This is a genomic window from Geodermatophilus sp. SYSU D00525, from assembly GCF_054050475.1.
Genome location: NZ_JBJGZK010000006.1, coordinates 1 through 57671 on the forward strand (window position 1 = coordinate 1; position 57671 = coordinate 57671).

A 57671-nucleotide genomic window follows, 5' to 3' on the forward strand; every position below is an offset into this window, starting at 1 on the left:
CAGGCGGTCGCGATGGCGGTCTTCCTCGCCGCCGACGGCGTGGGCTGGCTGCTGGCCGCGCGCACGCTGCAGGGGCTGTCGACCGGCGCGCTGACCGGGTCGCTCGGCGCGGGGGGGGGGGGCCCCCCCCCCCCCCCCGCCGCCGGGGGCGCCCCCCCCCCCCCCCGCGGGGGTGCTGGCCGCCCGCACCCGGCCGGAGAGCGGCCGCCGCCGGCCGCGCAGCGCCTGGGTGCTGCTCGAGCAGGTCGCCCCCGAGCTGGGGGAGTGGGCCACCTTCTTCGCCGCCGGCGCGGCCAAGCGCGCCGCGGCCGAGGCCGGGCTGTCCCGCGCGGTCACCGAGCGCGAGGCCGACGACCTGGTCCGCGACGCCGGGACCTTCCTCGCCGTGGTCGAGGAGCTGCTGGCCACCACGCCCGAGCCGGCGCCCCGGCCGCGCGTGGTCGGCGGCACCGCCCACCGTCCCGCCCGCGGGCGGTGAGCGGGGACCCCTTCGTCCACCTGCACGTCGCCTCCGGCTACTCCCTGCGGTACGGGGCCAACCACCCGGCCGACCTGGTCGCACGCGCCGCCGAGCACGGCATGACGGCGCTGGCGCTGACCGACCGCGACGGGCTCTACGGCGCGGTCAAGTTCGCGCTGGCCTGCCGGTCGGCCGGGCTGCGGCCGCTGTTCGGCGTCGACCTCGCGGTCGCGCCGGCGGTGGACACGACCGTGCCGCCGGCGCGGGCGCACGTGCTGGGCGAGGACGAGTTCTCCCTGCGCCGCACCGGGCACGCCCCCGCGCGGCCGGCGCCGGCGCGGCGCAGCCCCGTGCGGGGAGGGGCGAGTGTCGACCCGCGGCTGCCGCGGGTCACCTTCCTCGCCCGCGACGGCGCCGGGTGGCGGTCGCTGTGCCGGCTGACCAGCGCCACGCACCTGCGCGGCACCCGCGGCGAGCCGGTGGCCTCACTCGCGCTGGCCGCCGAGCACGCGCCCGGGCTGGTCGCGGTGCTGGGGCCGGACTCACCGGTGGGCCGGGCGCTCGCGGCCGGGCGGGCCGACGTCGCCTCCGCGCGGCTGGCCGCCTGGCGGTCGGTGTTCGGCCCGGGCTCGCTGGTGCTGGAGGTGGTGCACCACCGCGGCCGGGGCGACCGCTCCCGCGCCCAGCGGCTGCTGCGCTTCGCCGAGGAGGAGGGCGTGCCGGCGGTGCTCACCAACGCCGTCCGCTACGTCGACGCCCTCGACGCGCCCACCGCCGACGTCCTCGACGCCTCCCGCAGGCTGGTCGCCCTCGACGCGCGGCACGTCGACCGGCGCACCGCCGAGGGTCACCTCAAGTCGGGCAAGGAGATGGCCGAGGTCGCCGCGGAGCTCGCCGGCCCCGACCGCGACGCCGCGCTGCGGCTGACCGAGCGCACCGCCCGGCTGGCCGAGCAGTGCGCCGTCGACGTCCGCGAGGACCTGGGCATCGGCACCGTGCGCTATCCCGAGCTCGACGTCGTCACCGCGCCCGGGGAGCGGGGGACGGACCCCTCCGAGGTGCTGCGCGCCCGCTGCGAGGCGGGGCTCGGCCGGCGCGGGATGGCCCGCACGGAGAGGGTGACCCGGCGGCTCGAGGAGGAGCTGGCCGTCATCGACTCCCTCGGCTACCCCTCCTACTTCCTCACCGTCGCCGACGTGGTCGACCTCATCAAGGGCCTGCGGGTCCGGGCGGCCGCGCGCGGGTCGGGCGCGGGCAGCCTGGTGACCTACCTGCTCGGCATCTCCGACGTCGACCCGATCCGGTACGGCCTGCTGATGGAGCGGTTCCTGTCCCCGCTGCGCCACCAGCTGCCCGACGTCGACATCGACGTGGAGTCCGCCCGGCGGATGGAGGTCTACGACGCGGTCATCGCCCGCTTCGGCGCCCACCGGGTCAGCTGCATCTCGATGATGGACACCTACCGGGTGCGGCACGCCATCCGCGACGTCGGCGCCGCGCTCGGGCTGCCGCCGGCCGAGATCGACGCCGTCGCCAAGGCCTTCCCGCACGTCCGGGCCAACCAGGTGCACGCCGCGCTGCGCGACCTGCCGGAGCTGCGGGCCAGCCGGATGGGCTCGCGGCGCGGTGGCGGCACCGGCGACCTCGACCTGCTGTTCGACCTGGTCGCCCGGCTCGACGGCCTGCCCCGGCACATCGCGCTGCACCCGTGCGGCGTGCTGCTGTCCGACGCCACGCTGCTCGACCGCACGCCGGTGGAGAGCAGCTACCTCGGCTACCCGATGAGCCAGTTCGACAAGGACGACGTCGAGGAGCTCGGGCTGCTCAAGCTCGACCTGCTCGGCATCCGGATGCAGTCGGCGATCGCGCACGCCCTCGACGAGGTGGCCCGGGTCGACGGCACCGCCGTCGACGTCGACGCCGTCCCGCGCGACGACCCGACGACGTTCGAGCTCATCCGCAGCACCCGGACCCTCGGCATGTTCCAGATCGAGTCGCCGGGGCAGCGCGAGCTGGTCGGCAAGTTCGGGCCGGAGACGTTCGAGGACATCGTCATCGACATCTCGCTGTTCCGGCCCGGGCCGGTGAAGAGCGACATGGTGACGCCGTTCCTGCTGGCCCGGAACGGCTGGCAGGACCCGGTCTACCCGCACGAGGACCTCGCGCCGTTCCTGCGGGAGACCGCCGGCGTCGTCGTCTTCCACGAGCAGGTGCTGCAGATCGTGGCGCAGATGACCGGCTGCGACCTCGCCCAGGCCGACGAGGCGCGCCGCGCGCTCGGCGACAAGGAGCTGCACCCGGAGGTGCGGGCCTGGTTCGTGCCGGAGGCGCTGCGGCGCTACCCGGTCGACGTGGTGGAGGAGGTGTGGGAGGTGCTGGTCGCCTTCGGCTCGTTCGGGTTCTGCAAGGCGCACGCGGCCGCGTTCGCGCTGCCCACCTACCAGTCGGCGTGGCTGAAGACCCACCACCCGGCGGCGTTCCTCGCCGGGGTGCTCACCCACGACCCGGGCATGTACCCGAAGCGGCTGATCCTCGACGACGCCCGCAACTTCGGGATCCGGGTGCTGGGCCTGGACGTCAACGCCTCGACCGGCACCTACCGGGTGGAGCGGCTGGCGCCGGAGGACCGGCGGGAGGACTGGCGGCGGCCGGAGTGGATGCCTGCGGCGATGCCCGACCCGTCGGCCTACGGGATCCGGCTGTCGCTCACCGACGTCAAGGGCATCGGCGAGGACGAGGTGGCGCGGATCGTCGCCGGGCAGCCCTACCGGTCGCTGACGGACTTCTGGTCGCGGGCCGCGGTGTCCCGGCCGGTGGTCGAGCGGCTGGTGCTCGCCGGCGGCTTCGACTCGCTGTACGGGTTCGGCGTGCGCGACCGTGAGGCCGGCCGGCCCACCCGCTCGCGCCGGTCGGTGACCCGGCGGGACCTGCTGCTGCAGATCAGCGAGCTGGACCGGTGGAGCCGCAGCGGGGCGAGGGCCGGGGCGGTGGGGCAGCTCAGCCTGGACCTGCTCGGCCTGGAGGTCCCGGAGGAGGACGGCGCCCCCGAGGAGACCGGGCCGGGCTGGGCGGAGGGCAGCGGGCTGCCGGAGTTCACCGACGCCGAGCTGGTCCGCGCCGAGCTGGAGGTGCTCGGGCTGGACGCCAGCCGGCACGTCGTCGACTTCTACCGGCCGTTCCTCTCGGCGATCGGGGCGGTGCCGGCGGGGGAGCTGCTCGGCGCCCGCAGCCACGCCGAGGTGCTGGTGGCCGGGGTCAAGGTGGCCACCCAGACCCCGCCGATCCGGTCGGGGCGCCGGGTGGTGTTCGTGACCCTCGACGACGGCACCGGCTGCACCGACTCGACCTTCTTCGAGGACGTGCAGGGCCCCTACGCGGCGACGGTGTTCCACTCGTGGCTGCTGGTGATCCGCGGGGTGCTGCGGCGCACCGGCCCGCGCGGGGTGTCGATCCGGGCCACCGGCGCCTGGGAGCTGCCCGCGCTGTACGAGGCGTGGGAGACCGGCGGCCTGGCCGCGGTGGCCGAGCACATGGCCGCGCCGGGGGAGTACACCGACCAGGCCATCGCCGGGGCGGCGGCGTCGCACGGCTCGCGGCCGGTGGTGGTCAAGCCGGTGCTCGTGCACCCGACCGGCTTCCGGATGTCGCCGTACGCCGACGTCAAGCCCGCCGGCGACGACGCCGCGACCGCCGCCCGCCGGGCTGCGGCAGCCGCCCCGCGCAAGCTCTGGCACTCCAGCCCGGGCAGCTCGGGCCACTAGCACCTCCCGCGGCCCGCCGCGGCTCCGCGCAGCGATGAGTCCGGGGCGCCGGTGGCGTCTGTCCTCCCGAGCGCCGGCGTCCCGGCCGGCGCCGCGGAGGAGGGCAGCCATGCCGAAGCAGATCCCGTGCCTGTGGTTCGACACCGAGGCCGAGGAGGCCGCGCGGTTCTACACGTCGATCTGGCCGGACGCCGAGGTCCTCGGCACCGTCCGCTACGGCGCCGAGGACCCGGCGCGGGAGGGGCAGGTCCTCACCGTCAGCTGGCGGCTCGGCGACACCGAGTACGTCGGCCTCAACGGCGGCCCGCAGGACTGGCGGTTCAGCGAGGCGATCTCCTTCCAGGTGCTGTGCGCCGACCAGGCCGAGGTCGACCACTTCTGGGACCGGCTCACCGACGGCGGCGAGGAGGCCCCCTGCGGCTGGCTCAAGGACCGCTTCGGCGTCTCCTGGCAGGTCGTGCCCGTCCGGCTGCTGGAGCTGCAGGCCGATCCCGACCCCGACCGGCGGCGGCGTGCCGTCGAGCAGATGTTCACGATGCGGAAGATCGTCGTCGCCGACCTGGAGCGGGCCGCCGACGCGGTCTCCGCCTGACCCGGCCGCGGGCCGGTGCGGGCAGGCCCCCGCCACTAGGGTCGGACGGGTGACCGCCCCCGCCCCGTCCACCGGCGAGCAGCTGCCCGTCCGGACCGCCGCGGTCTGGGCCGCGCTCGACCCGCTGGCCGGCGCGGGCTCCCCGCTGCGGGTCCTCGACGTCGGCGGCGGCAGCGGCGTCTTCGCCGTCCCGCTGGCCCGCCGCGGCCACGAGGTCACCGTCGTCGACCCCAGCGCCGACGCGCTGGCCACCCTCGAGCGGCGGGCGCAGACCGCCGGGGTCGGCGACCGGGTCCGCGGCCTGCAGGGTGACGGCGACCTGCTGCACGAGCTGCCTCTCGCCGACGGCGGCTACGACCTCGCGCTGTGCCACGCCGTCCTCGAGGTGGTCGACGACCCCGCCACCACCCTCGGCGAGATCACCCGCGCGCTGCGCCCCGGCGGCCGGGTGAGCGTGGCGACCGCCAACCGGGCCGGCGCCGTCCTCGCCCGCGCGCTGGGCGGCCACCCCAAGGAGGCGCTGGCCCTGCTCGAGGACCGGGACCCCGCCCCCGGCCGCACCCGCCCCGCCCGCCGCCGCTTCGGCTCCGAGGACCTCCTCGCGCTGCTGCGGAACGCCGGGCTCGAGCCGGAGGAGTGGCGCGGCGTCGCCGTCGTCGCCGACCTGCTCGACGCGAGCTCCGGCGCCGACCCCGAGGCCGTCCGCCGCCTCGAGCTCGCGCTGGCCGGCACCTCGCCCTACCGCGACGTCGCCGCCGGCCTGCACGTCCTGGCCGCGCGCCCGTGACGGCGCTGCCGCCGGACCTCGTCCGCCCCGCCTACGGCGCGGCCAGCCTCGCCGACGTCCTGCCCGGCGCGGCCGCCGCCCTCGGGGTCGGCGTCGACCGCGGCGGTCTGCCCGCCGACCCGCTCGGCCTCACCGCGGCGCTGGCCGGTGCCCGCCGGGTCGCCGTCCTGCTCGTCGACGGCCTCGGCGCGCACCTGCTGCGCGCGCACGCGCACCTCGCCCCGGCCCTCGCCGCGCTGGCCACGCCCGCCGGCGACCTCGCCGCCCCGTGCCCGAGCACCACCCCGGTCAGCCTCGCCACGCTCGGCACCGGCGTCCCCCCGGGAGGGCACGGCGTCCTCGGCTTCGTCACCGCCGTCCCGGGCGAGGACCGGCTGCTCAACCACGTCCAGTGGGCCGACGACCCCGACCCCCGCGACTGGCAGCCCCGCCCCACGGTGTTCGAGCAGGCCGCGGCCGCCGGCCTGCCGGTCACCGCCGTCGCCCCCTACGCCTACGCCGGCTCCGGCCTGACCACCGCCGTGTACCGGGGCGCGGCGTACGCGGGCACGGTCAGCGCCGGCGACCTCGCCGCGGTGCTGCTGCAGTCGCTGGCCGCCACCCCCACCGGGCTGGTCTACGGCTACACCCCCGAGCTCGACCTCACCGGCCACGTGCGCGGGGTGGACTCCGACAGCTGGCGGGTGCAGCTCACGCTGGTCGACCGGGTGGTCGAGCAGGTGGTCGCCGGCCTGCCCGACGACGCCGCCCTGCTGGTCACCGCCGACCACGGCATGCTCGACGTCCCCGCCGGCACCCGCGTCGACGTCGACGACGAGCCCGCCCTGCTCGACGGCGTCGCGCTGCTGGCCGGGGAGCCCCGCGCCCGCTACGTGCACACCGTCCCCGGCGCGGCCGCCGACGTCCTCGACGCCTGGCGCGGCGTGCTCGGCGACCGGGCCTGGGTGGCCGGGCGCGAGGAGGCCGTCGCCAGCGGGGTGTTCGGCGCCGTCGGCGAGGGGATGGCCGCCCGCATCGGCGACGTCGTCGCGCTCGCCCGCGGCCCGTGGGCGGTCACCGCGTCGGCCGCCGAGCCGGGGCCCAGCCGGCTGGCCGCCTACCACGGGTCGCTCACCGACGCCGAGGTCGCGATCCCGCTGCTGCTCGCCCGGGGCCGGGCGCTCACCTGACCGACGGGGGCGGCTCAGCGGACCGGGGACACCGACAGCGCCGTCCACGTGCGCGGGTGTGCCGCGTGCACCGCCCGGCAGGTCAGCTGCGCGGCCTCGTCCGCCGGGCGGCTCTCCACCCGCACCACGACGTCGCCGTCCGTGCCGCCGAGCACCACCTCGAACCGCTCGACGCCGCCGGCGTCCTCGGCCGCGGTGGCGGCCAGCCGCCGGGAGCCGCGCACCGGCAGGTCGTCGACCCCGAGCAGCCCCAGCCGCTCGCGGGCGGCCTGCTGGGCGGCCTGCACCGGCCCCGGCAGCCCGGCCCGCCCGCGCAGCCACGGCAGCGCCACCTCGCCGCGCGCGTGCGCGGCCACGAGGTCGGCGCCGTCGCCGGGCACCTGCCCGTAGGCGAACCCGTGCGGCAGCACCAGCACGTTGGAGGCGAACCGGCAGCCGCCGAGGTGGCTGCACTCCCAGACGTCGGCGGGCGCGGGCATCGCCGCGGCCAGCGGCCGGCCGCGCAGCGCGCAGCAGGCGTCGTGCTGCCCGTGCGTGCACACCAGGTACGCCGGCCGGTCGGCGCGCTCGCCGACCGAGCCGTCCCAGGGGGCCCCGACCAGCTCGGCGTCGTCGTCGCGGGTCGACCACCACAGGCCCTCGCGGCCCGGGCGGCCGTCGGCGTAGGCCCAGCGGCGCCCGGAGTCCGCGGCCCGGTCGCCGGGCCGGCGGACCAGCAGCACCCGCACGCCCTCGGCGCGGGCGCGCGCGGCCAGCCGGGCGGTCACCGCCGGGTCGATGCGGGAGCCGGTCAGCGCGTCGCGGCCCCACGGGCCCGGCTGCTCGACGAGCAGCCAGCGCTGCGCCGGCCCGGCCGTGGCCACGGGGGAGTCCCCCCGGACCAGGGCCGTGACCGAGCAGCGGGTGGCGTCGAGCCGGCCGGCACGGGCGGGGACGGTGGCGGTCACCCGGGAGGAGGCGACGGGGTCACGACCCGGTCCCGAGGGCGTCGGCACGCTCCCCATCGTCCCCGCCGGCGTCCGGCGCCGGGGCGCCAGGTCCGTGCGGACCCGGCTCGGGGGCGGTGGCCGGGACGCCGTCGACCCCGTGCGCGCCCTGCACCGCCGCGCCGGCGACCAGCGCGATCGACTCGGTGACCAGCCGGCGGGCGAGGGTGAGCCGGTCGTCGGCGTCCAGGCCCGCCAGGTCGGCGACCTTGAGCTCGCCGGCGGCCAGCAGGCCCTCGAGCGCGGCGCGGGTGGAGGCGGGGAACTCCAGCCGGCGGCGGCCGGCCAGCAGGGCGACCCGCCCGCCCTCGGCGGTGGCCGGGGCGTCGCGGAGCGCGCAGCGCAGCCGGCGGCGCAGCCGCAGCACGGTGTCCGGGCCGAGCGCGGCCGCCGCGGTGGCCTGCGCCAGCGGCGCGACCGGCTCGGGGCGCACCTGCGACCAGGTCCGCGAGCGCAGCCGCTCGGCGACCTCGCCGGGGTCCACCCGGCCCAGCCACTCCTGCAGCGCGGTCACGACCGTGGCGACGTCGTCGCGGACCGACGCCGGATCGGACAGGTCCAGGCCCAGCGGCAGGGCGCGGCGCAGCTCCCGGTCCTCGGCGGCCAGCACCCGCACCAGGTCCAGCGCCGACTCGGCCGCGGCCCACCGGGTCACCGAGTGCACGCCGATGGTCAGGTGCGCGCTGGTCTGCCCGAGCGCGACCGCCGAGTGCAGGTAGCCGCGCGGCAGGTAGAGGGTGTCGCCCGGGCGCAGCACGGCGTCGACCACCGGCTCGCGCTCGGCGGCCGCGGCGACGGCGGCCCGGCGGTCGGTCCACGGCTGGGTGCGCAGCGGCTCCTCGAGCACCGGCTCGTGGATGGTCCAGCGCTTCTCGCCGGCCACCTGCAGCACGAAGACGTCGTGGACGTCGTAGTGCGGGCTGAACCCGCGCGAGGACGGCGGCGTCACGTACGCGTTGACCTGCGTCGGGTGCCCCAGGTCGGCGGCCAGTTGGTCGGCGAACTCGATCAGCGGCGGCCAGAGCCGGTGCAGGCCCTGCAGGACCACGGTGCTGCCGTCGGCGAACAGCCGCAGCACGGCGTCGGAGGAGACCTGGTCGGCCACCTCGGCGCCGGCGCCGCCGGAGGTGGTGAACCGCTGGGCGTCGACGACGGCGCCGTCCTTGGCGATGCGCAGGAACGGCGTGCGCAGGCCGCGCCGCGACAGCAGCTCGTCGACGTCGGTCAGCGTCAGCAGGTCGGTGAACGACTCCCCGGTGTCCTCGGCGCGGGCGAGCAGCGGGCGGCGGGACCAGTACCGCTCGGCGAAGACCGCGGGGTCGAGGTGCGTGCACCGGCGCAGGGCCGGGCGGGTGTCAGCCCCGCCCGACCCCGCGACGGCCGGGTCCTGGCTCAGGCCGAACCGTCCGCGCCACCGTCGGCGCCGCCGTCGGCACCGCCGTCCGCACCGCCGTCGGCCGGGCCGTGACCGGCGCCGCCGTCGGCACCACCGTCCGCGCCGCCGTCCGCGCCCCCGTCCGCACCACCGTCGGCGCCGCCGTCCGCGCCGCCGTCCGAGCCGCCGCCCACCGCGCCGCCGTCGGCCGGGCCGTGGCCCGCGCCGCTGTCGGCACCGCCGTCGGCGCCGCCGTCGTGCTGGCCGGGCGTGCCCTCGCCGGCACCGCTGTCGGCCGGACCCTCCGTGCTGGTCATGTCGTCGTCGTCGAGCGCCATCGGGCTCCTCCGGGATCCGGGTCGGGACCGTCCGCCGGACGACGGTCGGTCGTGTCCCACCTACCTCGCCCGTGCGCCGGTCACACATGCGCCGACCAGCGTCGTCACGAGCTCCCCGGACACGCCGGGGACGGCGCGCCGCCGCCGGCGGGGGACCGTTAGTCTCCGAACACGTGTTCGAGCGGGGAGGTCGCGTGCGGTCGTCGGGCGGGCGTGCCGAGGGGTGCACGGTGCTGCACGTCGACATGGACGCGTTCTTCGCCAGCGTCGAGGTGCGCCGGCACCCCGAGCTCGCCGGCACGCCGGTCATCGTGGGCGGCGCGGGCAACCGCGGGGTGGTCACCTCGGCCACCTACGAGGCCCGCGCGTACGGCGTGCACGCCGCCATGCCGACGGCGCGGGCGCTGCGGCTGTGCCCGGCGGCGACCGTGCTGCCGGGGGACGTGGGCCTCTACGCCGAGGTGTCCCGGGCGGTCATGGCGCTGTTCCGGTCGGTGACCCCGCTGGTGGAGCCGCTGAGCCTGGACGAGGCCTTCCTCGACGTGGGCGGGGCCGGGCGCCGGCTGGGCGACGCCGCCGAGATCGGGGAGTACCTGCGCGCCCGCGTCTTCGACGAACAGGGCATCACCTGCTCCGTCGGCGTGGCCGGCACCAAGTTCGTGGCCAAGCTCGCCTCCACCCACGCCAAGCCCGACGGGCTGCTCGTCGTCCGCCCGGCCGAGGTCATCGACTTCCTGCACCCGCTGCCGGTCGGCGCGCTGTGGGGCGTGGGCGCGAAGACCGAGCAGGTGCTGCTGCGGCTGGGGCTGCGCACCGTCGGCGACCTCGCGCACGTCCCGGCGCGCACCCTGCAGCGGGCACTGGGCCCCGCCGCCGGCGCCCACCTGCACGAGCTGGCCTGGGGCCGCGACCCCCGCCGGGTGGTGCCCGACGAGCCGGAGCGCTCGACCGGGCACGAGGAGACCTTCCCCACCGACGTCGACGACCCGGCCGTGATCCACCGGGAGCTGCTGCGGCTGTCCGAGCGGACGGCGGCCCGGCTGCGCGCGGGCGGCTGGCTGACCCGCACGGTGAGCATCAAGGTCCGCTTCGCCGACTTCACCACCCTCACCCGCAGCCGCACCCTCGGCGTCCCCACCGACGTCGGGCAGGAGGTGTACGAGACCGCGCGGGCCCTGTTCGACGCGCTCGGGCTGGACCGGGCGCGGATCCGGCTGGTCGGCGTGCGGGCCGAGCGGCTGGTCCGGTCCGGCGAGGCGCCCCGGCAACTCGAGCTCGGCGCCCGCGAGCACGGCCGCCGCGACGCGGAGCTCGCCGCCGACCGGGCGGCCCGCCGGTTCGGCGCCGGCGCGGTGCGGCCGGCCACGCTGCTGCACCGCGACCGCGACCGCCGGGTGCGCTGAGGCGGGCCCGGGGGACCCGTCACGGACCCCCGGAGGGGTGGTCCCGACGGCAGTGCGGCGGGTCGCCGCGCACTCGCCTTTCGCACCCCGCCGACGGCTCGTATCCTCGGTGTCACCACCGGGTACGGGCCCGGTGGTGTCTGGCTCCGCCCACCTGGAGGTCTCGGTGCCGCTCTCCGAGCACGAGCAGCGACTGCTGGAGCAGATCGAGCGCGCCCTCGTCGACGACGATCCCAAGTTCGCCTCCTCCGTCCGCACCGGCGACCGCAGGCTCAAGGCCCGGCGGAAGCTGCAGCTCGGTGCGCTGCTGGTCGTGGTGGGCCTGGCCGTCCTCGTCGGTGGCGCCGTCGTCCCGTCCGTGCCCCTGGGCGTCCTCGGCTTCCTCGTGATGTTCGGCGGTGCCGCGCTCGGCGTCCTCAACTACCGCTCGGCCACCGGCGCCGTCGAGACCGGCCCGGCCGGTGCCCGCGGCGCGCAGGCCGGCCGTGGCCGGGGCGGCCGCCCCCGCCGGCAGCCGCTGAAGAACCGGCTCGAGGAGCGCTTCCGCCGCCGCTACGACCAGTAGCCCGCGAGACCCCGCCGACGGCCGCCGTCCCACCCGGGACGGCGGCCGTCGCCGTTCCCGGCACGGTGGCCTGGGGGGTCGACCGTCCGGGGACGGGTGGGGACACTGGAACCGCCACGAACGGGCCGCTCGGGAGGGGGAGTCCCGATGACGCAGACACAGCCCCTGGAGCACGTGTCCTTCGACCGTCCCGACGAGGTGCGGCAGGGCGACAACTGGCGGCTGGAGCTGGTGCGCCTGGCCGGCGACGTCGAGGTCGGCAGGATCACCGTCCAGCCCGGCTGGCGGTGGTCCGAGCACGTCAGGCCGGTCGCCGGCACGGACCTGTGCGAGGCGCCGCACCAGCAGTACCACCTCTCCGGCCGCATCCACGTCGTCATGGCGGACGGCACCGAGCTCGACGCGGGTCCCGGTGACGTCACGACGCTGCCGCCGGGACACGACGCCTGGGTCGTGGGGGACGAGCCGGCCGTGGCCATCGACTGGCACGGCGCCTCGGTCTGGGCGACCCGGCAGTAGACCCCGCCGGCCCGGGACCCGCGGGGTCCCGCTCAGGCGACGGGGGTCCGGCGGGGCAGGCGGGCGGTGACCGCCGCCCCGAGCGCGTCACCCAGCGACGCCGGCCACAGCAGGGCCCGGAGCCGGGCCCCGGGCGCCGCCGCCGCGGCCAGCCCCCGCCGCGCCCGGGTCAGCGCGGCGCCCAGGGACGGGTCGGCGGGCGCGCCGGGACGGCCGTAGCTGGCCGCCTCCTCCGCGCGGGCCAGCTGCCCGATGGCGTCGGCCGCGCCGGGGACGCCGGCGCCGTGCGCGCCCCCGGCGACGGCGACGCCGTCGAGGGTGCGGCTCAGCGCCGCCGCCTGCTGCCGCGGGGTCTGCGCGGGGTCCCAGGGCAGGCCGAGGTCGCGCGCGGTCGCGGCGAGCTCGTCCCACAGCGCGGCCGGGCTGCCGCCGGCCACCCGGCGGCGGCGCTGCAGCGCCCGGGCGCCGGCGGGCGCGGCCAGCAGCGCGGCCAGCCCGAGCAGCACGCCGGCGGCGAGCAGCACCGGGCGCGCCGACGACGTCTGTGCGGCCGTCGTCGTGCCCTGCGGCGTGGCGCCGTCGACCCGGTCCCGCTGGGGCGTCGGGACGCTCTGGGGCGCGGTCGGTGCGGTCGGGACGTCCTGCGGGCGCTCGAGGACCTCCTGGTCGGCCGGCCGCGGCGCCCACGGCAGGTCGACGGCGCGCTCGCTGTCGATCGGGGTCGGGTCGAACGGCACCCAGCCCAGGTCGTCGAAGTACACCTCGACCCAGGCGTGCGCGTCGTCGCTGGTGACCAGCCGTCCGCCGCCGGGCTGCACCCGGCCGGGGGTGTAGCCCAGCGCGACCCGGGCGGGGATGCCCGCGGCCCGGACCATGGCGGCCATCGCCCCGGCGTACTGCTCGCAGTAGCCCTGCTTGAGCCGCAGGAAGTCGGCGAGGTCGTCGCCGCTGGTGCCCGGCCGGGTCGAGAGGCTGTAGACGAAGCCGTTCGCGCGGGAGAAGTGGCCCTGGATGGCGCGCACCGCGTCGTAGGGGGTGGCCGCGCCCGCGGTCAGGCCCGCGACCAGGTCGGTGACGGCGGGGTCCAGCGGCGGCAGCGCGGTGTCGCGCTCGCGCACCGGCGAGCCGGCCGGCACCTCGCCGGAGGCGCGCAGGTCGTCCTCGGTGGGGCTGGGCTCGACCGCGGTGACCCGGTAGCTGCGGCCCGCGGTGGTGACGTCGCGGCCGAAGACGGTGCCGGTGGCCGGGTCGAACCGCCAGGCGTCAGCGTCGTCGATCTCCACCGTCAGGGGAGAGGTGGGCACCGGCAGGAACCGGTCGTCGTGGCCGACCGCGGTGATCGTGGCCTCGACCCGCCGGCCCTCGCGGCGGCCGGGCAGCGGCGCGAGGTCGCCGGGCTGCGCCACCGACGTCTCGCCGTCGAGGTTGCCCACCGTCCAGCCGTCCTCGGCGCTGTAGACGTCGAGGGTCACCACGCGCAGGTAGCCGGGGTCGAGGACCGAGGCGTCGAACCGCAGCAGGTCGATCGGCTCGGGCAGCGTGAGCTGGCCCTGCAGCGCCGCGGCCGCGTCGAGCGCGGTGCCGGTCGACCCGCCGCCGCCCCCGGGACCGAAGCCGGCCGCCAGCCGGCCCTCGGGCAGGGTCGGCACCACGCTGCCGACCACCAGCGCGACGGCCAGGGCCAGCACGGCGGTGCCGGTCGCGGCGGGCCCGCCGGCGCCGCCCCGCCGCCCGGCCCGCGCCGCCAGCCGGCGCGCCTGGTCGGCCCACAGCAGCAGCGCCAGCCCGGCGGCCGGGGCCGCGAGCGCCGTCAGCCCGATGCTGCCGGTGACCGTGCTGACCGGCACGCAGAACAGGACCAGCAGCCCCAGCCCGGCGAGGGCCGGCTGCCGCCCGCCGACGGCGATCAGGTCGACGACGACGGCGACCATCCCGACCAGCAGCACGGTGAGCGCGAGCAGGCCGGTCAGCGGCAGCGCCGGCGTGGACTGCTCGCGGACCTCGGCCGACCCGTCGGTGAGCACCACGGCGAGGTCGCCGAGGGAGTCCGGGGTGGGCAGCCAGCCCCCGATCGCCTCGCCGGGCGCGAACAGCGCCGTCATCAGGCAGAGCAGGGCGGCGAGCTGACCCAGCGGCACCAGCGGGACGCCGGCGGCGCCGGCGCGGGCGGGCAGCGCCCGGCCGCCGGAGGCCCAGGCCCACAGCGCCGGGCCGGCGGCGCGCAGCGCGAGCCCGCCGAGGGCGACCACCGCGATCGCCGCCAGCGCGGGCGGCACCCAGGCCGGGCGGGTGAAGACCGGTGCCAGGGCGCAGCTGCCCAGGGCGGTGGCGACCGCGGCGGCCAGCGTCGTGCCGCCCTCGCGGCGCAGCGTGCCCGGAGGCACGGGCGCGGCCGGCGGGGGTGGGGGGACCGGCGGCGGGACCGGCCCGCCGGACCGGACCGGGGGCGGCGGCGCGAGGGTGGTCATGCGAGCACCCCCAGGACGTCGCCGGGCCGGGCGCCCGCGGCGGCGGGGGCGAGGTCGGCCCACACGGCCTCGACGGTGCGCGAGGAGTCCGCGACGACGACCTGCCAGCCGGCGCCGCGCAGCAGCGCCGCGGACTGCTCCAGCTGGGCGGTCAGCGCCGAGCGCGCCGTCGCCGACAGCCCCCGCTTGCTGCGGGCGCCGGGGTCGGCCCAGCTGGCCACGTCCAGCAGCACGGCGACGTCGGCGGACGGGCCCGAGCGCGCGGCGACCAGCTCGGTCAGGTCGTCGGGGCCGACGGCGCCGAGCAGCGCGACGACCGGGCCCTCGCCGGCCACGCGGTGCAGCAGCTCCGCCGCCGGACCGAGGCCGGTGCCGCGGCCGGGGGCGAGCGCGGCCAGCCGGTCCAGCAGCTCGACGGGCCCCAGGGCCGCCCGCGCGGCGGGGGCGGCGCGGCCGCCGTCCGGGGCGGTGGGGGTGAGCTCGCCGGCGGTGGTGACCACGCGCAGCGCGGCGCCGCGCCGGGCCAGCGTGGTGCCGATGCTCGCCGCGGCCTCCACCAGCCACTCGAGGCTGTCCTGCGGCGGCGCCGGGTCGCCGGGGGGGCCCGGGACGGTGCCGCCGGCGGCCGGTCCCGGGCCGGCGGCGCGGGTGAGCAGGTGGGCGCGCAGGCGGGTGTCGAGCAGCAGCGCCGCCTGGGCCCGCCAGGGCCGCTCCTCCAGCCGCACCATCAGCTCGCCGGTGCGGGCGGTGGCCCGCCAGTGCACCTTCCGCAGGTCGTCGCCGTGCCGGTACGCGCGGGTGCTCACGTCGTCCTCGCCGTGCACCGCGATCGAGCGGCGGGCGCCCTCGCCGCCGCCGCCGTGCCCGCCGCCCGGCCCGCCGGGCCCCAGCGGCCGGACCCGCGGCACGACCACCAGGGGGGCGCCGTCGGTGCCGCTGGTGGTGCGCTGCACCAGCCCGAAGGGGTCGACCAGGCGCAGCCGCAGCGGGCCGAGCCGGAACCGGCCGCGGCGGGCGCCGGACACCCGGTAGCGCATGCCGGCCGTCGCGCCGGCGGGCAGCCGCTCGACGACGAAGGAGGGGGAGCGGCCGAGCTCGGGCGGCAGCTGTTCGGACAGCAGCCACAGCCGCCCGGTGCGCCGGTCGGCGTTGGTGACCTCGAGCAGCACCTCGGCGTCCTGGCCGCGTGGCACCCGCGACGGCGACACGGTGCGCCGGACGCCGACGCGGAACCGCTGCCGGGCGACGGCGACCGCCGACAGCAGCGGCAGCGCGAGCACGAAGACGGCGATCTGCACCAGCGGCCGCTCGCCGAGCAGCGCGCCGAGGCCGAGCAGGGTGGCCCCCGCGGCGACCAGGCAGCGGCCGCGGAGGGTGAGCGAGGTCAGCGCCGTGCGCAGCGGCCCACCCACGGCGGTCAGCGTCCGCGGAGGACGGGCACGGTGGACAGCAGGGCGGTGACGACCTGCTCGGCGGTGCGGCGGGCGGCCGCGGCGTCGGCGGTGAGCAGCAGCCGGTGGGCGAGCACCGGGACGGCCATCGCCTGCACGTCGTCGGGGAGCACGTGGTCGCGGCCGGCCAGCGCCGCCCACGCCCGCGCGGTGCGCAGCAGCTGCAGCCCGGCCCGCGGCGAGGCGCCCAGCCGCAGCTCGGGGGAGCGGCGGGTGGCCTCGACCAGCGCGACGACGTAGCGGCGGATCGCGTCGGAGACGTGCAGCGACTGCACCGCCGTCACCAGCGCGCGGACCGTGCCGGCGTCGGCCACCGGCGTCAGGGAGGCCAGGGGGTCGGCGGTGCCGCGGTCGTCGAGCATGGCGACCTCGGCCTCGCGGTCGGGGTAGCCCATCGACACCCGCGCGGTGAACCGGTCGCGCTGGGCCTCGGGGAGGGGGTAGGTGCCCTCCATCTCCACCGGGTTCTGGGTGGCCATCACCAGGAACGGGCGGGCCAGCTCGTAGCTGACGCCGTCGACGGTGACCTGGCGCTCCTCCATGCACTCCAGCAGCGCCGACTGGGTCTTCGGCGAGGCCCGGTTGATCTCGTCGGCGACGACGACGTTGGCGAAGACCGCACCGGGCTTGAACTCGAAGGCCCGGGTCTCCTGGTCGTAGACGGCCACGCCGGTGACGTCGCTCGGCAGCAGGTCGGGCGTGAACTGGATGCGGCGCACGCTGGCGTCGATCGAGCCGGCCAGCGCCTTGGCCAGCGTCGTCTTGCCGGTGCCGGGCACGTCCTCCACCAGCAGGTGGCCCTCGGCGAGCAGCACCACGAGGGCCAGGCGGACGACGTCGGGCTTGCCCTGGACGACGCGGGACACGTTGGCCGCGATGCGCGCGCCCTCCGCCGCGACGTCGACCGGCAGCCCCGCCGTCCCGTCCGCCGCACGCATGGTGTCGGTCACCCGGCCCACGGTACGTGCCCGGGACGGTCCGCAACGTGTTCGCGCACCGCCCCCACCGGACCCCTCCCGTCCCCCCACCCGGGACGCCGCCGGAACCGCTCCGGGTGGGCCGTCCCCCCACCGCACCCCACCCGGCCGCCCCCCGCCGTCCCCGCGCCCCTGACCTGCACGCCAGCCGGTGGGGGAGGCGGGTCACGACATGGTGTCGAGTGGTGTCTGGTGGGGCGTAGTGGGTTAGTGTGTGGCGCGGTGGGGAGCCAGGGCCCGTCCCGGGTCCGCAGAGGACACGAGGAGGACCACATGGGGGAGGTGATCCGGTGTTCGTCGGCAGCTTCGCCCTGCGTCTCGACGAGAAGGGCCGGCTCGCGCTCCCCGTCCGGTTCCGCGACCAGGTGGCCGACGGCATGGTGATCAAGAAGGGCCAGGAGCGCTGCGTCTACGGCCTGACCATCGCGCGGGTCGCCGAACAGAGCCGCGCCGCCGCCAGCATGGCCCCCGCCGACACCGCCGAGGCCCGGATGCGCGCCCGCATGAGCTTCGGGTCGATGGTCGAGGTCGAGCCGGACAAGGCCGGCCGCATCACCATCCCGGCGAACCTCCGCCAGTACGCCGGCCTCGACCGCGACGTGGTCGTCGTCGGCGTCGACACCCGTTTCGAGATCTGGGACCAGGCCACGTGGGACGCCTACGTGGAGGAGCAGGAGGCGGCGTTCGCCGCCATGGAGAGCGAGGGGATGCCCACGCTGTCCTGACCCCCGTCCCGCCGGTCGCCCCGACCCCCGCACGCCCGTCCGCGAGCCGACTTCCCCGCGGCTCGACCGGGTGCGGCCCGAACCGTCTTCCCCGCGGCTCGGACCCCGTGCGCAGGCGGCGCTCCCCGCCGCCGGTCGGACCGGCAACCGGCGACCCCCGCTCCCCGCGACCGCCTCCTGACGCTCTTCCCCGGCGCCAGGCGGCACCGCGGGGGCGGGGGTCTCCCCTTCCCGGCCCCCTCCCCGGTCCCTCGCGGTTCCCGGACGCCGTTCCACCGCGGCACGCCCGGTCGGCTCCCCCAGCCGGAGCGCCGTCCGCGTCACCATGAGACGCCCGCCCAGCCGCCCCCGCTGGGCCCGACCCGCGAGGAGGACGACGTGAGCGCACCGGCCGTGCACGTCCCGGTCCTCCTCGACCGCGTCACCGGCCTGCTCGGCCCGGCCTGCGCCGCCGACGGCGCCGTGCTGGTCGACGCCACCCTGGGCCTGGCCGGGCACTCGCTGGCCCTGCTCGACGCCCACCCCGGGCTGCGCCTGGTCGGGCTGGACCGCGACCCGCACGCCCGCGCCGAGGCGGCCGCCCGCATCGCCGCCGCCGGCCACACCGACCGGGTCACCCTGGTGCCCGCCGTGTTCGACGAGCTGCCCGACGTGCTCGGGCGCCTCGGCATCGACGAGGTGCAGGCGGTGCTGTTCGACCTCGGCGTCTCCTCGCTGCAGCTCGACCGCGCCGACCGCGGGTTCAGCTACGCCGCCGACGGGCCGCTGGACATGCGGATGGACCCCGGCGCGCCGCGCACCGCCGCCGACGTCGTCAACACCTACCCCGCCGCCGAGCTCGCCCGGGTGCTGCGGGTGTACGGGGAGGAGCGCTTCGCCTCCCGCATCGCCGCCGCGATCGTGCGCGAGCGGGCGCGCGAGCCGTTCACGCGCACCGAGCGGCTGGCCCACCTGGTGCGCGACTCCATCCCCGCCGCCACCCGCCGCACCGGCGGCAACCCGGCGAAGCGGACCTTCCAGGCGCTGCGGATCGAGGTCAACGACGAGCTCGGCGCGCTGCAGCGGGCGCTGCCGGCGGCGCTGGACGCGCTCGCCGTGGGCGGGCGGGTCGCCGTCATCACCTTCCACTCGCTCGAGGACCGCATCGTGAAGCAGACCCTCGCCGCCGGTGCCACCGACCGCACGCCGCCGGAGCTGCCGGTCCCGCTGCCCGAGTACGGCCCGGTGCTGCGGCTGCTCACCCGCGGCGGCGAGGGCCCCACCGACGACGAGGTCGCCGCCAACCCGCGCGCGGCGTCCGCCCGCGTCCGCGCGGCCGAGCGCATCCGGCGGCCGGCGTGAGTGCGGCCGCGCGCGCGTCGCGCGCCCAGCCCTCGGCACCGGGGGAGCGGGTCGCCCGCGCCCTGCCCAGCCGCCCGCTGCGCGCCCTGCCCTCCCGGCCGGCCCGCACCCGCGCCACCGGCCCGGCGCCCCGGGTGGGGACCTCCCGGACGGCGTCCCGCACCGCGCCCCCCGAGCTGCGCCTGCTGCCCGGCGGCGCGTCCCGCACCCGCTCCGCGGCGGCCCGGCGCCGGGCGCCGTTCGTCCTGCTGGTCGTCGCGCTGCTGGTGCTCACCACCATCGGCCTGCTGGTGCTCAACACCTCCATCGCGGTCAACTCGCTGCGGGCCACCGAGCTGCGCAACGCCAACGCCGAGAAGGCCGAGGAGGTGCAGGAGCTGGAGCAGCAGGTCGTCTCCGGCAGCACGCCGGCGCAGCTGGCCGCGGCCGCCGTCGCCGCGGGCCTGGTGCCGGCCGGCGCGGCCGGGCACCTGGTGGTCGGCGCCGACGGCAGCGCCACCCTGCGCGGCACCCCGCAGCCGGCGCCGGACCCCGCCGCCGCCGGGGACGAGGGCTGAGCGTGGCCCCGCCCGCCCGCGGCCCCGAGCCCGCCCGCCGCACCCCGCCCCGCACCGCCGCCCGCGGCGGGGTGCCCCGTCCCGTCCCGCGCGCCGGCGGCCCTGGCGGCCCGCGCGAGCCGCTGCCCCGCTCCGGCGCGTTCGTGCCGCGGCGCGCCCCGGGCAGCCGCCGGGTCGGCCGGCCGCTGCGCATGGGCGCCAAGCGGCTGCGGTGGGGGCTGGTGCTCGTCGTCGTCCCGCTGCTGTTCGTCACCGGCAAACTGGTGCTGCTGCAGGGCGTCGACGGCGCCGCCTACGCCAACGCCGCCGAGCAGGACCGGCTCGCCGAGTACCCGATCTCCGCCCTGCGCGGCGCGATCGTCGACCGCAACGGCCAGCCGTTCGCCTACACCGTCGACGCCTCCCGCGTCGTCGCCGACCCCACCGTGGTGGAGGACCCCGAGCGGACCGCGCTGGCGCTCACCGCCCTGCTCGACGTGCCGGTGCCCGAGCTCACCGAGCTGCTCACCCGCGACGGCCGCTACGTCGTCCTCGCCCGCCAGGTCTCGCCGGAGACCGTCGACGCCATCGACGCCCTGGGGCTGGCCGGGATCGTCTTCGAGGACGACCCGGTGCGGCTGTACCCGACCGGGGCCGTGGGCGGCCAGGTCGTCGGCTTCGTCGGCCGCGACGGCGACGGCCTGGCCGGCATCGAGCTGCAGTTCCAGGACGAGCTCGGCGGCACCGACGGCATGCGGCGGGTCGAGGTCGGCAGCGGCGGCCACCCGATCCCCTCGGGCATCGACGAGTCCACGCCGGCCACCGACGGCAGCACCGTCGAGCTGACCGTCGACCAGGACGTCCAGTTCACGACCGAGCAGCGGCTGGCGGAGGCCTGCTCCGACGGCGCGACCACCCGCGCCTCGGCCGTGGTGCTCGACGTGCACACCGGCCAGGTGGTCGCGATGGGCTCCTGCCCCGGCTACGACCCCGCCCAGGCGAGCAGCACCGACCCGGAGCTGCTGGGCAACCCCGCGGTGACCAGCATCTTCGAGCCGGGCTCGGTGATGAAGGCGGTGACCATGGCCGCCGCGATCGAGGAGGGCAAGGCCACCCCGGACCGCGTGCTGAACGTCAACGGCCACATCCAGGCCGGCGACGCCGTCGTCACCGACGCCCACGACCACGCCCCGGTCGACTGGACGGTGACCGGCATCCTCGCCAAGTCCAGCAACGTCGGGACGATCATGCTGGCCCGCGAGGTCGGCGACGCCACGCTCGAGCGCTACCTGCGCGCCTTCGGCGTGGGGGAGGAGACCGGCGTCGAGCTGCCCGGCGAGAGCGGCGGCCTGCTCGCGGACTCCGACGAGTGGGAGGCCAGCCGGGCGGCCAACATCGCCATCGGCCAGGGCGTGTCGGTGACGACGCTGCAGATGGCCTCGGTCTTCCAGACCATCGCCAACGGCGGCGTCCGCGTCGCCCCGCGGGTGGTGGCCTCGGTGACCGCGCCGGACGGGACGACGTCGACGCCGGACGCGCCCGAGCCCACCCGGGTGGTCAGCGAGGCCACCGCCGACGACCTCGCCTACATGCTCGAGGCCGTCGTCGGCCCGGGAGGCACCGCGCCGCTGGGCGAGGTCGAGGGCTACCGGGTGGCCGGCAAGACCGGGACGGCGCAGCGGGCCAACCCCGAGTGCGGCTGCTACGCGGGCGGCGGCTACGTGACGACGTTCGTCGGGTTCGCCCCCGCCGACGACCCGCAGTACGTCGTCGCCGTCGACCTCGAGCGGCCCAGCAGCTCCGCCGAGGGCGGTCAGGTCGCCGCGCCCGTGTTCGCCGACGTCATGCGCTACGTGCTCACCGAGCGCGGCGTGGTGCCGTCGGGGACGCCGCGCCCGGACTTCGCGCTCACCGGCGAGGACCTCGCCGAGGCCGCGACCGGCGGCCCCGCGGGCGACTAGTCGCGCAGCGCCGAGCCCCTGCGGGTGCGCGGGGCGGGCGGGTGCCGACGGTAGATTGGCCAGACGTGAGCCCGACCGGAACCGGGTCGGTGCCCCGGCCAGCGGGGACCCGCCCGCTCGCTCTCAGCGCGCTGCGCGACCTCGTCGGCGACCCCGTGCAGGGCGACCCCGCCACGCCGGTGCGCGGCGTGACCCTGGCCACGACCGAGGTGCGGCCCGGCGACCTCTACGCCGCGCTGCCCGGCGCCCGCACGCACGGCGCCCGCTTCGCCGCCGACGCCGCCGACCGCGGCGCGGTCGCCGTCCTCACCGACCCCACCGGCCGCGAGCAGGCGGTCGCCACGGGCCTGCCGGTGTGCGTCGTCGACGCGCCGCGCGCGCTGCTCGGCGACGTCGCCGCGCGCGTCTACGGCGAGCCGGCCCGCCGGCTGCCGGTCGTGGGCATCACCGGCACCAACGGCAAGACGACGACGGCGTACCTGGTCGAGGCGGGCCTGGCCGCCGCCGGGCGCGGCACCGGGCTGATCGGCACCGTGCAGACCCGCACCCGCGCCCGCGGCGCCGAGACCGCCTTCCCCAGCGTCCGCACCACGCCCGAGGCACCCGTGCTGCACGCGCTGCTCGCCACCATGGCCGAGTCCGGCGTCGACACCGTGGTCATGGAGGTCTCCAGCCACGCGCTGGTGCAGGGCCGGGTCGGCGGCGTCCCGTTCGCCGCCGCCGGGTTCACCAACCTCAGCCAGGACCACCTCGACTTCCACCGCGACCTCGAGGACTACTTCCAGGCGAAGGCGCTGCTGTTCGACGGCCGCGCCGCCCGTGAGGTCGTCGTCGTCGACGACGGGCACGGCCGCCGGCTGGCCGGGATGCTCGGCGGGCGCGCGGTCACCGTCTCGGCCGAGGGCGCCCCGGCCGACTGGACCGCCACCGGCGTCGCGCCGGCCCCCGACGGCGGCTCGGCGTTCACCCTCACCGGCCCCGGCGGCACCTGGCCCGCCCGCGTGCGGCTGCCCGGCCGGTTCAACGTCACCAACGCCGCGCTCGCCGTCGCGCTGCTCGACGCCGTCGGCGTGCCGGTGGCGGCCGCGCTCGAGGGGATCGCCACCGCCGTCGTCCCCGGGCGGATGGAGCCGGTCGACGCCGGCCAGCCGTTCACCGCGGTCGTCGACTACGCCCACACCCCCGACGCCGTCGCCTCGGCCCTCGCCGCGCTGCGCGGCGCCACGACCGGCAGGCTGGTGACCGTGCTCGGCTGTGGCGGCGACCGCGACCCCGGCAAGCGGCCCGCCATGGGCGCCGCCGCGGCGCTCGGCAGCGACCACCTGGTCGTCACCGACGACAACCCGCGCTCGGAGGACCCGGCCGCCATCCGCGCCGCCGTCCTGTCCGGCGTGCCGGCGGAGCGGCGCGGCAGCGTGGAGGAGATCGGCGACCGCCGGGCGGCCATCGCCCGTGCGGTGGAGCTGGCCCGGCCGGGGGACACCGTCCTGGTCGCCGGCAAGGGACACGAGACGGGTCAGGAGGTCGCCGGCACCGTGACGCCGTTCGACGACCGCGCCGTGCTGCGCGAGGTCCTCACCGCGGCGGCCGCCGGGGCGGCCCGCCGGTGATCGCCCTGACCCTCGCCGAGGTCGCGGAGGCCGTCGGCGCCACGCTCACGCCCGCCGCCGACCCGGCCGCCACCGTCACCGGCGTCACCCTCGACTCCCGCACCGTCGCCCCCGGCGACCTGTTCGTCGCGGTCACCGGCGAACGGGTCGACGGGCATGAGTTCCTCGACGCCGCGGCCGCCGCCGGCGCCGCCGCCGCGCTGACCACCCGCCCCGGCGGGCCGCTGCCGGCGCTGGTCGTCGACGACACCGTGGACGCCCTGGGCCGGCTGGCCGCCGCGGTGCACGCCCGGCTGGCGGCGGGCGGGCTGCTCACGCTCGGCATCACCGGCTCCTCGGGCAAGACCTCCACCAAGGACCTGCTCGGCCAGGTGCTCGCCGCCGCCGGACCGACGGTCAGCCCGCCCGGCTCGTTCAACAACGACATCGGCCTGCCGCTGACCGTGCTGTCCGCCGACGAGGGCACCCGCCACCTGGTGCTGGAGATGGGCGCGCGCGGCGTCGGGCACATCGCCCGGCTGTGCGCGGTCGCCCGGCCCGACGTCGGCGTGGTGCTCAACGTCGGCTCGGCCCACCTCGGCGAGTTCGGCTCGGCCGACGCCATCGCCCGGGCCAAGGGCGAGCTGGTGGAGGCGCTGGCGGAGACCGGCACCGCCGTCCTGAACGCCGACGACGCGCGGGTCGCCGGCATGGCGCCGCGCACCCGCGCCCGGGTGATCACCACCGGCCGGTCCGCCGGCGCCGACGTCCGCGCCGCCGAGGTCACCCTCGACGACGCCGCCCGCGCCCGCTTCACCCTCGTCGCCGGGGGCGAGGAGCACCCGGTCGCGCTGCAGGTGGTGGGCGAGCACCAGGTGGCCAACGCGCTGTCGGCCGCGGCCGCCGCGCTCGCCGCCGGCATGACCCCCGCCGCCGTCGCGCGGGCGCTGTCGGCCGCGGAGCCGCGCAGCCGCTGGCGCATGGAGGTCACCCGCCGCGGCGACGGCGTGACCGTCGTCAACGACGCCTACAACGCCAACCCCGAGTCGATGCGCGCCGCGCTGGCCGCGCTCGCCGGGCTGCCCGCGACCCGGCGGGTCGCCGTCCTCGGCGGGATGGCCGAGCTCGGCCCCGACGCCGAGGCCGAGCACGAGCGCCTGGGCCGCGACGCGGTCGCCGCAGGGGTCGACCTGCTCGTCGCCGTCGGACCCGATGCGGTAGGGATGGTGTCGGGTGCCACGGCCGCCGGTGCCTACCACGGGGAGGGCCACGGGACGCAGGTCGCGTCCGTGCCCGACCGAGCGGCCGCTCTCGACCTGCTCTCGGAGGTGCTGGTGCCCGGTGACGTCGTGCTGGTGAAGGCCAGCCGGGCCCACGGGCTGGAGGTCCTGGCCGACGGCCTGCTGACCGCCGGGGCAGGCGCGTGAAGTCCGTCCTCATCGCCGCGGCCTTCGGGCTGTTCATCTCGATCCTGTGCACCCCGCTGGCGGTGCGGGCCTTCCGCCGGCGCGGGTTCGGGCAGGAGATCCGCGACGACGGCCCCGAGAGCCACCTGTCGAAGAAGGGCACGCCCACCATGGGCGGCACCGTCATCGTCGGGGCCACGGTGGGCGGCTACCTGATCTCCCACCTGTTCCTCGTCGGGCAGCCCAACCGGGGGGTGACCGCCAGCGGCCTGCTGGTGCTGTTCCTCATGGTGGGCCTGGGCACCGTCGGGTTCCTCGACGACTACCTCAAGATCCGCTTCCGGCGCAGCCTCGGGCTGAACAAGACCTCGAAGCTGGTCGGCCAGCTGGTGGTGGGCGTCGCGTTCGCGGTGCTCGCGATCAACTTCCCGGACGAGGCCGGGGTCACCCCGGCGTCGGAGTTCGTCTCCTTCGTCCGCGACATCGACCCGCTGTTCCTCGGCTCGGTCGGCTTCGTGATCCTCGCCTACCTGTTCATCGCCGGGTTCTCCAACGCGGTGAACCTGACCGACGGGCTGGACGGGCTGGCGGCCGGCTGCTCGGCGATGGTCTGCGGCGCCTACACGGTCATCTCGTTCTGGCAGTTCACCCACGACTGCTCCGGCGCGCTGGCCGCCGGCTGCTACGAGGTGCGCGACCCGCTCGACGTCACGCTGGTCGCCGCCGCCGGGCTCGGCGCGTGCCTGGGCTTCCTGTGGTGGAACACCAGCCCGGCGCGGATCTTCATGGGCGACACCGGGTCGCTGGCCCTCGGCGGCCTGCTCGCGGGGCTGGCCGTGGTCACCCGCACCGAGCTGCTGCTCATCGTCCTCGGCGGCCTGTTCGTCGCGGTGACGCTGTCGGTGGTCATCCAGGTGGCCTTCTTCCGCGCCACCCGGCGGCGGGTGTTCCGCATGGCCCCCCTGCACCACCACTTCGAGCTCGCCGGGTGGGCGGAGAACACCGTGATCGTGCGGTTCTGGCTGGTCACCGGGATGGCCGTGGCCTTCGGGCTGGGCCTGTTCTACGCCGACTGGCTCTCCATCACCGGGCTGTGAGCGCAGGGCCGCGGAGGGGTCCGGTCCGCGGCGACCGGACGCGACACGCCCCGTCGGTGCTCCTGCTGCGCGGGCGCAGCGGCGACGATGGCGGGATGGACGGCCGGAGCGAGTCCACGCGCCCCCGCCGCACGGCCCGCCGGGCACCCGCGGCCGCGGCTCGCCCTCGGCTGCGCGGGCCGGCCTGGCTCGACGGGCCGATGACCAGCTGCCACCTGGTGATCGGCGCGGCCGGGCTGCTGCTGGCCATCGGGCTGGTCATGGTCTTCTCCGCCTCGGCGATCGAGGCGGCGCTGGCCGACCAGCCGGCCTGGCGCCCGGGCGTGGACCAGCTGCTGTTCGCCGCACTCGGCCTGGTCGCCCTCGGCGTCGCGGTGCGGCTGCCCGCCGGGCTGGTGCGGCGCTGGTCGCCGATCGCGCTGCTGGTCGTCGTCGTCCTGCTGGTGGCGGTGCTGGTCCCGGGCATCGGCGTGGAGTACAACGGCTCGCGGGCCTGGATCAGCCTCGGGTTCACCGACTTCCAGCCCTCCGAGCTGTCCAAGCTCGTCGTCTCCCTGTGGGGGGCGCACGTGCTCGCCGTCCACGGGCGGCACCTGACGGTCAAGACGCTGCTGCTCCCGCTGCTGCCGGTGTTCGTCCTGCTGTCCCTGCTCCTCATGCTCGAGCCGGACTTCGGGGCCGTGATCAGCCTGCTGCTCGTGGTCTCGGGCCTGCTCTACGCCGGCGGCCTGCCCTGGCGGCTGTGGGCGGTCGGCGGCGCGACCGTGGTCACCGGCGTGGTGCTCATGGTCATGGCCGAGCCGTACCGGATGGAGCGGATCACCGCCTTCCTCCACCCCTTCGACGACCCCACCGACACCGGCTTCCAGGCCATCCGCGGCTTCTACGCGCTGGCCAACGGCGGCCTGTGGGGCGTGGGCCTGGGCAATAGCGCCATGAAGTGGAACCTGCTGCCCGAGGCCGAGTCGGACTACATCTTCGCGATCATCGGCGAGGAGCTCGGCTTCCTCGGCTGCCTGGTCGTGATCACCCTCTACGCGGTGCTGGCCTACGCCGGCTTCCGCATCGCCCGCCGCGCCACCGACCGCTTCGTGTCGCTGGCCAGCGTGGCGATCACCGTCTGGCTGGTCGGCCAGGCGGCCCTGAACATGGGCTACGTGGTGGGCCTGCTCCCGGTCACCGGGGTCACCCTGCCGCTGGTCTCCGCCGGTGGCACCTCGCTGGTGCTCACCCTCTTCATCGTGGGACTCCTCATCCGCTTCGCCCGATCCGAGCCCGACGCCATCGAGCACCTGCGCCGCACCCCGCGCGGCCGCCTGGCCCGCTGGCTCCTGCCCGTCCCCGCCCACGCCGTCGACCCGGTCCGGCCGCCCCGGTCCCGCCCCGGGCGCGCGCCCCGCCCCGTGCCCCGCCGTCCGGTGGAGGCCCACCCGGTGCGCCGGCCCACCGACGGGCGGCCCGCCGAGGGCCGCCCGGCCGAGCGCCGGGTGCCGCCCCCGGCGGCCCGCCGTCCCGACCGGGACCGCGCGCCGGCCCGGCCCGCCGACCGCGGCCCCGTGCGTCCGGCCGACCGCCCGGGGCGGTCCCGGTGAGCGCGCTGTCGGTCGTCCTCGCCGGCGGCGGCACCGGCGGCCACATCGAGCCGATGCTGGCGCTCGCCGACGCCCTGCGGCGGCGGGACCCCGGCCTGCGGATCACCTGCCTGGGGACCGCCCGCGGCATGGAGACCCGGCTGGTGCCCGCGCGCGGCTACGACCTGCGGCTGATCCCGCCGGTCCCGCTCCCGCGCAAGCCCACGCTGGACCTGCTGCGCGTGCCCGGCCGGGTGCGCCGCTCGGTCCGGGACACCCGCGCGCTGCTCGACGAGCTCGCCGCCGACGTCGTCGTCGGGTTCGGCGGGTACGTCGCACTGCCGGCCTACCTGGCCGCGCGGCGGGCCGGCGTCCCGGTGGTCGTGCACGAGCAGAACGCGCTGCCCGGGCTGGCCAACCGGATCGGCGCGCGGATCGCCGCCCGTGTGGCGGTGACCGTGCCCGGCACGCCGCTGCACCGCGGCGAGCACGTCGGCATGCCGCTGCGGACGGCGATCAGCGGCCTGGACCGCGCCGCCCGCCGCGCCGAGGCGCGCGCCGCCTTCGGCCTGGACGCCGACCGGCCCACGCTGCTGGTGTTCGGCGGCTCGCAGGGCGCGGCCTCGCTCAACCGGGCGGCGGTCGCCGCGGCCGACGCGCTCACCGCCGCCGGGGTGCAGGTGCTGCACGCCCGCGGCCCCAAGAACACCGACGTCGCGGTGCCGCCGCGGCCGGCGGGTGCCGCGCCGTACGTCGTCGTGGACTACCTCGAGCGGATGGACCTGGCCTACGCCGCCGCCGACCTGGCGCTGTGCCGCTCGGGCGCGGTGACCGTGGCCGAGCTGTCCGCGGTCGGGCTGCCCGCGGCGTTCGTGCCGCTGCCCATCGGCAACGGCGAGCAGCGGCGCAACGCGCTGCCGGTGGTCGAGGCCGGCGGCGGGCTCCTGGTCGACGACGCCGACCTCTCGCCCGCCTGGATCGAGGCGACCCTGCTGCCCCTGCTCACCGACCCCGCCGCGCTGTCCGGGTACGCCGCGCACGCCGCCGCGGCCGGGGTGCCCGACGCCGACGAGCGGCTGGCCGACATCGTCCTGGAGGTGGCGACCGGTGACCGCTGACGCGACCGCCGCGTGGACCGCGCCGGTGCCCTCCCCGGGGGAGCTCGGCGCGGTGCACTTCATCGGCATCGGCGGCGCCGGCATGAGCGGCATCGCCCGCATCCTGCTGGCCCGCGGGGTGCCGGTCTCCGGCAGCGACCGGCGCGACACCCCCACCCTGATGGCGCTGCGGGCCCTCGGCGCCCGGGTGGAGGTCGGGCACGACGCGGCCCACCTCGGTGCCGCCGACAGCGTCGTCGTCTCCTCGGCGATCCGGGAGGACAACCCGGAGCTGGCCGCGGCGCGGGCGCGGGGGCTGCCCGTGCTGCCGCGCGCGGTGGCGCTCGCCGCGGTGATGGCGGGGCGGCGCAGCGTCGCCGTCGCCGGCACCCACGGCAAGACCTCGACCACCTCGATGCTCACCGTCGCGGTGCAGGCCTGCGGCGTCGACGCGTCGTTCGCCATCGGCGGCACGCTCAACGAGTCGGGCAGCAACGCGCACGCGGGGGAGGGCGACGTCTTCGTCGCCGAGGCCGACGAGAGCGACCGCTCGTTCCTGCTGCTGGCCCCGCACGGCGCGATCGTCACCAACGTCGAGGCCGACCACCTGGACAACTACGGCGACCTCGCCGCCGTCGAGGCGGCCTTCGACCGGTTCCTCGGCACCGTGGACCCCGCCGGGTTCGTCGTCCTCTGCGCCGACGACCCCGGCTCCGCCCGGCTGCGCGGCGTCCCGACGCCGGCCCGGGTGCGCACCTACGGCACCGCCGAGGACGCCGACCTGCGGATCGTCGACCTCGACGTCGGTCCCGACGCCACGAGCTGGACCGCCGTCCTCGACGGCGCGGTGCTCGGCCGGGTCCGGATCCGGGTGCCCGGCGCGCACATGGCCCGCAACAGCGCCGCCGCGCTGCTGGCCGGCCTCGAGCTCGGCCTGCCCGCCGACGGGCTGGTCACCGGGCTCGAGCGCTTCGGCGGGGTGCACCGCCGGTTCGAGCTCAAGGGCGTGGCCGCGGGCGTCCGGGTCTACGACGACTACGCCCACCACCCGACCGAGGTGACCGCCCAGCTGCACGCCGCCCGCGCGGTGGCGGGGGAGGGGCGGGTCGTCGTCGCGTTCCAGCCGCACCTGTACAGCCGCACCCGCGAGTTCGCAGGCGCCTTCGGCGAGGCCCTGGGCCTGGCCGACGAGGTGGTGGTGATGGACGTCTACGGCGCCCGGGAGGACCCGGTGCCCGGCGTCACCGGGGCGCTCGTCGCCGACGCCGTGCCGCTGCCGCCGGACCGGGTCGCCTTCGAGCCGTCCTGGTCGGCGGCCGCCCCGGCGCTGGCCGGCCGCGCCCGCCCCGGAGACGTGGTCATCACCATGGGCGCCGGCAACGTCTCGATGCTCGGCCCCGAGGTGCTCACCGCCCTCGGCGGCGGGGCCGCCGGCGCGGAGGGTGCGGCGCGGTGAGCCGCACCGGCCTGACGACCGCCGACCGGGAACGCGGTGTCCCGGCCGAGGTCGCCCGGCCGGCCCGCCGCCGGCGCCGGCGGCGGGACAGCCCGGCCGACCGGCGCCGGCGCCGCATCGTGGGAGCCGCGGTCGCCGTCGTGCTCGTCGCCGCGGCGGGGTGGGCGGTGTGGGCGAGCCCGCTGCTGGCCGTCCGGGCCGTCCGCGTCGACGGCGCCACGACGCTCACCGCCGAGCAGGTGCGCACCGCCGCCGCCGTCGCGGAGGGCACGCCGCTGCTGCGGGTCGACACCGACGCCGCCGCCGCGCGGGTGGCCCGCCTGCCGCAGGTGGCCGACGTCACGGTCACCCGCGGCTGGCCGCGCAGCGTCGTCGTCACCGTGGTCGAGCGGCGGCCGGTCGCCGTCGTCGAGCAGGCCGGCACGCGCTCGCTGGTCGACCGCGACGGCGTGTTGTTCGACACCGTCACCGGCGAGGTCCCCGACGGCGTCGTCCCGCTCGACGTGTCCGCGCCCGGACCGGACGACGCGGCCACCCGCGCCGCGCTCGGCGCGCTCGTGTCGCTGCCGGCCGACGTCCGCGGGCGGGTCACCGGCGCGCGGGCGACCACCGGCGAGGACGTGACCCTCACCCTCGGCGACGGCACCACCGTCGTCTGGGGCGGTGCCGACGGCGCGGGCGACAAGGCCGCGGCGCTGGTCGCGCTGCTGGACCAGGTCGCGTCCGGCGCGCTGGAGCCGGCGACGACGATCGACGTCAGCTCACCGCGCGCCGTCGTCCTGCGCTGACCTCCTCGCGCAGCGTGTCCGTCCGGGTGCGGACCGCCGCCGGCGCGGCGCGCCGCCGACACGCCCACCCCGGCGACACGCCCGACACGCTGCACGGATCCGATTCGTCCCCGCCTTCCCGTGATCTCGGGTCTCGACCCGGGGATGAGGGCTGAGGCAGGCGGGTCGTCACCGACCGTGGTGCAGTTGTGACACCGGGGTCGCCAGGTGACGGTGGGGTGTCGACGTGGCGACACGCCGGGCCGGGGAGGGTGCTTGTAGGGCCCGACGCGGCCCACCTAACTTCGTCCGCGTCGACCCAGTTGACATAACACTAAGTCTGTACTTGAGGATGAGGGTCGAGGTCGGGAGCCCCACATGACACCTCCGCACAACTACCTCGCGGTCATCAAGGTCGTCGGCATCGGCGGCGGCGGTGTGAACGCGGTCAACCGGATGATCGAGGTCGGTCTGAAGGGGGTGGAGTTCATCGCCATCAACACCGACGCCCAGGCGCTGCTGATGAGCGACGCCGACGTCAAGCTCGACGTCGGCCGCGAGCTCACCCGCGGCCTCGGCGCCGGCGCGCAGCCCGACGTCGGCCGCCAGGCCGCCGAGGACCACCGCGAGGAGATCGAGGAGGTGCTCAAGGGCGCCGACATGGTCTTCGTGACCGCCGGCGAGGGCGGCGGCACCGGCACCGGCGGCGCCCCCGTCGTGGCCTCGATCGCCCGCAAGCTCGGCGCGCTCACCATCGGCGTGGTCACCCGGCCGTTCTCCTTCGAGGGCAAGCGCCGCGCGGTCCAGGCCGAGTCCGGGATCGAGGAGCTGCGCAACGAGTGCGACACGCTCATCGTCATCCCCAACGACCGGCTGCTGCAGCTCGGCGACCGCAACGTCAGCGTGATGGACGCCTTCCGCACCGCCGACCAGGTGCTGCTCTCCGGTGTCCAGGGCATCACCGACCTGATCACCACCCCCGGCCTGATCAACCTCGACTTCGCCGACGTCAAGTCCGTCATGTCCGGCGCCGGCTCGGCCCTCATGGGCATCGGCAGCGCCCGCGGTGACAACCGCGCGCTGCTGGCCGCCGAGCAGGCGATCGCCAGCCCGCTCCTGGAGGCCTCGATGGAGGGCGCCCACGGCGTCCTGCTGTCGATCTCCGGCGGCTCGGACCTCGGCCTGTTCGAGATCAACGAGGCCGCCTCGCTGGTGTCGGACGCCGCGCACGCCGACGCCAACATCATCTTCGGTGCGGTCATCGACGACGCCCTGGGCGACGAGGTCCGCGTGACCGTCATCGCCGCGGGCTTCGACGGCGGCCGGCCCTCCGCCCGCAAGGACGCGGCCGTCGCGGCCGCTCCCGCGTCGGCCCCGGCGGCCCCGCCCGCGCCGAGCCGCTTCGGCGGCAGCCCGCCGCCGGTGGCCCCGGCCGCGCCGCGCGCGACGGGGGAGCGCCTGGTCCCGCCGGCGCCCGTGGCCGCCCCGGCGCCGGTCAGCCCGGCGCCGGTCCGCCCGGCCCCGCCGGCCGGCGGCGGGATCACCGTCCCGCCGCTGCCGCCGGTGCAGAACGGCGCGGCGGCCGCCGCGGGCCGCCGGCCGCTGGGCAACGAGGACTTCGAGGAGGAGCTCGACATCCCGGAGTTCCTCCGCCAGTGACGGAGGGCTCCGACTCCTCGGCCCCCTCGCCGGGGCCCGCCGCGAGCACGCGGGCGGTGGGGGGCGAGGGGGTCCTGCGTCCGCCGGCGGTGCGCCCCCGACGGGTGGTCACCGACCGGCGGGGCGGCCGCTCGCGTGCGCCCTACGACTCCTTCAACCTCGGCGGCCACGTCGGCGACGACCCGGCCGACGTCGCCGCCAACCGGGAGCGGCTCGCCCGCGAGCTCGGCGTGCCCGGCGACCGGCTGGTGTGGATGGACCAGGTCCACGGCACCGGCGTCGCGGTCGTCGACGGCCCGGCCGGGCGGCCGCTGCCGGCGACCGACGCCCTGGTGACCCGCACCCCCGGCCTGGTGCTGTGCGTGCTGGTCGCCGACTGCGTGCCGGTGCTGCTGGCCGACCCGGTCGCCGGCGTGGTCGCCGCCGTCCACGCCGGCCGGGAGGGGGTCCGGCAGGGCGTCGTCCCGGCCACCCTGGCGGCCATGGCCCGGCTGGGCAGCCGCCCGGCCGACACCACCGCGCTGCTCGGTCCGGCCGTCTGCGGCGCCTGCTACGAGGTCCCCCGGGAGATGCAGGCCCAGGTGGCCCGGGTGGCGCCCGCGGCCACCGTCCGCACCCGGACGGGCACGCCCGGGCTCGACCTGCGCGCCGGGCTCGCCGAGCTGCTCGGCCGCGCGGGCCTGGCCCAGGTGGTGCACGACCCGCGCTGCACCGTCGAGGACCGGCGGCTGTTCAGCCACCGCCGCGACGGCGTCACCGGCCGCCAGGCCGGCGTCACGTGGCTCGGCTAGCGGCCACGCCCGCGCGGGAGGATCACTCCATGACCTCCCCGGCCGACCGCCTGCGCGCCGTCCGCGAGCGCATCGCCGCCGCCGCCCGCGCCGCCGGGCGCGACCCCGGCTCGGTGGCGCTGGTGGCCATCAGCAAGACGCGGACGGCCGGCGACGTCCGCGAGCTCGCCGCGCTCGGCCAGGCGGCGTTCGGCGAGAACCGCGCGCAGGAGCTCACGGCCAAGGTGGCGGACCTCGCCGACCTGCCGCTGGAGTGGCACTTCGTCGGCCAGCTGCAGCGCAACAAGGCCGCTGCCGTCGTCCGCACCGGCGCCGTCGTCCACTCCGTCGACCGGCTGCCGCTGGCCCGGGCGCTGGCCCGGGCGGGGGAGGAGGCCGGCCGGCCGGTCGAGGTCTTCGTGCAGGTGGACCTCGGCGGCGCGGCGGGGGAGATCGCCGAGCGCGGCGGTGCGGCACCGGACGACGTCCCGGCCCTCGCCGACGCCGTCGCGACCCTGCCCGGACTGCGGCTGCGCGGCCTCATGGCCGTCGCCCCGCGGGACGAGGAGCCCCGCCCCGCCTTCGCCCGGCTGGCCGCCCTCGCCGGCCGCGTGCGGGCCGACCACCCCGGCGCCGCGGAGCTGTCCGCCGGCATGAGCGGCGACCTCGAGGAGGCCGTCGCGGCCGGCGCCACGCTCGTGCGTGTCGGAACCGCGCTGTTCGGCCCCCGGCCCCTACATTCGCCCCGAGTCACACCAGTCACAGGGGTCCCACCGGGGTCCCCGGAGGAGGTCGTCTGATGGCCGGTGCCATGCGGAAGATGGGCATCTACCTCGGACTCGTCGAGGACGACGACGCCCGCGCCTACGGACGCTACGACGCCCGCCAGTCCGACCCCCACGACCGGTACGACGAGGGCCGCTACGACGAGGGGCGCTACGACGACGGGCGGTACGACGAGGGGCGCTACGACGACGCCCGCTACGACTCCGGGCGGCTGGACGCCGGGCGGCTCGACGCCGGCCGGTACGACTCGGGCCGCTACGACGAGCGCCGCTACGACCGGTTCGACGACTCCTACGCCGGCGACCGCGCCGACGAGGGCCGCCGTCCCGCCGGTGACCGGCTCGACGGCGACCGCTTCGACGACCGCCACGCCGGCGACCGTGCCGACGAGGACCGCCCCGGCCCCCGTGTCGCCGCCGCGGCGCCCGCGTCCGAGCCCGCCCCCCTCCGCCGCGCGGGCGCGACCCGCCTCGGCCTCGCCCAGCAGCCGCCGTCGGCCCCCGCCGCGACCCCGGCCGCCGCGTCGGGCCCGGCCCGGCTGGGCTCGGTGAGCGGCGGGGCCGGGAGCGCGGCCGCCGGCCTGGCCGCCCGCGAGCCGGTCGCCGCGCCGGAGCCGGCGCCCGCGCCGCAGCCCTACCGGATCACCGCGCTGCACCCGAAGACCTACAACGAGGCCCGCGCCATCGGCGAGGCGTTCCGCGAGGGCAGCCCGGTCATCATGAACCTGACCGAGCTCGACCACGCCGACGCGCGGCGACTGGTGGACTTCGCGGCGGGACTCGTGTTCGGTCTGCGCGGTAGCATCGAGCCCGTCACGGCCAAGGTGTTCCTGCTCAGCCCGCGGGACGTCGACGTGACGGCCGAGGACAAGGCCAGGATCCGCGAGGGCGGGTCCTTCCCCGAGTCCTGAGCCGTCGCGGCCGGGGCGCTGGAGGGCAGGTTGGAGACGGCACCGCAGGTGCCCCGGGACGAGCGAGGACAGTGGCTCTCTTCTGGCAGATCGTGTCGTCGATCCTGCTCGTCTTCCTGATCCTGCTGTTCGCGCGTTTCGTCGTGGACTGGGTGATGGTGCTGGCGCGCAGCTGGCGCCCGTCCGGCTTCGTCGCCGCGGGCCTGGAGGTCGTGTACGCGACCACCGACCCGCCGCTCAAGGCGATCCGGAAGGTGATCCCGCCGCTGAACCTGGGGTCCATCCGCCTGGACCTCGCGTTCATGGTCTTATTGATCGCCGTCTACATCCTGCGGAGCATCACGTCCGGTCTCGCCCTCACCGCGTGACCGACGTGCGCGCGCACCGCGCGTGACCCCGCAGACCCCGTATCCGCCGTCCGACCCGAGGTGAGCCCCTTGCCACTCACGCCAGCCGACGTGCACAACGTCGTCTTCAAGAAGCCGCCGATCGGTAAGCGTGGCTACGACGAGGACGAGGTCGACGCGTTCCTCGACGTGGTGGAGGCCGAGCTCGCCCGCCTCATCGAGGAGAACAACGAGCTGCGCGCGGGCTCGGGCACCGGCCGGGTCGCCGCCCAGCCGGTCGCCCCGGAGCCGGCCCCGGCTCCCGCCCCCGTCCCGCCGCCGGCGGCGCGCGAGGACGACACCACCCGCGCGTCCCGGATGCTGGCGCTGGCGTCCGAGACCGCCGACCGCTACGTCAACGAGGCCAAGGCCCAGGCCGACCAGATGGTCAACGGCGCCAAGACCCAGAGCGACCGGCTGGTCGCCGAGGCCCGCGCCAAGAGCGAGCAGATGGTCAACGAGGCGCGGCAACGCGCCGAGTCGATGGTCAACGACGCCCGCACCCGCGCCGACACGATGGAGCGCGAGGCGCGCGCCAAGGCCGCCGCCCTCGACCAGGACGCCGAGCGCCGGCACCGCGAGGTCATGGGCCCCCTCGAGGAGAAGCGGCAGAACCTCGAGCGCAAGATCGAGGAGCTGCGGACCTTCGAGCGCGAGTACCGCACCCGCTTCCGCTCCTACCTCGAGTCGCACCTGCGCGACCTCGACGCCCGCGGCTCCGCCGAGCCGTCGTCGGCCAGCCGGCAGACGCAGCACGCGACCGCCTAGCAGCGGCTCCTGCACAGGGCCCCCGGACCACCGGTCCGGGGGCCCTGTCGCGTCGTGGGGCCCGTCACCGGGGGGACCGGCCGGGGGAGGCCACAGACCCGGCAGACGCACAGGCCCGGCAGACGCACGGGGCCCCCGGACGTCGTGTCCGGGGGCCCCGTGGCGCACCCTCGCCCCCGCGTCCGCGGGGGCCCGGCGTCAGCCCTTGACGCTGCCCGCCAGCAGGCCCCGCACGAAGTAGCGCTGCAGGCCCAGGAACACCGCCAGCGGCAGCACGATGGAGACGAACGCCCCCGCCGCGAGCAAGTACCAGTCCGAGCCGCGCGTGCCGGCCAGCTCGGCCACCCGCACGGTCAGCGGCACGACGTCGGGCGCGCCGCCGGCGAAGGTCAGCGCGACCAGCAGGTCGTTCCACACCCACAGGAACTGGAACACGGCGAACGCCGCGATGGCCGGGGTGAGCAGCGGCAGCAGCACCTGGAAGAAGATCTTCACGTGGCCGGCGCCGTCCATCCGGGCGGCCTCGACCAGCGAGGCGGGGATCTCCTTCATGAAGTTGTGCAGCAGGAAGACCGCCAGCGGCAGCGCGAAGATCGAGTGCGACAGCCAGATGGTCCAGAAGGAGCCGGCCAGCCCGGTGTCGACGTAGAGGCTCAGCAGCGGGATCAGCGTCACCTGGATCGGCACGACCTGCAGGGCGAAGACGGCGACGAACAGGACGTTGCGCCCCCGGAACGGGATCCACGCGAACGCGTACGCCGCCAGCAGCGCCAGCGAGATCGGGATGACGACCGCCGGCAGCGTGATCACCAGCGAGTTGACGAACAGCGAGGCGAAGTTCGTCCCGCCGCCGTAGAGGACCTCGTTGTAGTTGTCGACGGTGAACTGCGGGTCGGTGAACACCGTCCACCAGCCCGAGCGGCGGATGTCGAGCTCCGGCCGGAAGGAGGTGATGAGCAGGCCGAGGGTCGGCACCGTCCACAGCACCGCGATGACCAGCGCGATGACCGACGCCGCGGGGGAGCTGAGCTTGGTCCGGGCGGTGACCGCGCGGCGCTCGGCCCGGGTGAGCCGGCTCTCGTCGGGCGGGACGGGCGCCATCACCGGGGTCGTCGTGGTCATCGGATCTCCTCGGCGAGACGCAGCTGGCGGACGTTGTACGCGATGATCGGGATGACCAGCACGAACAGCAGGACGGCGAGGGCCGCGCCGAGACCGACGTTGAACTGGCGGAAGGCCTGCGTGTAGAACTCGTTGGCCACGACGCTGGTGCCGAACTGGCCACCGGTCATCGTCCGCACCACGTCGAAGACCTTGAGCGTCACGATCGCGACCGTCGTCAGCACCACGACCAGGGCCGGCCGGATGCTGGGCACGGTGACGTAGCGGAACAGCTGGAAGCCACCGACGCCGTCGAGGCGGGCGGCCTCGACGATGTCGTCGGGGATGGCCTTGATGGCCGCCGACAGCACCGTCATGGCGAAGCCGGCCTGGATCCAGATCATCACGACGATCAGGTAGAAGGTGTTCGACGGCGCGTCGAGCAGGAACTGCTGCGGCTCGAACCCGAGCAGCACCAGCAGCTGGTTGAGCAGGCCGATCTGGTTCACGCCGGGCTGGTCGGGGCGGTACTCGTAGACGAACTTCCAGATGACGCCGGCGCCGACCATCGAGATGGCCATCGGCAGGAACACCAGCGCCTTGGCCAGGCCCTCGAAGCGCGTGCGGTCGACCAGGTAGGCGTAGACCAGGCCGAGGCCGGTGGTCACCAGGGGGACGAGGACGACCCACAGGAGGGTGTTGAGCAGGACGGTCTGGAAGTTGTCCTCGGTGAAGACCGTGACGTAGTTGTCCAGGCCGACGAACTCCGAGCCGTCCCGGCTGTAGAACGACCCGCGGATGGTGTCGAGGGCGGGGTAGACCAGGCCCACCGCGAGCAGCAGGAGCGTCGGTCCGACGAAGCCGGCCGCGACGACCCAGTTCGGGATCCGCCGGGGCCGGTCGACGGCGAACAGGACGGCCGCCATCACGGCGGTGAACAGGAGGATGGCGACCACCATCAGGGCGAGCTTGTGCCCCGTGGTGCTCGCGTCGAGGAACCACTGCACGGCTGACGACCTCTCTCCGGCAACGGAAGGCCGGGGGGACCCCAGCGTCGGCTGCGGTCCCCCCGGTCTCCAGGGATGGTGCGGCGTCCCGTCAGCCGGCGGCTGCCGGGACCACGGTGATCAGGCCGTCGGCCAGGCGTTCTCGACGTCGGTGAGGACCTGCTGGGTCGGCTTGTCGGTCGCGATCCAGTTGGTCAGCTCGGTCCACAGCGCACCGGCGCCGATCTCACCGGGCATCAGGTCCGACCCGTCGAAGCGGAAGACGGCGTCCGGGTTCTGGAACTGCTCGGCGGCCAGCTGGTCGATGGGGGAGACCAGGTTCTCGACGTCGAGGCCGGTGTTGGCGCTGACCCAGCCGGGCCCGGAGACCTGGGCCTTGACGTTGGCCCAGTCCGCCGAGGACAGGTAGGTCTGGAACGCCTGGGTCGCCGGGTCGTCGTTGAAGGCCGCGGTGAACTCGCCACCGCCGAGCACGGGGGCGGCACCCTCGCCCTCGATGGGCGGCAGCGGGAAGGCGAAGACGTCGCCGTCCTCGGCGACCTCGGTGCCCTCGGGCCAGTTGGCCTGGTAGAAGGACGCCTGGCGGTGCATCCAGCAGCTGCCGTCGAGGATGGGCAGGCCCGCGTCACCGAACTCGGTGGAGGCGATGGACTGCACCTCGCCGAGGCCGCCGTTCACGTAGTCGGCGTTCTTCAGGATCCCGCCGACGGTGTCGAGCGCCTGGACGATCTGCGGGTCGTCGAAGGGGATCTCGTGCGCGACCCACTGGTCGTAGACGTCGGGACCCGCGGTGCGCAGGACGACGTCCTCCAGCCAGTCGGTGGCCGGCCAGCCGGTGGCGTCACCGGAGCCGATGCCGGCGCACCACGGCTTGGCGCCGGAGGCGGCGATCTCGTCGGAGAGCGCGACCATCTCGTCCCAGGTGGTCGGGACCTCGTAGCCGGCGTCCTCGAACGCCGACGGCGAGTACCAGACGAAGGACTTGGCGTTGGCGCCCAGCGGAGCCGCGTAGAAGGTGCCGTCGACGGTGCCGTAGGCCTTCCAGCTCTCGTCCCAGTACTCGTCGACGTTGGCCTCGACCTGCTCGGGGGCCGGGACGACGGCGCCGGTGCCGGCGAGCGTCGCCAGCAGGCCCGGCTGCGGGATGAAGGCGATGTCGGGGGCGTTGCCGCTCTGGACGCGGACGACGAGCTGCGCCTCGAACTCGCGCGAGCCCTCGTACTGCACGTCGATGCCCGTGCACTCCTCGAACGGCACGTAGGAGTCGATCTGGGGCTGGTCCTCGGGGTCGACGATCGAGGTGTAGACGCTGACCGTCTCGCCCTCGAGGTCGCCGAACTCCTCGTACGGGGCGCAGTCGATGGTCAGGTCGGAGGCCTCGGCGGTCCCGCCGCCGCCCCCGCTGGTCTCGCTGGCGCCGCAGCCGGCGAGCACCAGTGCCACGCCCAGGCCGCCGGCCAGCGCGCCCTTGCGCCGGCCTGTCGCGCGCATCGTCATGTACGTCCCTCCGGTTCCCCGCGGTCGTCGACCGCGGCGTGTGGTCACGTGCGAACGGGCCGGTCAGGTGCCGGCCCGTCTGGTACGCCGGGGGACCATAACCTCGCGGCCGACGCCGTCCCGTCACGGTGCCGAAACCGTTATGCAACGCCTGCCCCGTCCGGGGGAGTGACGGGTCCGCAGGTCACGGGCGGGTCACGGCCGGCGGCCCGGACGGGTGCCGCCCGGGCGGGGCGCTGGTCCCCGCGAACGCTGCGTGTCACAGTGTGCGCGCTCTGCACCGGCGCAGAAGGGGAGCTGAAGGAACGCCATGGCCGCCATCACCTACGACCGGGCCACGCTCGTGTACCCGGGGGCGACCCGCCCGTCGGTCGACGCCCTCGACCTGTCCATCGCCGACGGCGAGTTCCTCGTGCTCGTCGGCCCGTCGGGCTGCGGCAAGTCCACGTCCCTGCGGATGCTCGCCGGCCTGGAGAACGTGACCGAGGGGTCGATCCGCATCGGCGACCGGGACGTCACGCACCTCCCGCCCAAGGAGCGGGACATCGCGATGGTCTTCCAGAACTACGCGCTGTACCCGCACATGACGGTGGCCGACAACATGGCCTTCGCGCTCAAGATCGCCGGGATGGCGAAGGAGGAGCGGCTGGCCCGCGTGCGGGAGGCGGCCCGGCTGCTCGACCTCGAGCAGTACCTCGACCGCAAGCCCAAGGCGCTCTCGGGCGGGCAGCGGCAGCGGGTGGCCATGGGCCGGGCGATCGTCCGCGACCCGCAGGTGTTCCTCATGGACGAGCCGCTGTCGAACCTCGACGCCAAGCTCCGCGTGCAGACCCGCACCGAGATCGCCGCGCTGCAGCGCCGGCTCGGCACGACGACGGTCTACGTGACCCACGACCAGGTCGAGGCCATGACCATGGGGGACCGGGTCGCGGTCCTCAAGGAGGGCGTCCTCCAGCAGGTGGACACCCCGCGCGCCCTCTACGACCGGCCGGTCAACGAGTTCGTCGCCGGGTTCATCGGCTCCCCGGCCATGAACCTCGTCACCGTGCCGCTGCGCGAGGGCGGCGCCGTCCTCGGTGGCCACCCGGTGCCGCTCTCGCGCTCGGTGCTCGACGCCCTCGCCCAGGACGGGAAGGGGACCGCCACCCTCGGCTTCCGGCCCGAGGCGGTCCAGTTCGTCGGCGCGGGGGAGGGGTTCGCGGTCGAGGTCCAGGTGGTGGAGGAGCTCGGCTCGGACGCCTTCGCCTACGGACGGCTCCAGGCCGGGGCCGGGGTGGAGGGCGCGGAGGTGACCGAGCGGCCCCTGGTGCTGCGGGCCGACGCGCGCCGGCCCCCGGCGAAGGGCGAGGTCGTGCACGTGGCCATCCGTCCGGGCGAGGCGCACGTCTTCTCCGCCCTGACCGGACGGCGGATCGGCCATGCCGGGGACTGACCGGCGCCCGGCGCCCGGGGGCGGCCGGTGATCGTCGCCGCGGCACTGCTGGTCCTCGCCGGCCTGGGGCTGTTCGTCGCCGGCGTGCTGACCGCCGTCACCGCCTGGTACTGGGCCTGCGTGGGCGCCTGCGCCCTGGCCGCGGTCCTGCTGGTGGTCGCCCGGCTGCGCGCCCCCGTCAGCAGCGGCACCCCGGCCACCGGCCGGGGTGCCGCTGACCGCGCCGACACCCCGGGCCGGACGCAGGCCGCGCGCACGGGGTCCTCGACGGAGGAGCCCGCGCGCCGGGACCCCGCGCCCGGGGAGCCCGTGCGCGAGGAGCCCGTGCGCGAGGAGCCCGGACCCGTGGAGCCGGCCCGCGCCGGGCGGCACGAGGCCCCCGACCCGGCCGGCGAGCGACCCGCCGAGGCGCCCGCGCAGACCCCGGCGCAGCCCGCCCGGGCCGCGGCGGCCGGCGTGCCGCTGGGCGGCGGGGACCCCCCGGAGGAGGACGTCGAGGTCACCGACCTGCTCATCGTCGTGGACCTGACCGACGAGGTGCTCGTCGTCGACGAGCACCCCCGCTACCACCTGGCCGACTGCTCCTGGCTGGCCGGCCGGGAGACGATCCCGCTGCCGGTCGACGAGGCGCGCACCGACGGGTTCACCCCGTGCGCGGTCTGCGGGCCGGACGCCCACCTGGCCACCGTCGAGCGCGCCCGCCGGGCCGCCCGCCGCGGCTGACCGCGCGGGCGGCCCGGCGGCGGGTCAGGCCCGGGCGAGCCAGAAGCGGGAGCCGTTCGGCCCCTCGACGCCGGGACCCTCGCCCGCGGTGCCCGCGTGGACGGCGGTCGCGAGGACCTCGCCGGCCAGCTGCTCGCCGGACCCGGTGAGCGCCTCGGCCATCGGGCCGTCGGCGGTCCACCACAGCTCGATCCGGTCGCTGACCGCCAGGCCCGCGTTCTTGCGGGCCTCCTGCACCAGCCGCACCGCCTCGCGGACCAGCCCGGCCCGCTCCAGCTCCGGCGTGAGCGTGAGGTCCAGCGCCACGGTCAGCCCGGCGGCGCTGGCCACCGTCCAGCCCTCGCGCGGGGTCTCGGTGACCACCAGGTCGCCCTCGGCCAGCGGCACCGCCTCGCCGTCGACGTCGACCGACGCCGTCCCGGCCCGGTAGGCCGCGACCAGGGCGGCCGGGTCGGCCGCGGCGACGGCCTTCGCCACCGCCTGCACCTGCTTGCCCAGCCGCCGCCCGACCGCGCGGAAGTCGACCTTGACGCTGACGTCGACCAGGTCGCCGCCCACCGCCGCCAGCTCGTCGAGCGCGGCCACGTTGAGCTCGTCGGCGACCTCGGCCACCAGGTCGCGGCCCATCGCGGCCCACCCGGGCGCGGCGACCAGCGCCCGGGCCAGCGGCTGGCGGGTGCGCACCTTCGCCGAGGTCCGCGCCGCCCGGCCCAGCTCCACCAGCCGGCGCACCAGGTCGACCTGGGCCACCAGCTGCGGGTCGCGGGCGTCCTCGTCGACGGCCGGCCAGGAGGCCAGGTGCACCGAGTCGGGGGCGTCGTCGCCCTCGCCGGGGACGAGGCCCGGCCGCACGACCCGCGTCCACACCTCCTCGGTGACGAACGGGGTGAACGGCGCCATGAGCCGGGTCAGCCCGTCGAGCACCTCGTGCAGCGTGCCCAGCGCCGAGGGGTCGCCGTCCCAGAACCGGCGCCGCGAGCGGCGGACGTACCAGTTGGACAGGTCGTCGACGAACTGCGCGAGCAGCCGCCCGGCGCCCTGGGTGTCGAAGGCCTCGAGCGCGTCGGTGACGCCCTCGGTGACCGCGGCCAGCTGGGCGAGCGCCCACCGGTCCAGCAGCGGTCGCTCGGCCCGCGGCGGCGCGGGGGAGGCGGCCGGCTCCCAGCCGTTGGTCTCGGCGTACAGGGTGAGGAAGCTGGCGGTGTTCCAGTAGGTCAGCAGGACCTTGCGGACCACCTCGGACAGCGTCTCGTGCCCGACCCGCCGCGCCGACCACGGCGAGCCGCCGGCCAGCATGAACCAGCGGACGGCGTCGGCACCGTGCCGGTCCATGAGCGGGATCGGCTCGAGGATGTTGCCCAGGTGCTTGCTCATCTTGCGGCCGTCCTCGGCGAGGATGTGGCCCAGGCACAGCACGTGCTCGTAGGAGTTCTTGCCGAACACCAGGGTGCCGACGGCCATGAGCGAGTAGAACCAGCCGCGGGTCTGGTCGATCGCCTCGCAGATGAACTGCGCCGGGTAGGCCGCCTCGAACTGCTCCTCGTCCCGGTGCGGCGCGCCCCACTGCGCGAACGGCATCGAGCCGGAGTCGTACCAGGCGTCGATGACCTGCGGCACGCGCCGGTAGGTGCCCTCCTCGCCGGGGCGGGTGAAGGTCACCTCGTCGATGTAGGGGCGGTGCGGGTCCAGGTCGGACAGGTCGCGGCCGGCCAGCTCCGACAGCTCCGCGAGGGAGCCGACGACGACCGTGCGGGACGGGTCCGCGTCGTTGCGCCAGATCGGCAGCGGGGTGCCCCAGTACCGGTCGCGGGACAGCGCCCAGTCGACGTTGTTGTTCAGCCAGTCGCCGTAGCGGCCCCACTGGATGGTCTCGGGGTGCCAGTGGGTCTTCTCGTTCTCGGCGAGCAGCCGGTCCTTGACCGCGCTGGTGCGGATGTACCAGGACGGCTGGGCGTAGTACATGAGCGGCGTGTGGCAGCGCCAGCAGTGCGGGTAGCTGTGCTCGTAGCGCTGCTCGCGCCACAGGACCCCGCGCTGCTGCAGGTCGACGACGAGGGCGTCGTCGGCGGCCTTGAAGAAGTGCCCGCCGACCAGCGGCACCTCGGGCAGGAAGTGGCCGGAGGCGTCGATCGGGTTGACCACCGGCAGGCCGTAGGCGCGGCTGACGGCGAGGTCGTCGGCGCCGAACGCGGGGGACTGGTGGACCAGGCCGGTGCCGTCGTCGGTGGTGACGTAGTCGGCCAGGACGACGTAGTGCGTGTCCTCGCCCTCGGGGAAGTCGACCAGCTCGAACGGCCGCCGGTAGTGGGTGCGCTCCCAGTCGCGACCGGTGGTGCGGGCCAGCACCTCCACGTCGTCGGTGTCGCCGAAGACCGCGCCCAGCAGCGGCTCGGCGACGACGAGGGTGTCCTCGCCGCGGCGCGCCACCAGGTACGTGACGTCGGGGTTGACGGCGACGGCGGTGTTCGACGGCAGCGTCCACGGCGTCGTCGTCCAGACGAGCAGGTCGGCCTTCCCGGCCCACTCGCCGTCGGTGACCGGCAGCCGCACGTACACCGAGGGGTCGGTGATCGACTCGTAGCCCTGGGCGACCTCGTGGTCGGACAGGCCGGTGCCGCAGCGCGGGCAGTACGGGGCGACGCGGTGGTCCTCGACCAGCAGGCCCTTGTCGAAGACCTGCTTGAGCGACCACCACACGCTCTCGATGTAGGAGGGGTCCATCGTCCAGTAGGCGGTGGACATGTCGACCCAGTAGCCCATGCGGCGGGTGAGGTCGCTGAACGCGTCGACGTGCCGCATGACCGACTCGCGGCAGCGGGCGTTGAACTCGGCGATGCCGTACCGCTCGATGTCGGGCTTGCCGGCGAAGCCGAGCTCCTGCTCGACGGCGATCTCGACCGGCAGGCCGTGGCAGTCCCAGCCGGCGCGGCGGGGCACGTGCCAGCCCTGCATCGTCTTGAAGCGGGGGAAGACGTCCTTGAACGCGCGGGCCTCGATGTGGTGGGTGCCCGGGCGGCCGTTGGCGGTGGGCGGGCCCTCGTAGAAGACCCACTGCGGACGGCCCTGCGAGGCCTCCAGCGACCGGGCGAAGACGTCGGCGTCCTCCCAGCGGCGCAGCACGTCCTGCTCGAGCGCGGGCAGGTCGACCTGGGGCGGCAGCGCACGGAACGGAGAGTTCACCGCTCCATTGTCCCCGACCCGTCGAGCCCGTCCGCGTGCAGGCGCGGCGGGCCGGACGCGGTCGTACGGGAGACTGGCCGCCATGGGCGGCGGGCGGTGAACACCACGGTCACCTTCGCCCTCGCCGTCGGGGCGCTGGTCGTGCTGGTGGCCGCCGTCGCCCTGCGGCTCGCCGACCGCCTCGGCCTGCCCAGCCTGCTGCTCTACCTGGCCCTCGGCGTGGCGCTGGGCGAGAGCGGCCTCGGGGTCCAGTTCGAGGACTACCGGCTCACGCACACGCTGGCGTACGCCGCACTCCTCGTCATCCTCGCCGAGGGAGGCCTGACGACGCGGTGGGCCGACGTCCGTCGAGCGGTCGGACCCGGGGTCTCGCTGTCCACCGTCGGTGTGGCGGTCAGCGTGGGCCTGACCGCGGCCATCGGGGTCGTGGTCCTGGGCTTCGACTGGGGCTTCGCCCTCCTGCTGGCCGCGGTCATCAGCTCGACCGACGCCGCCGCCGTCTTCGCGACCCTGCGGCGGCTGCCCCTCCCGCGCCGGGTGGCCGCCTCCCTCGAGGCCGAGAGCGGCCTCAACGACGCCCCGGTCATCCTGCTCGTGACCGTGCTGGCCGAGTCGCTCGCGGGGGCGGCGACGCAACCGTGGTGGCTGGTCGGCCTGGTGGTGGTGCTCGAGCTCATCGGAGGCGCCGTCATCGGGGTCGGGATCGGCTTCGGGGGTGCGGCGCTGCTGCGCCGGGTGGCGCTCTCCGTGGCCGGGTTCTACCCACTGGCGACACTGGCGCTCTGCGTGCTCGCGTACTCGTCGGCGTCGCTGGCGCACACCTCCGGCTTCGTCGCGGTCTACCTGTGCGGTCTGGTGCTGGGCAACGCCGCGCTGCCGCACCGGGCGGCGAGCATCGGGTTCGCCGAGGGCATGGCCTCCCTCGCCCAGATCGGCCTGTTCGTGCTGCTCGGTCTCCTCGTCTCCCCGGGCCGGCTGCCCGAGGCCGTGGGACCGGCGCTCGTGGTGGGCGGCGCGCTGCTGTTGGTCGCCCGGCCCCTGTCGGTGGTGGCCAGCCTGGTGTGGTTCCGCTTCCCGTGGGCGCAGCAGGCGTTCATCTCCTGGGCCGGCCTGCGCGGAGCGGTGCCGATCGTGGCGGCGATCATCCCGCTGACCGCGGAGGTCCCGAGGGCGACGACCGTCTTCGACACCGTCTTCGTGCTGGTCGTCGTCTTCACCCTCGTGCAGGGGTGGTCGCTGCCGTGGGTGGCGCGGCGCCTGCGGATCGCCACACCGGTCACCCCCCGTGACGTGCAGGTCGAGGCGGCACCGCTGGAGGAGCTGGACGCGGAGATGATGCAGCTGACCGTGCCCGAGGGCTCGCGGCTGCACGGCGTCTACCTGCCCGAGCTGCGGCTGCCCGAGGACGCCGCGGTGGTGCTCATCGTCCGCGACGGCCGCTCGTTCGTGCCGGACGCGACCACCCGGCTCATGCGTGGTGACCAGGCGCTGCTGGTGTCGGCCCGCCGGTCCCGCCCGGAGGCCGAGCGCCGGCTGCGGGCGGTCAGCCGCGCCGGCCGGCTGGCCACCTGGCGCGGCGAGCGAGGCGCCGCGACCGAGTCCGACTAGCCGGGCGAGCACACGGCGGACGCCCCCTCGCCGGGGCGGAGGGGGCGTCCGCCGTGTGGTCGGGGGACCTCAGCCGTTGAGCTCGAGGGTCTGCATCGTCTCCGCGCGGACGGCCTGCAGCAGGGCCGGGTCGGAGGAGAGGTCGCGGCCGTAGGAGGGGATCGCCTCCTCGAGCGCGGCGCGGCGCGCGGCCACCCGGTCGGGGAAGGCCCGCTCGACCAGCGTGAGCATCGCCGAGACCGCCGTCGAGGCGCCGGGGGAGGCACCCAGCAGGCCGGCGATCGAGCCGTCGGCGCCCACGATCAGCTCGGTGCCGAACTGCAGCACGCCCTTGCCGCTCTTCGGGTCCCGCTTGATGACCTGCACCCGCTGGCCGGCGGTGATCATCTCCCAGTCGGCCTGCTCGGCCAGGGGCACGAACTCCGTCAGCGTGCGGTGCCGGGCCTTGCGCGACTGCAGCAGCTCGGTGACCAGGTACTTCGTCAGCGCCATCTCGGTGCGGGCCACGCCCAGCATCGAGCCGAGGTTGTTCGGCTTCACCGACAGCGGCAGGTCGAACATCGAGCCGGCCTTGAGGAACTTCGGCGACCAGCCGGCGTAGGGGCCGAACAGCAGCGAGAACTCGCCGTCGACCAGGCGCAGGTCCAGGTGCGGCACCGACATCGGCGGCGCGCCGACGGCGGCCTGGCCGTAGACCTTGGCCTGGTGCTTGCTGACCAGCTCGGGGGAGCGGGTGCGCAGGAACATGCCGCTGACCGGGAAGCCGCCGAAGCCGCGGATCTCGGGGACCGCCGCCTTCTGCAGCAGCGGCAGCGCGCCGCCGCCCGCGCCCACGAAGACGAACCGGGCGCGCACCGTGCGCTCCTCGCCGTCCCGCCTGTCGGTGACCGTGACGTTCCAGCGGCCGTCGTCGCGCTTCTCCAGGCCGGTGACCCGCTGGCCGGTGTGCACCTGAACACCGCGGGCCTCGCCCTGCTCGAGCAGCAGCCGGGTCAGCGCGCCGAAGTTGACGTCGGTGCCGGCGACGGAGCGGGTCGCGGCGACGACCTGCGCGGGGTCGCGGCCGTCCATGACCAGCGGCACCCACCGCGCCAGCTCGGCGGGGTCGTCGGTGTACTCGAGCCCGGCGAACAGCGGCTCGGCCGACAGTGCCGCGTGGCGGTCGCGCATGTAGCTGCGTCCGCCCTCCCCGGTCACGAAGCTGACGTGCGGGACGGGGGAGATGAAGTCCTTGGGCGAGCCGGTCAGGCCGCTGCGCACCAGGTGCGACCAGAACTGGCGCGACACCTGGAACTGCTCGTTGATGAGGCGGGCCTTGGCGGTGTCGACCCGGCCGTCGGGCCCCGCGGGCGTGTAGTTCAGCTCGCACAGCGCCGCGTGCCCGGTGCCGGCGTTGTTCCACGCGTCCGAGCTCTCGCCCGCCACCGCGTCCGCGGACTCGAAGACGGTGATGCTCCACTCCGGCGCGACGACACCGAGCAGCGACGCCAGGGTCGCGCTCATGATGCCCCCGCCGACGAGCACCACATCGGGGTCGGTGGCTGAACCGAGGTCGGTGGACACGACTGCCTTCCTGCCGGGTGGACGTGCGCCATCTCCGACGATCGGCCGAACGGCGCGCTGGGACGCCCTCGACGGGGTGTGAGATTCGTCTACCCGTCCGTGAGGTGCCTCACCATCGCGGCGGGGGTGCGGCCGCGCGGCGGGCCGGGAGGCACGGGCACCGAGGCTATCGTCGGCTCGTCGGCCGCCCTCGTGCGGCCACCCGCCGACCGCCGCGAGCACGAGGAGCCCCCCGCTGAGCGAGCGACCCGAGGACCCCGCGGAGGCCCCCGCTGCGGCCGCTCCGGACGACGCCGCCGTGGACGACGCCGCCCCGGTGCCGGCCCGGCGGCCGCGCACGCGGCTGCTGCTCCTGCTCGCCGCGGTGGTCTTCCTCGCCGACCTCGGCAGCAAGCTGCTCGTCGTCGCCACGATCGACCGCGGCGAGAACCTCCGGCTGCTCGGCGGGGCGCTGTACCTCACGCACGCGCGCAACACCGGCGCCGCCTTCTCCTTCGCCGAGGGCTTCACCGTCGTCTTCACGCTGATCGCGGTCGCCGTCGCGGTGGTCATCGTGCGGACGGCGCGGCGGCTGTACTCGGCCGGCTGGGCGGTCGCGCTGGGCCTGGTCCTCGGCGGCGCGCTGGGCAACCTGGTCGACCGCGTGTTCCGCGAGCCGGGGTTCCTGCGCGGCGGCGTCGTCGACTTCCTGTCGGTGTTCGCGCCGAACGGCGAGGTGTACCCGATCTTCAACCTGGCCGACTCCGCGATCGTCTGCGGCGGGCTGCTCGGGGCGTACCTCGCCCTGCGCGGCGTCGAGTTCGACGGCACCCGCACCCGCGACCGCGGCGACGGCGCGGTGTCCCGCGGCTGACCTGTCACGATGGCTTCGTGAGCGCTCCCGGTCAGCACCGCGCCCTCCCGGTGCCCGACGGCCTGGAGGGCCAGCGGGTGGACCAGGCGCTGGCGCGGCTGTTCGGGCTCTCCCGCGCGGTCGCCGCCGACCTCGCCGACGCCGACAAGGTGTGGGTCGACGGCCGGGTGCGCGGCAAGGGCGACCGGCTCACCGGCGGCAGCTGGCTGGAGGTCGAGCTGCCCCCGCCGCCGGGCGAGGCGCCCCCGCCCGAGCCGGTGCCCGGCCTGACCGTCGTCCACGACGACGACGACGTGGTGGTCGTGGACAAGCCGGTCGGTGTCGCGGCGCACCCGAGCCCCGGCTGGGAGGGGCCGACCGTCGTCGGCGGGCTGGCCGCGGCCGGCTACCGCATCTCCACCTCCGGCGCCCCGGAGCGGCAGGGCGTGGTGCACCGCCTCGACGCCGCGACGACGGGGCTGATGGTGGTCGCCAAGAGCGAGCGCGCCTACACGCTGCTCAAGGCGGCGTTCAAGGAGCGGACGGTCGACAAGGGCTACCACGCGCTGGTGCAGGGCCACCCCGACCCGTCGCGCGGCACCATCGACGCGCCGATCGACCGGCACCCGCGGCACGACTGGAAGTTCGCCGTCGTCTCCGGTGGGCGCCCGTCGGTCACCCACTACGAGGTCATCGAGGCCTTCCCGGCCGCCAGCCTGGTCGACGTCCACCTCGAGACCGGCCGCACCCACCAGATCCGGGTGCACTTCTCGGCGCTGCGCCACCCGTGCGTCGGCGACACGACCTACGGCGCCGACCCGACGCTGGCCGCCCGCCTCGGGGTGGCCCGGCAGTGGCTGCACGCGGTGCGGCTGGGCTTCGCGCACCCCGCCGACGGGCACTGGGCCGAGTTCACCAGCGACTACCCGGACGACCTCGCGGGGGCGCTGGCCGTCCTGCGCGCCGAGTCCTGACCCTCCCGTGACCGGCCTCCCCACCTCCCTCGCCGACTGGGGCCCGGCCGCGCTGTCGGCCGTGGTCGTCGGGGTCTACCTCGTCGTCGGCGAGCCGCTGGTCGGGCACGTGCTGCACCGCCGCTTCGAGGGCCGGCTGCGCACCGACCCGGCCGCCCGGCGCTCCTTCTACCGGCGGCTGCTGGTCCTGGAGTGGGGGCTGGCGGCCCTCGCCCTGGTCATCTGGCTGGCCGCGCCGGACGTCGGCGCCGCGGCGGTCGGGCTGGCCTGGCCCACCGGCCTGCCGGGGCCGGTCACCGGCGCGGCCGCGCTGCTGGTCCTGGTGCTGGCGCTGGTCTCGGTCCGGGCCATCCGCGGTGGGGCGCTGGCCCGCGCGGGCACGCCGCCCGAGGCGTCCACCCAGGGGCGGCACGCCGAGCCGCCGGTGCACGCCACCCTGGCGCTGCTGCCGCGCAGCCGGTCCGAGCGGCGGCTGTTCACCGCCGTCGGGGTGACCGCGGGGGTGTGCGAGGAGTGGCTGTACCGCGGGTTCTTCCTGGCCGTGGTGGCCGCGGTGGGCGGCGGCCTGCCGCAGGCGGTGCTGGTCGCCGTCGCGGCCGTGGCCTTCGGCCTGGCGCACGCCTACCAGGGGGTGGGCGGGGTCGTGCTCACCGGCGTCCTCGGCGGGGTGTTCGCCGCGCTGTACCTGGAGACCGGGTCGCTGCTGCTGCCGGTGCTGCTGCACGCCGCGGTCGACCTGCGGTTCCTGCTCGTGCCGTCGTCGGCGCTGCCCGAGGTGTTGCCCGCGCCGCGCGCTCCCGGCGGGGCGCCCGCGTGAGCGCCGCGACGGCCGCCGTCGCCACCGCCGCCGACTGGCCGGAGGTGGTCGCGGTGCGCACCCGGGTCTTCGTCGAGGAGCAGGGCGTGCCGCCGGAGGTCGAGCGGGACGCCGCCGACGCCACCGCCGTCCACGCGGTCAGCCGTGACGACGCCGGGCGCGTGGTCGCCACCGGGCGGCTGCTCGAGCGCGACGGGCGGGGCGTGATCGGCCGCATGGCCGTCGACGCCGCCGCCCGCGGCGCCGGGCACGGCGCGGCGGTGCTCGCCGAGCTGCACCGGCAGGCGGCACTGCGCGGCCTGGCCGAGGTGGAGCTGCACGCGCAGGTCACCGCGCGCGGGTTCTACGAGCGGGCCGGCTACACCGCCGTCGGCGGGGAGTACGAGGAGGCCGGCATCCGGCACGTCACGATGCGCCGCCGACTGTGACGGGGTCGTCCCGCCGCGCCGAGACACGTCCTGTCAGACCCTCGGCGTAGACAGTCCCCGGTGCGAGGATCAGGGGACCGGCCCGGGCCTGCGTCGGTGCCCGGCCGGACCAGTCCCGAGCCCGCACCGCACCGCCCGGTCTTCCCCGCCGGTCGCCCGCCGGAGCACCCGACGGCCGGGCCAGCACGACCCGTGAGGAGCGCCGCAGCACCGTGAGCAGCCCAGGCCACCCGTCTGCAGGGACCGACTCGTTCGTGCACCTGCACGTCCACACCGAGTACTCGATGCTCGACGGGGCGGCGAAGCTGCCCGAGGTGACGAAGGCCGCGGCCGAGCAGGGCATGCCGGCGCTGGCCATGACCGACCACGGCAACGTCTTCGGCGCCTACGACTTCTACAAGCAGGCCAAGGCCGCCGGCGTGAAGCCGATCATCGGCATGGAGGGCTACTACACGCCCGGCTCGCGGTTCGACCGCGCGCCGTTCGACTTCGGCGACAACCTCATCGACGAGGACGGCGAGGGCGGGTCCTCGCGCGGCAAGGCCGCCTACACGCACATGACCCTGCTGGCCCGCACCACCGAGGGGATGCACAACCTCTTCCGCATCTCCTCGCTGGCCAGCCTCGAGGGCCAGTACCGCAAGCCGCGCTTCGACCGCGACCTGCTCGAGCGCTACGGGAAGGGCCTCATCGCGACGACGGGCTGCCCGTCCGGCGAGGTCAACATGTGGCTGCGCGCGGGCAAGCTCGACCGCGCGCGGCAGGCGGCCGCCGACTTCCAGGACATCTTCGGCAAGGAGAACTTCTACGCCGAGCTGATGGACCACGGCCTGTCCATCGAGCAGAAGACCCGCCCGCAGCTGCTGGAGATCGCCAAGGAGCTGGGCATCCCGCTGCTGGCCACCAACGACCTCCACTACACGCACAAGGAGGACGCCGAGGCCCACGACGCCCTGCTGTGCATCCAGACCGGGTCGCGGCTAAACGAGACCAACCGCTTCAAGTTCAACGGCGACGGCTACTACCTGAAGAGCGCCGCCGAGATGCGCGCGCTGTTCCCCGGTGACCTCACCGAGGCGTGCGACAACACGCTGCTGATCGCGGAGCAGTGCGAGGTCACCTTCACCGAGGGCGCCGACCTCATGCCGCGGTTCCCGCTGCCGCCGGGGGAGGACGAGACCTCCTGGTTCGTCAAGGAGGTCGAGCGGGGGCTGCACAAGCGCTACCCGAACGGCATCCCGGACCACGTGCGCAAGCAGGCCGACTACGAGGTCGGGATCATCACGCAGATGGGCTTCCCGGGGTACTTCCTCGTGGTCGCCGACTTCATCAACTGGGCCAAGGACAACGGCATCCGCGTCGGTCCCGGCCGCGGCTCGGCCGCCGGCTCGCTGGCCGCCTACGCCATGGGCATCACCGACCTCGACCCGCTGCAGCACGGGCTGATCTTCGAGCGGTTCCTCAACCCCGAGCGCGTCTCCATGCCCGACGTCGACATCGACTTCGACGACCGCCGCCGCGGCGAGGTCATCCAGTACGTCTCGCGGAAGTACGGCGAGGAGCGGGTCAGCCAGATCGTCACCTACGGCACCATCAAGGCCAAGGCCGCGATCAAGGACGCCGCCCGGGTTCTCGACCGGCCCTACTCGGTGGGCGACGAGCTGACCAAGCTCATGCCCCCGGACGTCATGGGCAAGGGCATCCCGCTGTCCGGCGTCTTCGACCCGGCCCACCCGCGCTACAAGGAGGCCGGGGAGTTCCGCGCCCGCTACGAGTCCGACCCGGGCGCGGCCGAGGTCGTCGACCAGGCGCGCAAGCTCGAGGGCCTGAAGCGGCAGTGGGGCGTGCACGCGGCCGGCGTCATCATCGGCCGCTACCCGCTGATCGACTCGATCCCGATCATGCGCCGGGAGAACGACGGCGCGATCATCACGCAGTTCGACTACCCGACCTGCGAGACGCTCGGCCTGCTGAAGATGGACTTCCTCGGCCTGCGCAACCTCACGGTCATCGACGACGCGCTGCGCAACATCGTCGCGAACGGCAAGGAGCCGATCGACCTCGACGAGATCAGCAAGGACCTCACCGACAAGGCCACCTACGACCTGCTGGCCCGCGGTGACACCCTCGGCGTCTTCCAGTTCGACGGCGGGCCGATGCGGTCGCTGCTGCGGCTCATGCGGCCGGACAACTTCGAGGACATCTCCGCCGTCGGCGCGCTCTACCGGCCCGGCCCGATGGGTGCGAACTCGCACACCAACTACGCGCTGCGCAAGAACGGCCAGCAGGAGATCACGCCCATCCACCCCGAGCTGGCCGAGCCGCTCGAGGACATCCTGGGCGGCACGTACGGCCTGATCGTGTACCAGGAGCAGGTCATGGCGATCGCGCAGAAGGTCGCCGGGTACTCGCTCGGCAAGGCCGACCTGCTGCGCCGCGCGATGGGCAAGAAGAAGAAGTCGGTCCTCGACGCCGAGTTCGTCGGCTTCGAGGCCGGCATGAAGGAGCGCGGCTACTCCGACGCCGCGATCAAGACGCTGTGGGACATCCTCGTCCCGTTCGCCGACTACGCGTTCAACAAGGCGCACTCGGCGGCCTACGGCCTGGTCTCGTACTGGACGGCCTACCTCAAGGCCAACTACCCGGCCGAGTACATGGCCGGGCTGCTCACCAGCGTCGGCGACGACAAGGACCGCCGGCCGGTGTACCTGGCCGAGTGCCGCCGGATGGGCATCAAGGTGCTCCCGCCGGACGTCAACGAGTCCTCCTGGGACTTCACCGCGGTCGGCACCGACATCCGCTTCGGCCTGGCGTCGGTGCGCAACGTCGGCACCAACGTCGTCGACTCGATCGTCCGGGCGCGCGAGGAGAAGGGCGCGTTCAAGGACTTCGCCGACTTCATGCGCAAGATCGACACGGTCGCCTGCAACAAGAAGGTGATCGAGTCCCTGGCCAAGGCCGGCGCCTTCGACTCCCTCGGCCACTCGCGGCAGGGCATCGCCGCCATCCACGCCCAGGCCGTCGACGCCGCCATGTCGCTCAAGCGCAAGGAGGCCGAGGGCCAGTTCGACCTGTTCGGCAGCTTCGGCGGCGGCGGCGACGGGGACGACCCGTTCGGCGGCGCGCTGGACATCGCCGTCCCGACGGCGGACTGGTCGAAGTCCGAGCGGCTGGTCTTCGAGCGCGACATGCTCGGCCTCTACGTCTCCGACCACCCGCTGCACGGCGTCGAGCACGTGCTCGCCGCCAACGCCGACACCCCGATCGCGGAGATCAACGCCGGCGGGGTCGAGGACGGCGCCAACGTCACGATCGCCGGCATCCTCACCTCGGTGCAGCCGCGCACCAACAAGCAGGGCGCGCCGTGGGCCATCGCCACGCTGGAGGACCTCGAGTCCGGCATCGAGGTGCTGTTCTTCCCGAAGACCTGGGCGGAGGTGTCGGAGAAGGTCGTCCGCGACCAGATCGTCGTGGTCAAGGGCCGGATCAGCCGCCGCGACGACCAGCCCTCGCTGTTCGGCTCCGAGGTGACCATCCCCGAGCTCACCGAGGGCCCCCGCGGCCCGGTGCTCGTGTCGATGGCCGCTGCCCGCTGCACCCCGCCGGTGGTCGAGCGGCTGCGCGAGGTGCTGGGCAGTCACCCGGGCACCACCGAGGTGCACCTCAAGCTGCTCAACAACGGGCGCGAGACGGTGCTGCGGCTGGACCAGGGGCTGCGGGTGCGGCCGAGCACGGCCCTGATGGGCGACATCAAGGCGCTGCTGGGGCCGACCAGCGTCGCCCTGCTGTGACCGGCACGCCCGGGAGCGGGCCGTCCGCTCCGCGGGGTTCACTGGGGGCCGTGAGCAGCCCGTCTCCGCTCCCGGACAGCCCATACGCCCCGCCCGCCGCGGTGGTCGGCGCCGGGCACCCCGCCGCGCCCGGCGCCGCGGCGCCCGCTGCCGTACCGGCCGCCCGGCCGGCCGGTGCCGCGGTGCTCGCGGAGCTGCGGCGGGACCTGCGCGGGGCGGCGGTGTGGGCCGCGCTGCTCGCGGTCGCCGGCATCCCGGCCGGCCTGCTGTGGGTCTGGCTCGCGCCGCGGGCCCGGTTCGAGGTGGTCGAGGGCGGCGCGGTGCCGGTCGGGCGCCCGTCGGCCGAGCTGCTGGTCGCCGACGACTCGGTGCTCGTGCTCGTCCTCGCCGGTCTCGGCCTGCTCGCCGGCGGCCTCGCGTGGGCGATGCGCCGCCGGCGGGGCGTGGCCACCGTGGTGGGCACCGCCGTCGGCACCGCGCTGGCCGGGGTCCTCGCCTGGCAGCTGGGGGAGCTGCTCGCGCCCGGGCCCACGCCGGCCCAGCTCGGCGACGTCGGCACCCGGGTGACCACCGGGCTGGAGCTGTCCAGCCCGCCGGCGCTGGCGGTGGCCCCGTTCGCCGCGCTGCTGGTCTACGTCGTCGCCGCGCTGTTCGCCGCCCGCGACGACCTCGGCCGGGGGTGACGTGCTGGAACGGCCCCCTGCAGGGTCCCGCCGCGAGCTCGCGAGCGGTGGGGGCAGGGGGTCCTCCGTCAGTTGAGGCTGGTCGGGCCGGCGAACTGCTGCAGCGGCGCCGGGACCGCCCCCACCGTCTCGAGCAGGGTCAGCTCCCGGCGCAGCATCCGCGTCTCGGCCACCAGCCGGCGGCGGGTCGCCGACTCGGCCAGCAGCGCCTGGCGGTCCTCGGTGGTCAGCAGCGCCGCCGAGGCCACCAGGTAGGACAGCGCGCGGGCGTCCCCGTCGACGACGTCGAGGAGCGCGTCGGCGCCGTCGAGGTCCTGCGCGTCACCGGCCACGGCGGTCTCCGCGCCGCCGGTCTGCAGGCTCGCCACGGCGCTCACGTAGCGGGTGAACAGCGAGCCCACCCCGCGCTCCAGCACGCCGAGCGAGCCGCGGGCCACCTCCGCCACCAGCCCCTCGTCCGGGCCCCCGCCGGCCGGCGCGGACCCGACCTCCTGGTCGCCGGCCGACTCCTCGGCGGCCTCCTCGTCGGCCAGCCACTCGACCTCGGCGCGCAGGTAGGGCGGCCCGTCCCCGTCCCCGTCCCCGCCGTCGTCCCCGCCGACCAGGACGTCGAGCAGCCGGAACCGGTCGCCGCCGACGGTGGTGATGCGGAACCCGCCGTCGGCCTGCGGCCGCACGGTCTGCAGGTGGGCGGTGCAGCCGACGTCGTAGAGCGCCTGGGCGGGGGAGACCCGTTCGACCTCCCAGCCCTGCCGGATCGCGACCACCCCGAAGAACCGGCCGTCGCCGTCCTCCGGCCGGGCCAGCAGGTCCCGCACCAGCGCCCGGTAGCGGGGCTCGAACACCTGCAGCGGCAGCACGATCCCGGGGAACAGCGGCGACCCGAGCGGGAACAGCGGGATGAGGTCGCCCACACCGGCGAGCCTACGGGCGCCCCGGGCCCCCGGCGCCGTGACGGCGGGCCACCGCGCCCCGACTACGCTGGGAGGTCGTCCCTCGCCTGGTTCCGGAGGCCTCCCGTGCTCGCCCGCATCGACCTGCGTGGATCCGCGCTGCCGGGGGTCCGTGACCTGGCCGGCCTGCTGCCGCGCGCCGCCACCGACATCGACGCCGTCCTCGCCACCGTCCGCCCGCTGTGCGAGGACGTCCGCATCCGCGGCGCCCAGGCGGTCCGCGAGATCACCGCCCGTCTCGACGGCGTCGACCTCGAGGACTTCGCCGTCCCGGTGGAGGCCATCCGGGCGGCGCTGGACGGGCTGGCCCCCGACGTGCGGGCCGCGCTCGAGGAGGCCATCGCCCGGGTGCGCAGGGTGCACGCCGACCAGGCGCGCACCGACGTCACCACCCAGGTGGTCCGCGGCGGCACGGTCACCGAGCGCTGGGTGCCGGTGCGCCGCGTCGGCCTCTACGTCCCCGGGGGGCTGGCGCCGCTGCTGTCCAGCGTGGTGATGAACGTCGTCCCGGCGCAGATCGCCGGCGTGGAGTCGATCGCCGTCGCCTCGCCGCCGCAGCGTGACCACGGCGGCCTGCCCGACCCCGGCGTGCTCGCCGCGTGCGCGCTGCTCGGCGTCACCGAGGTCTACGCCGTCGGCGGCGCGCAGGCGATCGCCGTGTTCGGCTACGGCGCGGGCTCGTGCGAGCCGGTGGACGTGGTCACCGGCCCGGGCAACGTGTACGTGACGGCCGCCAAGCGGCTGCTGCGCGGGCTGATCGGGATCGACTCCGAGGCCGGCCCCACCGAGGTCGCCATCCTCGCCGACGACACCGCCGACCCGGTGCACGTCGCCGCCGACCTGATCAGCCAGGCCGAGCACGACCCGCTGGCCGGCGCGGTGCTGGTCACCACGAGCGAGGAACTCGCCGACGCCGTCCTCGACCTCGTCCCCGGCCAGGTCGCGGCCACCAAGCACTCCGACCGCATCCTCACCGCCCTCGACGGCAGCCAGTCGGGGATCGTGCTGGTCGACGACCTCGACGCCGGCCTCGCCGTGGTCGACGCCTACGCCGCCGAGCACCTGGAGATCCAGACCCGCGACGCCCGCGCCGTGGCGCTGCGGGTGCGCAACGCCGGCGCGGTGTTCGTCGGCGCCTGGTCGCCGGTGTCGCTGGGCGACTACATCGCCGGCTCCAACCACGTGCTGCCCACCGGCGGCTGCGCGCGGCACTCCAGCGGCCTGAGCGTGCAGTCGTTCCTGCGCGGCATCCACGTCGTGGAGTACGACGAGCAGGCGCTGGCCGAGGTGGCCGGGCACGTCGACGCGCTCGCCCACGCCGAGGACCTGCCCGCGCACGCGGCCGCCGTCCGGCTCCGGCAGCGCTCGTGACGTCGCTGGACGAGCTCCCGCTGCGGCCGGAGCTG

At 76.2% G+C, this 57671-nt stretch carries 48 protein-coding genes (1 of these 48 running past the window's edge); 36 read left to right on the forward strand and 12 right to left on the reverse strand.

All coding sequences use genetic code 11. The annotated features are described in order from the left end of the window. Positions 1-172 precede the first annotated feature (172 nt). From ACI796_RS06975 to ACI796_RS06995, 5 genes are all read left to right on the forward strand, one after another. Positions 173-478, forward strand: coding sequence for an SAV_6107 family HEPN domain-containing protein (locus tag ACI796_RS06975; RefSeq protein ID WP_456940506.1), 306 nt, complete (start codon positions 173-175; stop codon positions 476-478). Further along, on the forward strand, positions 475-4221 hold the full coding sequence (locus tag ACI796_RS06980; protein WP_456940507.1) for a DNA polymerase III subunit alpha: 3747 nt from the start codon (positions 475-477) through the stop codon (positions 4219-4221). The genes ACI796_RS06975 and ACI796_RS06980 overlap by 4 nt, the downstream gene beginning before the upstream one ends. 109 nt (positions 4222-4330) lie before the next feature. Then, on the forward strand, positions 4331-4813 hold the full coding sequence (locus tag ACI796_RS06985; protein ID WP_456940508.1) for a VOC family protein: 483 nt from the start codon (positions 4331-4333) through the stop codon (positions 4811-4813). 49 nt (positions 4814-4862) lie between these two features. Beyond that, a complete protein-coding gene (locus tag ACI796_RS06990; RefSeq protein WP_456940509.1) occupies positions 4863-5600 on the forward strand; it encodes a class I SAM-dependent methyltransferase in 738 nt (245 codons plus the stop codon). Then, entirely contained in the window at positions 5597-6769 is a 1173-nt protein-coding gene (locus ACI796_RS06995) for an alkaline phosphatase family protein (protein WP_456940510.1), read from the forward strand. Before ACI796_RS06990 ends, ACI796_RS06995 begins: the two co-directional genes overlap by 4 nt. 14 nt (positions 6770-6783) lie before the next feature. Here ACI796_RS06995 and ACI796_RS07000 read toward each other — a convergent pair whose 3' ends face one another. From ACI796_RS07000 to ACI796_RS07010, 3 genes are all read right to left on the reverse strand, one after another. Continuing rightward, on the reverse strand, positions 6784-7716 hold the full coding sequence (locus ACI796_RS07000; RefSeq protein ID WP_456940511.1) for a sucrase ferredoxin: 933 nt from the start codon (positions 7714-7716) through the stop codon (positions 6784-6786). 19 nt (positions 7717-7735) lie between these two features. Further along, a complete protein-coding gene (locus ACI796_RS07005; protein WP_456940512.1) occupies positions 7736-8860 on the reverse strand; it encodes a cupin domain-containing protein in 1125 nt (374 codons plus the stop codon). A gap of 287 nt (positions 8861-9147) precedes the next feature. Continuing rightward, the gene (locus tag ACI796_RS07010) at positions 9148-9468 is read right to left on the reverse strand and encodes a BatC protein (RefSeq protein WP_456940513.1); all 321 of its coding nucleotides are present in this window, start codon (positions 9466-9468) and stop codon (positions 9148-9150) included. 230 nt (positions 9469-9698) lie between these two features. On the opposite strand from ACI796_RS07010, the gene dinB reads away from it, so the two are divergent. From dinB to ACI796_RS07025, 3 genes are all read left to right on the forward strand, one after another. Further along, complete coding sequence (dinB, locus tag ACI796_RS07015) at positions 9699-10871, forward strand: DNA polymerase IV (RefSeq protein WP_456940514.1); 1173 nt, start codon at positions 9699-9701, stop codon at positions 10869-10871. 136 nt (positions 10872-11007) lie between these two features. Then, positions 11008-11436 carry a DUF3040 domain-containing protein gene (locus tag ACI796_RS07020; protein ID WP_456940515.1) on the forward strand — a complete coding sequence of 143 codons (429 nt, stop codon included), beginning with the start codon at positions 11008-11010 and terminating at the stop codon, positions 11434-11436. A gap of 147 nt (positions 11437-11583) precedes the next feature. Then, entirely contained in the window at positions 11584-11955 is a 372-nt protein-coding gene (locus tag ACI796_RS07025) for a cupin domain-containing protein (RefSeq protein WP_456940516.1), read from the forward strand. A gap of 32 nt (positions 11956-11987) precedes the next feature. Here the strand turns inward: ACI796_RS07025 and ACI796_RS07030 are convergent, their stop codons facing one another. Genes ACI796_RS07030 through ACI796_RS07040 form a run of 3 tightly spaced genes read right to left on the reverse strand, consistent with a single transcriptional unit; the run spans position 11988 to position 16824 of the window. Continuing rightward, positions 11988-14423 (reverse strand): transglutaminase family protein, encoded by a 2436-nt coding sequence (locus ACI796_RS07030; RefSeq protein ID WP_456940517.1) that lies wholly within the window; start codon positions 14421-14423, stop codon positions 11988-11990. Then, entirely contained in the window at positions 14420-15835 is a 1416-nt protein-coding gene (locus ACI796_RS07035; RefSeq protein WP_456940518.1) for a DUF58 domain-containing protein, read from the reverse strand. The genes ACI796_RS07030 and ACI796_RS07035 overlap by 4 nt, the downstream gene beginning before the upstream one ends. A gap of 5 nt (positions 15836-15840) precedes the next feature. Then, entirely contained in the window at positions 15841-16824 is a 984-nt protein-coding gene (locus ACI796_RS07040) for an AAA family ATPase (RefSeq protein ID WP_456940519.1), read from the reverse strand. 317 nt (positions 16825-17141) lie between these two features. On the opposite strand from ACI796_RS07040, the gene mraZ reads away from it, so the two are divergent. The 17 genes from mraZ (at position 17142) to ACI796_RS07125 (ending at position 35676) form a co-directional block, all read left to right on the forward strand. Next, positions 17142-17576: a division/cell wall cluster transcriptional repressor MraZ gene (gene mraZ, locus ACI796_RS07045; protein ID WP_456940520.1), complete on the forward strand. Its 435-nt coding sequence runs from the start codon at positions 17142-17144 to the stop codon at positions 17574-17576. Between the two features lie 378 nt (positions 17577-17954). Beyond that, a complete protein-coding gene (rsmH, locus tag ACI796_RS07050; RefSeq protein WP_456940521.1) occupies positions 17955-18917 on the forward strand; it encodes a 16S rRNA (cytosine(1402)-N(4))-methyltransferase RsmH in 963 nt (320 codons plus the stop codon). Continuing rightward, positions 18914-19474: a hypothetical protein gene (locus tag ACI796_RS07055; RefSeq protein WP_456940522.1), complete on the forward strand. Its 561-nt coding sequence runs from the start codon at positions 18914-18916 to the stop codon at positions 19472-19474. The genes rsmH and ACI796_RS07055 overlap by 4 nt, the downstream gene beginning before the upstream one ends. A gap of 2 nt (positions 19475-19476) precedes the next feature. After that, a complete protein-coding gene (locus ACI796_RS07060) occupies positions 19477-21414 on the forward strand; it encodes a peptidoglycan D,D-transpeptidase FtsI family protein (RefSeq protein ID WP_456940523.1) in 1938 nt (645 codons plus the stop codon). Positions 21415-21479: 65 nt separating this feature from the next. Continuing rightward, positions 21480-23024, forward strand: coding sequence for a UDP-N-acetylmuramoyl-L-alanyl-D-glutamate--2,6-diaminopimelate ligase (locus ACI796_RS07065; protein WP_456940524.1), 1545 nt, complete (start codon positions 21480-21482; stop codon positions 23022-23024). Continuing rightward, a complete protein-coding gene (locus tag ACI796_RS07070) occupies positions 23021-24430 on the forward strand; it encodes a UDP-N-acetylmuramoyl-tripeptide--D-alanyl-D-alanine ligase (protein ID WP_456940525.1) in 1410 nt (469 codons plus the stop codon). The genes ACI796_RS07065 and ACI796_RS07070 overlap by 4 nt, the downstream gene beginning before the upstream one ends. Then, positions 24427-25506 (forward strand): phospho-N-acetylmuramoyl-pentapeptide-transferase, encoded by a 1080-nt coding sequence (gene mraY, locus ACI796_RS07075; RefSeq protein WP_456940526.1) that lies wholly within the window; start codon positions 24427-24429, stop codon positions 25504-25506. The genes ACI796_RS07070 and mraY overlap by 4 nt, the downstream gene beginning before the upstream one ends. A 200-nt stretch (positions 25507-25706) precedes the next feature. Continuing rightward, positions 25707-27098, forward strand: coding sequence for a putative lipid II flippase FtsW (ftsW, locus tag ACI796_RS07080; protein WP_456940527.1), 1392 nt, complete (start codon positions 25707-25709; stop codon positions 27096-27098). Beyond that, a complete protein-coding gene (murG, locus tag ACI796_RS07085; protein ID WP_456940528.1) occupies positions 27095-28195 on the forward strand; it encodes an undecaprenyldiphospho-muramoylpentapeptide beta-N-acetylglucosaminyltransferase in 1101 nt (366 codons plus the stop codon). Before ftsW ends, murG begins: the two co-directional genes overlap by 4 nt. After that, positions 28185-29630, forward strand: a complete 1446-nt coding sequence (gene murC, locus ACI796_RS07090; protein WP_456940529.1) for a UDP-N-acetylmuramate--L-alanine ligase — start codon at positions 28185-28187, stop codon at positions 29628-29630. Before murG ends, murC begins: the two co-directional genes overlap by 11 nt. Further along, positions 29627-30418, forward strand: coding sequence for a cell division protein FtsQ/DivIB (locus ACI796_RS07095; protein WP_456940530.1), 792 nt, complete (start codon positions 29627-29629; stop codon positions 30416-30418). The genes murC and ACI796_RS07095 overlap by 4 nt, the downstream gene beginning before the upstream one ends. A gap of 357 nt (positions 30419-30775) precedes the next feature. Further along, a complete protein-coding gene (ftsZ, locus tag ACI796_RS07100) occupies positions 30776-32056 on the forward strand; it encodes a cell division protein FtsZ (protein ID WP_456940531.1) in 1281 nt (426 codons plus the stop codon). Positions 32057-32145: 89 nt separating this feature from the next. After that, on the forward strand, positions 32146-32847 hold the full coding sequence (gene pgeF, locus ACI796_RS07105) for a peptidoglycan editing factor PgeF (protein ID WP_456940532.1): 702 nt from the start codon (positions 32146-32148) through the stop codon (positions 32845-32847). Positions 32848-32876: 29 nt separating this feature from the next. Further along, entirely contained in the window at positions 32877-33626 is a 750-nt protein-coding gene (locus ACI796_RS07110) for a YggS family pyridoxal phosphate-dependent enzyme (protein WP_456940533.1), read from the forward strand. Next, entirely contained in the window at positions 33626-34522 is an 897-nt protein-coding gene (locus ACI796_RS07115; RefSeq protein WP_456940534.1) for a cell division protein SepF, read from the forward strand. Before ACI796_RS07110 ends, ACI796_RS07115 begins: the two co-directional genes overlap by 1 nt. 71 nt (positions 34523-34593) lie before the next feature. After that, on the forward strand, positions 34594-34890 hold the full coding sequence (locus ACI796_RS07120; RefSeq protein WP_073422422.1) for a YggT family protein: 297 nt from the start codon (positions 34594-34596) through the stop codon (positions 34888-34890). A 60-nt stretch (positions 34891-34950) separates the two neighbouring features. Further along, positions 34951-35676 (forward strand): DivIVA domain-containing protein, encoded by a 726-nt coding sequence (locus tag ACI796_RS07125; protein ID WP_456940535.1) that lies wholly within the window; start codon positions 34951-34953, stop codon positions 35674-35676. A 198-nt stretch (positions 35677-35874) separates the two neighbouring features. On the opposite strand, the gene ACI796_RS07130 is transcribed toward ACI796_RS07125, so the two are convergent. From ACI796_RS07130 to ACI796_RS07140, 3 genes are all read right to left on the reverse strand, one after another. After that, positions 35875-36798 (reverse strand): carbohydrate ABC transporter permease, encoded by a 924-nt coding sequence (locus ACI796_RS07130; protein WP_456940536.1) that lies wholly within the window; start codon positions 36796-36798, stop codon positions 35875-35877. Further along, on the reverse strand, positions 36795-37784 hold the full coding sequence (locus ACI796_RS07135) for a carbohydrate ABC transporter permease (protein WP_456940537.1): 990 nt from the start codon (positions 37782-37784) through the stop codon (positions 36795-36797). Before ACI796_RS07135 ends, ACI796_RS07130 begins: the two co-directional genes overlap by 4 nt. A gap of 120 nt (positions 37785-37904) precedes the next feature. Then, positions 37905-39275: an ABC transporter substrate-binding protein gene (locus tag ACI796_RS07140; RefSeq protein ID WP_456940538.1), complete on the reverse strand. Its 1371-nt coding sequence runs from the start codon at positions 39273-39275 to the stop codon at positions 37905-37907. Positions 39276-39591: 316 nt separating this feature from the next. On the opposite strand from ACI796_RS07140, the gene ACI796_RS07145 reads away from it, so the two are divergent. Together ACI796_RS07145 and ACI796_RS07150 are read left to right on the forward strand one after the other, a co-directional pair. Continuing rightward, positions 39592-40713: an ABC transporter ATP-binding protein gene (locus ACI796_RS07145; protein ID WP_456940539.1), complete on the forward strand. Its 1122-nt coding sequence runs from the start codon at positions 39592-39594 to the stop codon at positions 40711-40713. Between the two features lie 27 nt (positions 40714-40740). Beyond that, a complete protein-coding gene (locus ACI796_RS07150; protein WP_456940540.1) occupies positions 40741-41436 on the forward strand; it encodes a hypothetical protein in 696 nt (231 codons plus the stop codon). A gap of 24 nt (positions 41437-41460) precedes the next feature. Here ACI796_RS07150 and ileS read toward each other — a convergent pair whose 3' ends face one another. Further along, positions 41461-44616 carry an isoleucine--tRNA ligase gene (ileS, locus tag ACI796_RS07155; protein ID WP_456940541.1) on the reverse strand — a complete coding sequence of 1052 codons (3156 nt, stop codon included), beginning with the start codon at positions 44614-44616 and terminating at the stop codon, positions 41461-41463. Between the two features lie 96 nt (positions 44617-44712). On the opposite strand from ileS, the gene ACI796_RS07160 reads away from it, so the two are divergent. Continuing rightward, positions 44713-46224 carry a potassium/proton antiporter gene (locus tag ACI796_RS07160; RefSeq protein WP_456940542.1) on the forward strand — a complete coding sequence of 504 codons (1512 nt, stop codon included), beginning with the start codon at positions 44713-44715 and terminating at the stop codon, positions 46222-46224. 69 nt (positions 46225-46293) lie between these two features. Here ACI796_RS07160 and mqo read toward each other — a convergent pair whose 3' ends face one another. Further along, complete coding sequence (gene mqo / locus ACI796_RS07165) at positions 46294-47787, reverse strand: malate dehydrogenase (quinone) (protein ID WP_456940543.1); 1494 nt, start codon at positions 47785-47787, stop codon at positions 46294-46296. 298 nt (positions 47788-48085) lie between these two features. Here mqo and lspA point away from each other — a divergent pair, with 298 nt between their 5' ends. The 6 genes from lspA to ACI796_RS07195 all read left to right on the forward strand — a co-directional run bounded on the left by lspA (position 48086) and on the right by ACI796_RS07195 (position 55312). Continuing rightward, positions 48086-48640, forward strand: a complete 555-nt coding sequence (gene lspA, locus ACI796_RS07170; RefSeq protein WP_456940544.1) for a signal peptidase II — start codon at positions 48086-48088, stop codon at positions 48638-48640. A gap of 17 nt (positions 48641-48657) precedes the next feature. Further along, entirely contained in the window at positions 48658-49593 is a 936-nt protein-coding gene (locus ACI796_RS07175) for an RluA family pseudouridine synthase (RefSeq protein WP_456940545.1), read from the forward strand. 7 nt (positions 49594-49600) lie between these two features. Beyond that, positions 49601-50410, forward strand: a complete 810-nt coding sequence (locus ACI796_RS07180) for a CPBP family intramembrane glutamic endopeptidase (RefSeq protein ID WP_456940546.1) — start codon at positions 49601-49603, stop codon at positions 50408-50410. Beyond that, entirely contained in the window at positions 50407-50838 is a 432-nt protein-coding gene (locus ACI796_RS07185; RefSeq protein WP_456940547.1) for a GNAT family N-acetyltransferase, read from the forward strand. The genes ACI796_RS07180 and ACI796_RS07185 overlap by 4 nt, the downstream gene beginning before the upstream one ends. Before the next feature lie 212 nt (positions 50839-51050). Then, a complete protein-coding gene (dnaE, locus tag ACI796_RS07190; protein ID WP_456940548.1) occupies positions 51051-54629 on the forward strand; it encodes a DNA polymerase III subunit alpha in 3579 nt (1192 codons plus the stop codon). A gap of 50 nt (positions 54630-54679) precedes the next feature. Further along, positions 54680-55312, forward strand: coding sequence for a DUF2567 domain-containing protein (locus tag ACI796_RS07195; RefSeq protein ID WP_456940549.1), 633 nt, complete (start codon positions 54680-54682; stop codon positions 55310-55312). Positions 55313-55380: 68 nt separating this feature from the next. Here ACI796_RS07195 and ACI796_RS07200 read toward each other — a convergent pair whose 3' ends face one another. Continuing rightward, on the reverse strand, positions 55381-56226 hold the full coding sequence (locus ACI796_RS07200) for an LON peptidase substrate-binding domain-containing protein (RefSeq protein WP_456940550.1): 846 nt from the start codon (positions 56224-56226) through the stop codon (positions 55381-55383). A gap of 105 nt (positions 56227-56331) precedes the next feature. On the opposite strand from ACI796_RS07200, the gene hisD reads away from it, so the two are divergent. After that, positions 56332-57636 (forward strand): histidinol dehydrogenase, encoded by a 1305-nt coding sequence (gene hisD / locus ACI796_RS07205; RefSeq protein ID WP_456940551.1) that lies wholly within the window; start codon positions 56332-56334, stop codon positions 57634-57636. Continuing rightward, a protein-coding gene (locus ACI796_RS07210) for a histidinol-phosphate transaminase (protein WP_456940552.1) crosses the window boundary here: on the forward strand, positions 57633-57671 show its 5' portion. The gene runs 1065 nt beyond the window's last position; only the first 39 of its 1104 coding nucleotides appear in the window; its start codon is at positions 57633-57635; the stop codon falls past the right edge of the window. Before hisD ends, ACI796_RS07210 begins: the two co-directional genes overlap by 4 nt.

Excerpts from the sequence above, each read along its gene's own strand:
- ACI796_RS07145 (WP_456940539.1), top strand. The coding sequence starts at position 39,592 with ATGGCCGCCATCACCTACGACCGGGCCACGCTCGTGTACCCGGGGGCG.
- ACI796_RS07115 (WP_456940534.1), top strand. The coding sequence starts at position 33,626 with ATGGCCGGTGCCATGCGGAAGATGGGCATCTACCTCGGACTCGTCGAG.
- ACI796_RS07030 (WP_456940517.1), bottom strand. The coding sequence starts at position 14,423 with ATGACCACCCTCGCGCCGCCGCCCCCGGTCCGGTCCGGCGGGCCGGTC.
- ACI796_RS06985 (WP_456940508.1), top strand. The coding sequence starts at position 4,331 with ATGCCGAAGCAGATCCCGTGCCTGTGGTTCGACACCGAGGCCGAGGAG.
- ACI796_RS07140 (WP_456940538.1), bottom strand. The coding sequence starts at position 39,275 with ATGCGCGCGACAGGCCGGCGCAAGGGCGCGCTGGCCGGCGGCCTGGGC.
- ACI796_RS07010 (WP_456940513.1), bottom strand. The coding sequence starts at position 9,468 with ATGGCGCTCGACGACGACGACATGACCAGCACGGAGGGTCCGGCCGAC.
- ftsZ (WP_456940531.1), top strand. The coding sequence starts at position 30,776 with ATGACACCTCCGCACAACTACCTCGCGGTCATCAAGGTCGTCGGCATC.
- ACI796_RS07025 (WP_456940516.1), top strand. The coding sequence starts at position 11,584 with ATGACGCAGACACAGCCCCTGGAGCACGTGTCCTTCGACCGTCCCGAC.
- ftsW (WP_456940527.1), top strand. The coding sequence starts at position 25,707 with ATGACCAGCTGCCACCTGGTGATCGGCGCGGCCGGGCTGCTGCTGGCC.
- ACI796_RS07110 (WP_456940533.1), top strand. The coding sequence starts at position 32,877 with ATGACCTCCCCGGCCGACCGCCTGCGCGCCGTCCGCGAGCGCATCGCC.
- ACI796_RS07130 (WP_456940536.1), bottom strand. The coding sequence starts at position 36,798 with ATGACCACGACGACCCCGGTGATGGCGCCCGTCCCGCCCGACGAGAGC.